35 protein-coding genes (1 of these 35 running past the window's edge) are annotated in these 57,671 nt (G+C 65.2%); 18 read left to right on the top strand and 17 right to left on the bottom strand.

From position 1 onward, the window contains the following. Positions 1–353: 353 nt before the first annotated feature. The 6 genes from FGL95_RS22050 (at position 354) to FGL95_RS22075 (ending at position 29,963) form a co-directional block, all read left to right on the top strand. Positions 354–27,176, top strand: coding sequence for a non-ribosomal peptide synthase/polyketide synthase (locus FGL95_RS22050; protein ID WP_338079974.1), 26,823 nt, complete (start codon positions 354–356; stop codon positions 27,174–27,176). 12 nt (positions 27,177–27,188) lie between these two features. Beyond that, positions 27,189–27,797, top strand: a complete 609-nt coding sequence (locus FGL95_RS22055) for a DUF8020 domain-containing protein (RefSeq protein WP_169590771.1) — start codon at positions 27,189–27,191, stop codon at positions 27,795–27,797. Positions 27,798–27,844: 47 nt separating this feature from the next. Further along, positions 27,845–28,153, top strand: a complete 309-nt coding sequence (locus FGL95_RS22060; RefSeq protein WP_169590773.1) for a DivIVA domain-containing protein — start codon at positions 27,845–27,847, stop codon at positions 28,151–28,153. After that, on the top strand, positions 28,153–28,707 hold the full coding sequence (locus FGL95_RS22065; RefSeq protein ID WP_169590774.1) for a DNA-3-methyladenine glycosylase I: 555 nt from the start codon (positions 28,153–28,155) through the stop codon (positions 28,705–28,707). The genes FGL95_RS22060 and FGL95_RS22065 overlap by 1 nt, the downstream gene beginning before the upstream one ends. Positions 28,708–28,862: 155 nt before the next feature. Continuing rightward, the gene (locus FGL95_RS22070; RefSeq protein WP_143768304.1) at positions 28,863–29,030 is read left to right on the top strand and encodes a DUF3117 domain-containing protein; all 168 of its coding nucleotides are present in this window, start codon (positions 28,863–28,865) and stop codon (positions 29,028–29,030) included. A 75-nt stretch (positions 29,031–29,105) separates the two neighbouring features. Then, positions 29,106–29,963 (top strand): putative RNA methyltransferase, encoded by an 858-nt coding sequence (locus FGL95_RS22075; RefSeq protein WP_169590776.1) that lies wholly within the window; start codon positions 29,106–29,108, stop codon positions 29,961–29,963. Here the strand turns inward: FGL95_RS22075 and glgA are convergent. Continuing rightward, positions 29,930–31,108: a glycogen synthase gene (gene glgA / locus FGL95_RS22080; RefSeq protein ID WP_169590778.1), complete on the bottom strand. Its 1,179-nt coding sequence runs from the start codon at positions 31,106–31,108 to the stop codon at positions 29,930–29,932. The genes FGL95_RS22075 and glgA overlap by 34 nt on opposite strands. 74 nt (positions 31,109–31,182) lie before the next feature. Here glgA and glgC point away from each other — a divergent pair, with 74 nt between their 5' ends. Next, positions 31,183–32,397, top strand: coding sequence for a glucose-1-phosphate adenylyltransferase (gene glgC, locus FGL95_RS22085; protein WP_169590780.1), 1,215 nt, complete (start codon positions 31,183–31,185; stop codon positions 32,395–32,397). A gap of 52 nt (positions 32,398–32,449) precedes the next feature. On the opposite strand, the gene FGL95_RS22090 is transcribed toward glgC, so the two are convergent. The 4 genes from FGL95_RS22090 to FGL95_RS22105 form a co-directional block, all read right to left on the bottom strand. Further along, the gene (locus FGL95_RS22090; RefSeq protein WP_169590782.1) at positions 32,450–34,078 is read right to left on the bottom strand and encodes an ABC transporter permease; all 1,629 of its coding nucleotides are present in this window, start codon (positions 34,076–34,078) and stop codon (positions 32,450–32,452) included. Then, positions 34,075–34,992, bottom strand: a complete 918-nt coding sequence (locus FGL95_RS22095; RefSeq protein ID WP_169590783.1) for an ABC transporter ATP-binding protein — start codon at positions 34,990–34,992, stop codon at positions 34,075–34,077. Before FGL95_RS22095 ends, FGL95_RS22090 begins: the two co-directional genes overlap by 4 nt. Further along, positions 34,989–35,642, bottom strand: coding sequence for a TetR/AcrR family transcriptional regulator (locus FGL95_RS22100; protein ID WP_169590785.1), 654 nt, complete (start codon positions 35,640–35,642; stop codon positions 34,989–34,991). Before FGL95_RS22100 ends, FGL95_RS22095 begins: the two co-directional genes overlap by 4 nt. 105 nt (positions 35,643–35,747) lie before the next feature. After that, a complete protein-coding gene (locus FGL95_RS22105; protein ID WP_169590787.1) occupies positions 35,748–36,380 on the bottom strand; it encodes a class I SAM-dependent methyltransferase in 633 nt (210 codons plus the stop codon). A 284-nt stretch (positions 36,381–36,664) separates the two neighbouring features. Between FGL95_RS22105 and sigE the strand changes: the two genes are divergently transcribed. Genes sigE through tatB form a run of 4 tightly spaced genes read left to right on the top strand, consistent with a single transcriptional unit; the run spans position 36,665 to position 39,573 of the window. Beyond that, a complete protein-coding gene (sigE, locus tag FGL95_RS22110; RefSeq protein ID WP_169591177.1) occupies positions 36,665–37,258 on the top strand; it encodes an RNA polymerase sigma factor SigE in 594 nt (197 codons plus the stop codon). Positions 37,259–37,302: 44 nt separating this feature from the next. Continuing rightward, a complete protein-coding gene (locus FGL95_RS22115; protein ID WP_169590788.1) occupies positions 37,303–37,629 on the top strand; it encodes a zf-HC2 domain-containing protein in 327 nt (108 codons plus the stop codon). A 55-nt stretch (positions 37,630–37,684) separates the two neighbouring features. Continuing rightward, on the top strand, positions 37,685–39,181 hold the full coding sequence (locus FGL95_RS22120) for a S1C family serine protease (RefSeq protein WP_338079976.1): 1,497 nt from the start codon (positions 37,685–37,687) through the stop codon (positions 39,179–39,181). Further along, on the top strand, positions 39,181–39,573 hold the full coding sequence (tatB, locus tag FGL95_RS22125; RefSeq protein WP_169590790.1) for a Sec-independent protein translocase protein TatB: 393 nt from the start codon (positions 39,181–39,183) through the stop codon (positions 39,571–39,573). The genes FGL95_RS22120 and tatB overlap by 1 nt, the downstream gene beginning before the upstream one ends. Positions 39,574–39,630: 57 nt before the next feature. Here the strand turns inward: tatB and FGL95_RS22130 are convergent, their stop codons facing one another. The 5 genes from FGL95_RS22130 to FGL95_RS22150 form a co-directional block, all read right to left on the bottom strand. After that, a complete protein-coding gene (locus tag FGL95_RS22130) occupies positions 39,631–40,767 on the bottom strand; it encodes an Mrp/NBP35 family ATP-binding protein (protein WP_169590792.1) in 1,137 nt (378 codons plus the stop codon). Between the two features lie 35 nt (positions 40,768–40,802). Continuing rightward, positions 40,803–41,639 carry a lytic murein transglycosylase gene (locus tag FGL95_RS22135; RefSeq protein WP_169590793.1) on the bottom strand — a complete coding sequence of 279 codons (837 nt, stop codon included), beginning with the start codon at positions 41,637–41,639 and terminating at the stop codon, positions 40,803–40,805. 127 nt (positions 41,640–41,766) lie between these two features. Then, complete coding sequence (locus FGL95_RS22140) at positions 41,767–43,113, bottom strand: lytic transglycosylase domain-containing protein (protein WP_169590795.1); 1,347 nt, start codon at positions 43,111–43,113, stop codon at positions 41,767–41,769. 63 nt (positions 43,114–43,176) lie between these two features. Continuing rightward, on the bottom strand, positions 43,177–43,791 hold the full coding sequence (locus FGL95_RS22145) for a DUF1003 domain-containing protein (RefSeq protein ID WP_169591183.1): 615 nt from the start codon (positions 43,789–43,791) through the stop codon (positions 43,177–43,179). A 7-nt stretch (positions 43,792–43,798) separates the two neighbouring features. Continuing rightward, positions 43,799–45,076, bottom strand: a complete 1,278-nt coding sequence (locus FGL95_RS22150) for a magnesium transporter MgtE N-terminal domain-containing protein (protein WP_169590797.1) — start codon at positions 45,074–45,076, stop codon at positions 43,799–43,801. 138 nt (positions 45,077–45,214) lie between these two features. On the opposite strand from FGL95_RS22150, the gene FGL95_RS22155 reads away from it, so the two are divergent. Continuing rightward, the gene (locus tag FGL95_RS22155) at positions 45,215–45,706 is read left to right on the top strand and encodes a YflT domain-containing protein (RefSeq protein WP_169590798.1); all 492 of its coding nucleotides are present in this window, start codon (positions 45,215–45,217) and stop codon (positions 45,704–45,706) included. Here the strand turns inward: FGL95_RS22155 and FGL95_RS22160 are convergent. Further along, on the bottom strand, positions 45,683–46,258 hold the full coding sequence (locus FGL95_RS22160) for a TetR/AcrR family transcriptional regulator (RefSeq protein WP_169590800.1): 576 nt from the start codon (positions 46,256–46,258) through the stop codon (positions 45,683–45,685). The two genes, FGL95_RS22155 and FGL95_RS22160, sit on opposite strands and share 24 nt — an antisense overlap. A gap of 126 nt (positions 46,259–46,384) precedes the next feature. On the opposite strand from FGL95_RS22160, the gene FGL95_RS22165 reads away from it, so the two are divergent. The 3 genes from FGL95_RS22165 (at position 46,385) to FGL95_RS22175 (ending at position 49,796) form a co-directional block, all read left to right on the top strand. Then, complete coding sequence (locus FGL95_RS22165) at positions 46,385–47,968, top strand: MDR family MFS transporter (RefSeq protein ID WP_169590802.1); 1,584 nt, start codon at positions 46,385–46,387, stop codon at positions 47,966–47,968. Positions 47,969–48,038: 70 nt separating this feature from the next. After that, positions 48,039–49,145, top strand: a complete 1,107-nt coding sequence (locus FGL95_RS22170) for a DNA glycosylase AlkZ-like family protein (RefSeq protein ID WP_169590803.1) — start codon at positions 48,039–48,041, stop codon at positions 49,143–49,145. A gap of 63 nt (positions 49,146–49,208) precedes the next feature. Beyond that, positions 49,209–49,796: a suppressor of fused domain protein gene (locus FGL95_RS22175; protein ID WP_169590805.1), complete on the top strand. Its 588-nt coding sequence runs from the start codon at positions 49,209–49,211 to the stop codon at positions 49,794–49,796. On the opposite strand, the gene FGL95_RS22180 is transcribed toward FGL95_RS22175, so the two are convergent. Next, a complete protein-coding gene (locus FGL95_RS22180; protein WP_169590807.1) occupies positions 49,791–50,879 on the bottom strand; it encodes a magnesium and cobalt transport protein CorA in 1,089 nt (362 codons plus the stop codon). The genes FGL95_RS22175 and FGL95_RS22180 overlap by 6 nt on opposite strands. 31 nt (positions 50,880–50,910) lie before the next feature. Here FGL95_RS22180 and FGL95_RS22185 point away from each other — a divergent pair, with 31 nt between their 5' ends. The 3 genes from FGL95_RS22185 (at position 50,911) to FGL95_RS22195 (ending at position 53,949) form a co-directional block, all read left to right on the top strand. Further along, positions 50,911–51,783: a PHP domain-containing protein gene (locus FGL95_RS22185; RefSeq protein ID WP_169590809.1), complete on the top strand. Its 873-nt coding sequence runs from the start codon at positions 50,911–50,913 to the stop codon at positions 51,781–51,783. Beyond that, a complete protein-coding gene (locus FGL95_RS22190) occupies positions 51,780–52,064 on the top strand; it encodes a hypothetical protein (protein ID WP_169590811.1) in 285 nt (94 codons plus the stop codon). The genes FGL95_RS22185 and FGL95_RS22190 overlap by 4 nt, the downstream gene beginning before the upstream one ends. Positions 52,065–52,743: 679 nt before the next feature. Next, a complete protein-coding gene (locus FGL95_RS22195) occupies positions 52,744–53,949 on the top strand; it encodes a malic enzyme-like NAD(P)-binding protein (RefSeq protein ID WP_169590813.1) in 1,206 nt (401 codons plus the stop codon). Here the strand turns inward: FGL95_RS22195 and FGL95_RS22200 are convergent. The 5 genes in view from FGL95_RS22200 to FGL95_RS22220 are tightly spaced (at most 9 nt apart) and all read right to left on the bottom strand, a layout consistent with a single transcriptional unit that may run on beyond the window. Beyond that, positions 53,946–54,749: an adenylate/guanylate cyclase domain-containing protein gene (locus tag FGL95_RS22200; RefSeq protein WP_169590815.1), complete on the bottom strand. Its 804-nt coding sequence runs from the start codon at positions 54,747–54,749 to the stop codon at positions 53,946–53,948. The two genes, FGL95_RS22195 and FGL95_RS22200, sit on opposite strands and share 4 nt — an antisense overlap. Before the next feature lie 9 nt (positions 54,750–54,758). Then, positions 54,759–55,472 carry an ABC transporter permease gene (locus tag FGL95_RS22205; protein ID WP_169590817.1) on the bottom strand — a complete coding sequence of 238 codons (714 nt, stop codon included), beginning with the start codon at positions 55,470–55,472 and terminating at the stop codon, positions 54,759–54,761. After that, a complete protein-coding gene (locus FGL95_RS22210) occupies positions 55,469–56,119 on the bottom strand; it encodes an ABC transporter permease (RefSeq protein ID WP_169590819.1) in 651 nt (216 codons plus the stop codon). The genes FGL95_RS22205 and FGL95_RS22210 overlap by 4 nt, the downstream gene beginning before the upstream one ends. Further along, complete coding sequence (locus FGL95_RS22215; RefSeq protein ID WP_169590821.1) at positions 56,116–57,195, bottom strand: ABC transporter ATP-binding protein; 1,080 nt, start codon at positions 57,193–57,195, stop codon at positions 56,116–56,118. Before FGL95_RS22215 ends, FGL95_RS22210 begins: the two co-directional genes overlap by 4 nt. Then, positions 57,192–57,671, bottom strand: the 3' portion of a protein-coding gene (locus FGL95_RS22220; protein WP_240963222.1) for an ABC transporter substrate-binding protein. It continues 486 nt past the right edge of the window; only the last 480 of its 966 coding nucleotides appear in the window; the start codon falls outside the window, past its right edge — the gene reads right to left on this strand; it ends in the stop codon at positions 57,192–57,194. Before FGL95_RS22220 ends, FGL95_RS22215 begins: the two co-directional genes overlap by 4 nt.

The raw sequence follows: 57,671 nt of genomic DNA on the forward strand, positions 1-57,671 counted from the left end.
AATTCGACACAATTCGACACGCGGTAGGTGTCTCATTCGTAATGAAGCCGAGACCATTCGGTGACCTTGGCGTCTCTAGGGCTCTGACCTCGGTAAATAGTTGGCTGGCGTGGATGAATTACCCCCACGCGAGGTTTGCGAATTCGCTCCGAATCGGGGTTTGCGCATGTTATGGACCCCCGCCCGACGTCGACGCGATTTGAAAAGGTGAAAATCTCGCCCATCCAAACCAGCACTCGCTCCGAATCGTCAATTGGAGGTCCGACTGCACCTTAGGTGCATTCGGAATACCGCGCTCGGGTTGTTGTGAAGCGATTCGCGCAGCCCGACCAAATGACAGGGGCTGGAGTCTCGTGGGTTCGCTGAGTCCGGATCGATTCGAAGGCAGTGACACCGATGCCGCCGGTATTCCGGAGGGTGCGTTCGCTCTATCAGCAAGTCAGCGAGCTGTCTGGTTCGCTCAGCAGCTGACGCCGGACACACCGATCGTCATTGCGCAGTACGTGGAGCTTCAGGGGGACCTGCAGATCGATCTGCTCCGCCGCGTAGCGGTGGAGGCCGGCGAGGACTTCCAATCGCCGTTCTTGCAGCTCATCGAAATCAACGGCGAGCCCTACCAGTTCATCGACCCAAGCCTGGACCGTTCGATTCCTGTTGTGGACTTCGGCTCCGAGGCAGATCCGGCCGCCGCAGCGCTGGAATGGATGAACGCAGACATCGCCAAGCCGATCACCCTCGCCGGCCATCGCTTGGTCGAGATGTACATACTGCGGCTCGCTGAGCAGCACCACTTGTGGTACAGCCGAATTCACCACGTCGCCCTCGACGGCTACGGCGCGATGACGATGGTCAACCGCATCGCCGCGCTGTACACAGCCGCGCTCGACGGCACCGACGCCGGACCGAACACCGCAGTCGACCTGCGGACCCTGTCGACGGCTGACCTCGACTACCGGTCGTCGAGCCGATTCGTCGACGACGGCAAGTACTGGGCAGAACGCACGCCGGCGCAGGGGAGCGGCTCGACACTCAGCCACACCATCGGTCGCGTCGCCGCGCGCAGCAAGCTCGAAAGTGCGCCGCTGCCGGCCGAAGTCATGGAGCGGTTGAACGAGGCCGACCAGCGCTCACGTGGGGCAGCTCCGGCAAGCCTCATCGCGGCGTTCGCGACCTACCTGTCCCGCATGACCGGGCAGGAGGACGTCCTCGTCCAGATGCCGGTGTCGGGTCGACGGACCATGCAGCTGCGCAAGTCCGGCGGCATGTTCGTCAATGTCGCGCCGCTTCGAATCAGCGTCCGCGCCGACGACACGATCGCCGACCTGGTCGGCCGCGTTCAGCTCGAGCTGATGGGCGCGCTGCGCCACCAGAGCTACAGCCTCGAAGACATTCGCCGAGACGCCGGTGGCGATTCGCGCCGGTTCGACGCGCCGATGGTCAACGTGATGTTGTTCCGCCAGGCGCTGCAGTTGGGACCGATCGTCGGTGAGTTCCACATCATCACCTCGGGTCCGGTAGAAGACCTGCTGGTCAACATCTACCAATCCGGAACGCCGGCAAAGACGTTCGTCGACTTCCGATCCAACCCCAATCGCTACGGCGACGCCGAGCTGCACGAGCACCATCGCCGGTTCGTCGAGCTCATCGACGACTTCGCGAAAGCCGATCAGCACGACCTGGTTTCGAGCGTGCACGCCGAAAGTGCACACGCCGGAGCCGAGTTGGCACGGCTGGCGCAACAGCTGGAGTTCTGGCGCACCGAGCTCGACGGTGCTCCGGCCATACTCGACCTCCCGTGCATCAGGCCGCGCCCGGCGCACGGATCGGGCCGCCTCGACAAGGTCGACGTCCAACTCCGCGCAGACGTCCACAGCAAGCTCGTCGAACTTGCCGAGGGCATCGGCTCCGATGTCTTCACGCTGATCCACGCTGCGCTCGCCGTGTTGCTGTGCCGGTTGGGCGATACCGACGACGTCGTGATCGGAACCCCGGTCGGCACCGGCGCAGACGTGAACTTCGTGTCGCTGCGCAGCCGCATCGACCTGTCGCAGTCGTTCCACGATGTCTACGCCGACGTGCACGAACGTGACGGGGCAGCGTATCGGAACGCGGAGATCCCGCTGCGCCGCTTGGTCGCCGAACTCGATCTGCCGCGGCCGGCCGACAACGAGCCGCCATTCCAGATTCTGCTCGAGCGCGAGCCAGCCGAAGAGTTCGGCACCGCGGTCGACCTGCGGGTCACCGTCTGGGAGGACCTCGGCGCCGGCACGGCAGCCGAAGGCATCTACACGCGGGTGGCCTTCGCCACGGACCTGTTCGAATCCGCCACCGTCGACGGCTATGCAACCCGGTTGCGTCGCCTACTCGAGGCCGTCGCTGCCGATCCGACGATGCCGGTCGGTGACGTCGACATCCTCGACACCACCGAGCACGTCGCGTTGGTCCCGCGCCTGGGCCGCCTCGGTGCAGTCCCGCAGACGCTGCCGGAGATCCTGACAGCCGCAGCGGCGGACCCCAAGCGGACCGCACTCGTCTTCGGCGACCGTGAGCTCACCTACGGTGAACTCGATGCACGCTCCAACCAGTTGGCCCGCCTGCTCATCGGGCGTGGCGTTGGTCCGGAATCGGTTGTCGCCCTGGCATTGCCGCGGTCCATCGAATCCGTCCTCGCGGTGTGGGCAGTCGCCAAAACCGGTGCGGCGTTCGTGCCGGTGGACCCGAAGTACCCGGCCGATCGCATCGAGCACATGCTCACCGATTCGGGCGCCGTGCTCGGCATCACGACGACCGAGTTCGCGGGCGTCCTCCTCGACACCGTCGACTGGCTGGTCGTCGACGATGAAAAGACCACGCGCAAGATGGCTACGAGCTTCACTGCTCCGATCGCCGATGCCGAGCGCACCGCTTCGTTGCGGATCGAGCACCCGGCCTACGTCATCTACACCTCGGGGTCGACGGGCGTGCCGAAGGGCGTCGTCGTCAGCCACTCCGGCCTTGCGAACCTCGCCCAAGAAGAGCGGGACCGCTACGGCGTGACGTCGGAGTCGCGGACGCTGCACTTCTCGTCGCCGAGCTTCGATGCATCGATTCTCGAACTGATGCTCGCCGTCGGTGCAGGCGCGACGATGGTGATCGCACCTACCACCGTCTTCGGTGGTGCCGAACTCGCGAATCTGCTTGCCACACAGCACGTCACTCACGCGTTCGTCACGCCGGCCGCATTGGCGTCGGTCGACCCGGCGGGCCTCGACGAACTCGAATGCGTCGTGACCGGTGGCGAGGCGTGCTCACCCGAACTGGTGCAGACCTGGGCGCCGGGCCGGACGATGTTCAACGCGTACGGACCGACGGAGACCACCGTCGTCGCAGCTCTCAGTAGCGCATTGCAGCCCGGCGCGGGTGCGCCGATCGGTGTGCCGCCGATGGGCTACGGCGCGATCGTCCTGGACCGTCGCCTCCAGCCGGTGCCCGCGGGCGTGCCCGGTGAGCTGTACGTCACCGGGGAAGGTCTGGCACGCGGGTACCGAAACCGCGCCGGACTGTCCGCACAACGCTTCATCGCCAGCGCATTCGGGCCTGCAGGCACTCGCATGTACCGCACCGGCGACGTCGTCCGCTGGAACGAGTCCGGCGAGCTGGAGTACCTCGGCCGGTCCGATCAGCAGGTCAAGATCCGTGGCTTCCGAATCGAATTGGGCGAAATCGACGCCACCCTGTTGGCGCATCCCGATGTCGCGTTCGCGATCACGTTCGGGCACACGCGGGAATCGGGCGAGACCGTTCTCGTCTCCTACGCGCGGTCGACGAATGCCGGCCTCACCACGCAGGACCTGATCGACCACGCGGCGAAGAGCCTTCCCGCGCACATGGTTCCGGCCGCGCTGGTGCTCCTCGACGAGATCCCACTGACCGGTGCTGGCAAGCTCGATCGAAAGGCTTTGCCTGCACCGAATTTCGATCGGCGGACCAGCGGTTACCAGGCTCCGGTGACGGCAGCCGAGATCGCGATCGCCGAAGTTTTCGCAGCTGTTCTGAACGCCGACCAGGTCGGTGTCGACGACAGCTTCTTCGATTTGGGTGGCAACTCACTTGTAGCCACTCGCGTCACCGCGCGCGTCAATGCCGCGCTCGGTGCCGAAATCGGTGTACTCGACTTGTTCGAGGCACCGACCGTGCGGACGCTCGCGGCCCGGGTCACAAGCCGTGGACCGCGAGCGTCAGCCCGGCCTCAGCTAGTGCCCCGCCAGCGCCCGACCGCTGTGCCGATTTCCCTTGCGCAGCAGCGGCTGTGGTTTATCAACCAGCTGGAATCCGAGTCCGCGGCCTACAACATTCCGGTCGCTGTTCGCCTGCGCGGTGAGCTCGATCTCGCTGCATTGACGGATGCGGTCCGCGATGTCGTCGAACGCCACGAGAGCCTTCGCACCGTGTTCCCGGATTCCGACCACGGACCACTGCAAGTCGTTCTCCCGGTCGGCGACGCGCTCCCCGATCTGACACCGATCGACATCGACGAGAGCGAACTCGATGCGCGATTGGCGGAGATCGCCCGATCCGGATTCGCCGTCACGACCGAGTCGCCGCTGAAAACTGCGCTGCTGCGCATCGATTCGAGCGAGCACGTGCTTGCGCTCGTCGTCCATCACATTGCAGCCGACGGCTACTCGATGGTGCCGCTCGCTCGCGACGTGATGAGTGCGTACGCCGCACGCGCCACGGGCCAGGCCCCGTCCTGGGCTCCACTCACTGTGCAATATGCGGACTACGCAATGTGGCAGCGCGATCTCCTCGGATCGGCCACCGACGACTCGAGTCTGCTCAGCCAGCAGGTCTCCTATTGGCAATCCGCACTTGCCGGATTGCCCGAATTGCTCGAGCTCCCGACGGACCGTCCGCGCCCGGCGCGCCAGACGATGCGCGGCGGCGTCGAAACCTTCTCGATCGACGCGGACTTGCACCGCAAGCTCGTCGATGTCGCGGCTCGACACGACGCGAGCCTCTTCATGGTTCTGCATGCGGCGCTGGCCGCGATGCTGTCGCGACTGAGCGGCGCACAGGACATCGCCATCGGCACGCCGGTCGCCGGTCGCGGTGACGCAGCGCTCGACGACATGGTTGGCATGTTCGTGAATACCGTTGTGCTGCGGACGAAGACCGCGCCGACGACGCCGTTCGCCCAGCTGGTCGCCGACGCCCGCGCTACGGACCTCGCCGCATTCGGCAACGCCGAGGTGCCGTTCGACCGGTTGGTCGAGGCACTCGCAGTGCCACGCTCGGCGTCGTTCAGCCCGCTCTTCCAGGTGCTACTCGTTCTGCGAAACTTCGCGCAGGCAACGCTGCAGCTGCCTGGCCTTCAGGTCGATGTGAGCCCGCTGTCCAGCGGTGCGGCGAAGTTCGACCTGGAGCTCGGTATCTCGGAGACAATCGACGGCGGACTGGCAGCCGAGTTCACCTACGCCGCCGAACTTTTCGACCCCGCCACCGTCGCAAGCTTCGCGACGCGGTTCGTTCGGTTGCTCGACGAGATCGCGGACGACACCACCGTCGCGATCGGCGACATCGACCTGCTCGGCGACGACGAGCGGACTGTCGTTCTCGATCGGTGGAATTCGACCGAACATGCCGTGCCGGACTGCACACTCGTCGATCTGTTCGACGCGCAGGTCGCCAAGACGCCGGACGCCGTGGCGCTGGTGTTCGACGGTCAGGAACTGACCTACGCCGAGTTCGACGCTCGCGCGAATCAGCTGGCCCGGCATCTGATGTCGATCGGAGTCGGACCCGAGCAGTTCGTCGGCCTTGCGATGCGGCGCTCCTTCGACCTGCTCGTCGGCATGTACGCGATCGTGAAGGCCGGCGGCGCCTATGTGCCGATCGACCCGGACCATCCGGCAGCGCGCAATGCCTACGTGCTCGACAGCGCCCGACCGGTCTGTGTGCTCACGACGACACGCGACCGCGAAGCGCTGGATACCAGCGTTCCCGTCCTCGAAATCGACGCACTCGACCTGTCCGGCAACGATTCCGCGCCGGTCACGGGTGTCGCACTTCGACCGTCGAACACGGCCTACGTCATCTACACCTCGGGTTCGACCGGCCGTCCGAAGGGTGTCGCTGTCACCCACAGCGGCATCGTGAACCGCCTGCTGTGGATGCAGGGGCAGTACAACATCGACGGTTCCGACGTCGTATTGCAGAAGACGCCAGCCACATTCGACGTCTCCGTCTGGGAGTTCTTCTGGCCCTTGCAGACCGGTGCGCGGCTCGTCATCGCCGCACCCGACGGACACCGCGACCCGGTGTACCTGTCACAGCTCATTGCCGACCAGCAGGTCACGGTGCTGCACTTCGTGCCGTCCATGCTCTCGGCCTTCACCGCGGGTGCCGTTGCCCAGCAATGTGATTCGTTGCGATTGGTGTTCTGCAGCGGCGAGGCATTGCCGCCCGCCACCGCAGCCGCACTGCGCGAGATCAGTGGCGCTGCACTGCACAACCTGTACGGACCGACCGAGGCGTCCGTCGACGTCACCTACTGGGAATGCACAGCCGCCGACCACACGGTCGTGCCGATCGGCGCTCCGGTGTGGAACACCCAGCTCTACGTGCTCGACGAACGCCTGCGCCCGGTCCCCGTTGGAGTAGCGGGGGAGTTGTACCTCGCGGGCACCCAGCTTGCCCGGGGGTACGTTGGCCGCGCGGCCCTGACCGCCGACCGCTTCGTCGCCAGCCCGTTCGCCCCCGAAGCTCGCATGTACCGCACCGGTGACCTGGTGCGCTGGATGGCATCTGGAAATCTCGAATACATCGGTCGAACCGACTTCCAGGTGAAGGTCCGCGGTCTGCGGATCGAGCTGCCCGAGATCGAACTCGCCCTTCTCGCCGAGCCGACGGTCGCGCAGTCCGTCGTTGTTGTCCACAACGACCCGGCGACCGGTCCGGCGCTCGTTGGCTACGTTGTGCCGCAGGTGAATGCCACCGTTGACACCGCGGCACTGAAGGCCGCCGTGGCAACCACACTGCCCGCCTACATGGTTCCGGCGCAGCTGATCGTGCTCGACGCCTTCCCGCTGAACGCCAGTGGAAAGCTCGATCGCAAGGCGCTTCCGGCACCGGTATTCGAAGCGACCGCAACCGAATTCGTCGCTGCGCAGTCCGGCGCCGAAGAGGTCCTCGTCGCGATCTTCGCTGACCTGCTCGGCACCGACCGCGTCGGCATCCACGACGACTTCTTCGCCCTCGGCGGAAACTCGCTGGTGGCAACACGACTCGCGGCACGCGCCGCCGCCGCACTCGGCGCACAGGTCAGCGTTCGCGACGTCTTCGACGCACCGACCGTCGCAGGCCTCGCTGGCCGCATCTCGTCGGCAACGGCATCGGGTCGCCCGGTGCTTCGCGCGACCACCCGGCCCAATCCAGTGCCGGTGTCGTTCGCCCAGCGGCGCATGTGGTTCATCAACCAGTACGACACGTCGTCGGCGGCATACAACGTCGCGATCGCGGTTCGCCTCGGCGGCAACCTCGACCACACCGCACTCGAAGCCGCGATTTCCGACGTCCTCGAGCGGCACGAGTCGCTTCGCACGAAGTTTCCAATGGTGGGCAACGAGCCCACGCAACAGGTTGTGCCCACTCACGAGGTGTTGCGCAATTTGTCGTCGAATCCCGTGGCCGACGCCGATCTCCACAACACGATCGCTCGCGTCGCAGCCACGGGATTCGACGTGGCTTCCGAGGTCCCGACCCGGCTGGTACTGCTCGAAGCCGGCCCGACCGAGCACGTACTCGTCGTTGTCGTGCATCACATTTCGGCCGACGGCTTCTCGATGGGACCCCTGGTCCGCGATGTGATGGTCGCCTACAGCAGCCGGGTCGCGCAGCTGGAACCGCAGTGGGCGCCACTGGAAGTCCAGTACGCGGACTTCGCAGCATGGCAGCGTGAACTGCTCGGCTCCGAAAACGATCCCGAGTCACTGGCGTCGAAGCAGCTCGACTTCTGGCGGGGTGCCCTCGCGGGTGCGCCGGACCTGCTGCAGTTGCCGCTGGACCGCCCGCGGCCCACTCGCCGCGATGCGCGCGGGTCGAAGGTCACCTTCGAGATCGACGCCGAATTGCACCGCAAGGTAGTGCATTTGGCGCGCGCACACAGTTCCAGCGTGTTCATGACGATGCATGCCGCGCTGGCGGTCCTGCTCGGCCGACTCGGTGACACCGACGACGTGCTGATCGGTACCCCGATCGCCGGTCGTGGCGATCGCGCGGTCGACGACCTGGTCGGCATGTTCGTCAACACCCTCGTCCTGCGCACCGAGGTCATGGGCGCAGCGTCGTTCGCAGACCTTCTCGCACAGGTTCGCGAGACGGACCTGCGGGCGTATGCGCACGCGGACGTCCCGTTCGAGCGGCTCGTCGAGCTGCTGAATCCGGAACGGTCCACGGCCTATTCACCACTCTTCCAGGTGATGCTCGAGTTCCAGGACATCGCCCGGCCGAGCTTGGAACTGCCAGGCCTGACGGCGACGCCGTTCGACCTCGAGTCGGGGATCGCGAACTTCGACCTGCAACTCACCCTCGGCGAAGACTTCGACGAGACCGGCGCACCCGCCGGTGTCAGCGCAAGCTTCACCTACGCGACCGACATCTTCGACGCCACGACGGTCGAGACCTTCGCAGCACGATTCGTACGGATTCTCGACGCAGTCAGCAACGATGCCCGGCACGCAGTCGGTGACATCGATATCCTCGATCAGCGCGAGAGTGCCTCGCTCACACCGGTTCTCGGTGACCTCGACACGACACCGCTGACGCTGCCCGAATTGCTGGCGCGCGCAGTGGCCGTCGATCCCGAGTCGATGGCGCTGTCCTTCGAGGGCCGCGCAGTGTCCTACCGCGAACTCGACGAGCGGTCCAACCAACTTGCACGCATCCTGATCGGCCGCGGTGTCGGACCGGAAATGTTTGTCTCGGTCGCGATGTCGCGCTCGATCGAGTCCGTCGTCTCGGTCTGGGCAATCGCCAAGGCGGGTGCCGCCTTCCTGCCCGTGGATCCGAGTTACCCCGCCGACCGAATCGAATACATGCTCAGCGATTCGGGCGCCGCACTCGGACTTACCGTTTCGGAGAAGCTCGGCCGCCTGCCAGAGACCACGCCGTGGTTGGTCGTCGACGTTGCGACACCCGACGCCTCGTCGGCTCCGATCGATGCCGACGAACTGCGCGCACCGCTGCGCCTCGGCGATCCGGCCTACTTGATCTACACCTCGGGTTCGACCGGCAAGCCGAAGGGCGTTGTCGTCACCCACTACGGCCTGGCGAACTTCGCCGCCGAAATGGCCGAACGGTTCGATGTCACACCGGATTCGCGGACGCTGCACTTCTCGTCGCCTAGTTTCGACGCGTCGGTTCTCGAACTGCTGATGGCATTCGGCGCGGGTGCCGGCATGGTGATCGCGCCGCCGACGATCTTCGGCGGCGACGAACTCGCGCGGTTGCTTGCGGACGAAAACGTCACCCACGCCTTCATCACGCCCGCCGCGCTCGCGTCGGTCGATCCGGCTGCTCTGGGTCAGGTCCGTTGCGTCGCAACGGGTGGCGACGCCTGCTCACCCGAACTGGTCGCGCAATGGGCCCCGGGTCGGCGGATGTTCAACGCCTACGGTCCGACCGAAGCGACAGTTGTCGCGAGCATGAGCGATGCGATGGTTCCCGGTGTGCCGGTGACGATCGGTCGCCCGACGCGCGGTGTCGGTTCGCTGGTCCTCGACGGCCGGATGCATCCGGTTCCGGTCGGCGTCGCTGGCGAGTTGTACATCACGGGTACCGGATTGGCACGCGGCTATCATCGCCGTCCCGCAGTCACCGGCTCGCGCTTCGTCGCGAACCCGTTCGGCAACGCGGGCGAACGCATGTACCGCACCGGTGACGTTGTCCGTTGGAACGCCGAAGGCGAGCTGGAGTACCTGGGCCGCAGCGACTTCCAGGTGAAGGTCCGTGGTTTCCGGATCGAGCTCGGCGAGATCGAGTCCGCGCTCATGCAATTCGACGGCATCGAACGCGCCGTCGTCGCCGCACGCAAGGACGGCGCGACCGCAGAGCGGCTCGTCGGCTACGTCGTACCCGGCGAAGGCGAACACCTCGACACGAGCGCGGTCTTGCGTTTCGTGGGCACGCTCCTCGCACCACACATGGTGCCGTCGGCACTCGTCGTCCTCGACGAACTTCCGCTTACTCCAGCCGGCAAGCTCGACCGGAAGGCGTTGCCTGCACCGGACTTCCAGGTGCTGGCCGGAACCGGCCGCAAGCCGGTCACCGAAACCGAGATCGTGCTCGCGAAGCTGTTCGCCGAGGTACTCGGACTGGATTCGCAAACCGAGGTCGGCGTCGACGATTCATTCTTCGGCCTCGGCGGCGACAGCATCATGTCGATCCAGCTGGTGTCGCGGGCGAAGATCGCAGGCCTGTTCCTCACGCCGCGGGATGTGTTCGAGCGCAAGACGGTCGGCGGATTGGCCGAGGTAGCGACGCCGATCGCTGCCGACGCCGCAGTCGTCCTCGCAGAGCTGCCGGGCGGCGGGGTCGGCGAGGTCCCGCTGACGCCGGTCGTCACATGGATGCTCGAGCGCACGGAACACTACGGTCGATTTGCGCAGGCAGCGGCTCTGACGCTGCCCGCCGAGGTCGACGAAGCGGGGTTGACCGCAGCAGTGCAGGCAGTCCTGGATCGCCACGACATGCTCCGCGCGACGCTCACGTCAAGCGCGTTCGAGGTCGGCGCTGTCGGTTCGGTCCGTGCGGCCGACACGATTCGGACCGTTGCGGTCGACGCCGAGCCGGGCACCCCCGAATTCGCTTCGCTAGCAACGCAACAGCTCGACGCAGCGCACGACCGCCTCGATCCGCACAGCGGCGTGATGGTCGCGCTCGTCTGGCTGCGGGCACCGTCCGGTGCCTCGCGTCTGCTGATGGTCGTGCACCACATGGTCATCGACGGCGTGTCGTGGCGCGTCATCGTGCCAGACCTCGCAATCGCCTGGGCACAGCACAATGCAGGCGGGGAGCCGCATCTCGCACCCGTGGGCACGTCGATGCGCCGGTGGTCGCACAGCTTGGTCGAGGCCGCCGCAGAGCGTCGCGGTGAACTCGATTTCTGGACCGGCACACTCGCAGGTACGGACCCGCTCATCGGTTCCCGCGCACTGGATTCCAGCGTCGACGTCGCCGCAACGACCGCGAAGGTCAGTGTCGAGCTGAGCCCCGAGGTCACCGACATCCTGCTCACCACGGTGCCAGAGGTGTTCCACGGCAGCGTGAACGACGGACTGCTGGCGGCACTCGGTCTCGCCCTTGCCAAATGGCGTGGTGGGTCGTCTGCATTGGTCAACCTCGAAGGGCACGGTCGCGAAGATCATGTCGTTCCCGGTGCGGACCTCAGCCGCACAGTCGGCTGGTTCACGTCGATCCATCCAGTTCGGTTGAACCTCAGCGGTGTCGACATCGCCGACGCCTTTGCCGGTGGCCCGGCTGCCGGCTCGGCCGTCAAGGCCGTCAAGGAACAGCTGCTTGCGGTGCCCGACCACGGCGTCGGCTTCGGCATGCTTCGCTACCTCGACGCCGAAACCCGCAGTGCACTCAGCGAACTCGCGACGCCACAGGTCAGCTTCAACTACCTCGGTCGGTATGCGAACGCAGAGACCGACGGAGCGTGGCTGCCAGACGACTCGATCGATCTGCACGTCGCAGGCGACGCCGACATGCCGGTGGCGAACGTCCTCGACATCAACGCTGTGACCACAGAGACCGCAGCAGGTGCACAGCTCACGGCAACCTGGACCTACCCGACCGGCGTGCTGTCGGCCGAGCAGGTCGACGCCGTCGCAGCATTGTGGTGCGAGGCGCTCACCGCAATTGCAGAGCACGCCACCGCATCCGGAGCAGGCGGCCACACGCCGTCCGACTTCGCGCTCGTACCCGTCGGACAGGTCGGCATCGATCGCCTGGAGGCGACGTACCCCGCGCTCAGCGATCTGTGGCCGCTGTCGCCGCTGCAGTCCGGTCTGCTGTTCCACGCGCTGCTCGCGACGGAATCCATCGACTCCTACACGGTTCAACTGACGATCGAACTCGGCGGCATCGTCGATCCGGAACGCTTCCGCCGCGCCGGTCAGAAGTTGCTGGACCGGCACGCCAATCTGCGGACCGCGTTCGTCGCCGACGTCGACCCGGCCGATCCCACCAGCCCGGCCGTGCAGGTCGTACACGAGCAGGTCACGCTGCCGTGGACCTCGCTGGACTTCAGCACCGTCGATCCCTCCGGCGTTGTCGCCGCGGTGGACGAGGCCTGCGCGCAAGACCGCGAGAACCGCTTCGACATGGCCGTCGCGCCGCTGCTGCGCTTGATGCTCATCAAGACCGCACCGGGTCGCTACCGCCTGATGCTGACCAACCATCACATCCTGCTCGACGGCTGGTCGACGCCGCTGATCCTGCGCGAGCTGATCACGTTGTACGCCACCGACAGTGACGAATCGGTGCTGCCGCGGGTGCGTCCGTACCGCGACTACCTGTCGTGGCTCGGTGACCGCTCGGTCGAGCAGTCGAAGGGTGTGTGGGCCGCCGCTCTCGCCGGTGTCGAGGAGCCGACGCTGCTCGTACCCGTCGAGCGCGGACATACCTACGCAGCCTTCTCGTCAGACGTCGAGTTGTCGCTCACCGAGCTCGAAACGGCCGCCTTGCGCGACCTCGCTCGCAACCGTGGCGTCACCCTCAACACCGTCGTTCAGACGGTCTGGGGAATTGTCCTCGGTGCGTTGACGTCTCGTGACGACGTTGTCTTCGGTACGACGGTTTCGGGTCGCCCGCCGCAGATTTCGGGCATCGAATCGATGATCGGCCTGTTCATCAACACGCTGCCCGCTCGCGTGACACTGGACTACCGCCAGAGCCTCGGCGAGTTGCTCGACACGGTGCAGGCAACACAGGCGTCGTTGCTCGATCACCACTACCTGGCGCTGCCGGATATCCAGCGCGCCACCGGACCGGCGGTTGCATTCGACACGCTCACCGTGTTCGAGTCCTACCCCGTCGATCGCGCCGGACTGTCCGAGCACGTCGACATCGCAGGCATGAACGTGCTCGACGTACACGGCGGCAGCGCAACGCATTACCCGCTGACGGTCGTTGCTGCTGTCGACACGCAGCTGCACGTCACGCTGCAGTACCAGACCGACCTGCTGGACCGCCCGACCGTCGAGGGCATCGGCACCCGCATTCACCGGGTGATCGACGCGATGATCACCGATATCGACCAGTCGATCGCGTCGCTGCAATTGCTCACCAGCGCCGAGCGACGCAGGTTGGCACCGGTCCGCGGCCGTCGCGGTCGCACCAATCGCAGCCTGCCGCGCCTGCTGTCGAACGCGGCAGCCATCGATCCCGAAGGTATTGCGCTCTCCTACCTCGACCGTGAGGTGACCTACCGCGAACTCGACCGTCGGTCCAACCGCATGGCCCGTACGCTCATCGACCACGGCGCAGGCCCGGAAACGACCGTCGCGCTGGGTATCTCCCGCTCGATCGAATCGGTCCTCGCGGTGTGGGCGGTTGCCAAGACCGGCGCGGCGTTCGTCCCGGTCGACCCCAACTACCCGGCTGACCGGATCGAGCACATGCTCACCGATTCCGGTGCCACGCTCGGACTTACGGTCGGCGCGAGCATCGACACGTTCGTGAACGACACGCTCACGCCGGGAGTCGAGTGGCTCGTCATCGACGATGCCGAATTCGAGGAGCGCTACACGGCCAGGTCCGGCCGGGCGGTCCGCGATTCGGATCGGCTGTGCCAGATCGACATTCACAATCCGGCGTACGTCATCTACACCTCGGGCTCGACGGGTCTGCCGAAGGGCGTCGTCGTCACCCACGCCGGACTGGACAACTTCGCGTCCGATCAGCGCATCCGCTTCCGTGCCGATCGCTCGTCGCGCACCCTGCATTTCTCCTCGCCCAGCTTCGATGCATCGGTCCTCGAACTGATGCTGGCAGTGGGCACCGGCGCAACCATGGTCATCGCACCGCCGACCATCTACGGCGGCGAGGAACTCACCGAATTGCTTGCCACACAACGTGTGACGCACGCATTCATCACTCCTGCCGCGCTGGCGTCGGTCGATCCGTCCGGTCTCACCGATCTCGAATGCGTCATCACCGGTGGCGAGGCCTGCCCGCCCGAACTGGTCGCGCAGTGGGCCGACGGACGGTCGATGTTCAACGCATACGGACCGACGGAGACGACGGTCGTCGCGGCGATCAGCGGCGAGCTGGCCCCGGGCACCGCGGTCACGATCGGCGCACCGCCGCTGGGCTACGGCAACGTCGTCCTCGATCGGCGGCTGCAGCCGGTGCCGGTCGGCGTCGCGGGCGAGCTTTACGTGACTGGTCCGGGCTTGGCGCGCGGCTATCGCAATCGCGCGTCGCTCAGTGGCGAGCGCTTCGTTGCAAGTCCTTTCGGGGCAGCAGGGTCTCGGATGTACCGGACCGGTGACGTCGTGCGGTGGAAGCCCACCGGCAAGGTGCGCGGACCGGCACTCGAACTCGAGTACCTGGGTCGCAGCGACCACCAGGTGAAGATCCGCGGCTTCCGCATCGAATTGGGCGAGATCGACGCCACGCTGAAGTCGCATTCGGCGGTGCAGTTCGCGACGACGATCGGCCGTCCCGGCCCGACGGGGGAGACGGTCCTGGTCTCCTACGTTCGCGCCACCGACGCCGACGCACGCGATCTGATCGCACACGTCGCCGAGTTCTTGCCGTCGCACATGGTGCCGACCGCCGTCGTGCTGCTGGACGTCGTGCCGCTGACACCCGCAGGCAAATTGGATCGAAAGGCATTGCCGGCGCCTGAGTTCGGTCGTGCGGCAGCGCAGTACACCGCACCGCAGGGCGCCGTCGAGCGTGCCATCGCCGAGGTTTTCGCAGCAGTGCTCGGCACCGAGCGAGTCGGCGCCGACGACAACTTCTTCGAGCTGGGCGGAAACTCGCTCAGCGCGACGCGTGTCGTCGCTCGCATCAACGCGGCCCTCGACACCGAGGTTGGCGTCCGCGCCATCTTCGAAGCCCCGACCGTGCGAGGAATCGCCGCACTTGTCCCGCAAGCGAATACGGGCTCGCGGCAACGGTTGGCAGCGGTCGAGCGTCCGGACCGGCTGCCGGTCTCGTTCGCCCAGCAGCGCATGTGGTTCCTGAATCAGTTCGACACCTCGTCGCCTGCCTACAACATCCCGCTCGCGATTCGCCTCACCGGCGCACTGGATCTCGGTGCGCTGCAGGCGGCCATCGCGGACGTCGTCGAGCGGCACGAGAGCCTGCGGACCTACTTCCCGACCGTGGGCACAGGTCCGATCCAGCAGATCGTGCCTGCGGCAGAGGTTGTTCCGGACCTCGCGCCGATCGTCGTCGCCGACGAGACCGACCTGCGTGCACAACTCGAAACCCACCTCACCGGCGGTTTCGATGTGACGCAGCAGGTTCCGGTCCGTGCCGCCCTCTACCAGGTCAGCCCTGAAGAGCACGTCTTCGCGATGGTGGTTCACCACATCTGCGCCGACGGTTTCTCGATGGCACCGCTGGCACGCGACGTCATGACCGCGTACGTTTCGCGGTCGCAGGATTGCGCACCCGGTTGGGCGCCGTTGGCCGTGCAGTACGCCGATTTCGCGATCTGGCAGCGCGAAATGATGGGCTCCGAAAACGATCCCGAATCGCGGATCAGCGGCGAGATCGCTTCCTGGAAGTCGGCACTGGCGGGTCTGCCAGAGCTGATCGATCTGCCGACCGACCGGCCGCGCTCACCTCGCCGGTCGTTCGTCGGCGACGTCGTCACGTTCGACATTTCCGAGCAGCTGCACACCGCACTGACCGGACTTGCCCGCGAACATCATTCGACCCAGTTCATGGTCGCGCACGCCGCCTTGTCGATCCTGTTGGCACGACTGTCCGGCACCGAGGACATCGCCGTCGGCACCCCGGTCGCAGGCCGCGGCGAGGCCGCACTCGACGACTTGGTCGGCATGTTCGTCAACACCCTCGTCTTGCGGACGAACGTGGCAGCGGATCGCTCGTTCGCCGAGCTCCTCGACGCGACCCGCGAAGCCGACGTGAGTGCGTTCGGCCGCGCGGACCTGCCGTTCGAGCGGCTCGTCGACGTACTCGATGTCGAGTCGAATACGGCGTACTCGCCGCTGTTCCAGGTTCTGCTCGAATTCCAGAACAACGAGCAGGCCCACCTCGAGCTGCCGGGATTGACAGTGGACGCAGTCGATTTCGAACTCGGAGTGTCGAAATTCGATCTCCAGCTGACCTTGTCGGAGCGCTACGACTCCGCTGGTCAGCCCGCCGGAATGGACGCCGCATTCACCTTCGCGACGGACCTCTTCGATTCGGCAACGGTCCGTGGCTTCGCCGACCGGTTCCTCCGGGTGCTCGGCGCGATCACAGTGGACCCGACCGCTCCGGTCGGCGACATCGAGATCACCGACGCTGCCGAGCGTCAGGCGATGCTCACCGAATGGAACGCCCCGAGCGTCGACGTCGAATCTGCGCATTTGGCCGAACTGTTCACGCGCGCCGTGGCCAAGGATCCCATGGCCATCGCCGTTGTGTCGGAGAACATTTCGCTGACCTACGCCGAACTCGAAGCCCGCACGAACCGGCTGGCGCGCAGACTCATCGAACTCGGCGTCGGACCCGACACCTTGGTCGCCGTCGCCCTGCCGCGTTCCAACGACTTGATCGTCGCGCTGCTGGCGGTCATCAAGGCCGGCGGTGGTTACCTGCCCATCGACGTCATGTACCCGCACGACCGGCTCGCCTTCATGCTCGCGGACGCAAAGCCGGTCTGCCTCATCTCGGCAACAGCGGAGCTCGCCTCGCTCACCGTCGGCGATCTGCCGACCGTGCTCCTGGACTCGCCGAATTACCGCGCCGAGGTGGAGACCCGTTCGCCCGCACGGATTACCGACCGAGACCGGATCTCGCCGCTGCGCGCAGATTCCGTCGCCTACGTCATCTACACCTCGGGATCGACCGGTCGCCCCAAGGGCGTCATGGTCGAGCACCGCAACGTCGTAACGCTGTTCGCCAACACGGCAGCACAATTCGCGTTCGACGAGACCGATGTCTGGACGATGTTCCACTCCTACGCCTTCGACTTCTCCGTCTGGGAGTTGTGGGGACCGCTGCTGCACGGCGGCAAGCTCGTCGTCGTCGACTACTACACGGCCCGCTCGCCGGAAGCGTTCCTGGAACTGCTCGTTCGCGAACGCGTCACGGTCCTGAACCAGACGCCGACGGCGTTCTACCAGCTGGCCGAGGCCGACCGCGCCGCCGGCAATTCCGACCTGGCGTTGCGCTACATCGTCTTCGGCGGCGAGGCACTCGACCTCGGTCAGCTCGCCCGCTGGTACGACCGCCACGATGAGAACAGCCCGACGCTGGTCAACATGTACGGCATCACCGAGACCACGGTGCACGTCAGCCACCTGGCGTTGACCAAGGAATTCGCCGCTGCGGCCGCAGCCAGCGTCATCGGTCGGGCGATCCCGGGCTTGCGGGTCTCGGTCCTCGATCAGCGCCTCCACCCGGTTCCGATCGGGGTCAAGGGCGAAATGTACGTCTCGGGCGCGCAATTGACCCGCGGCTACCTCGGTCGGCATGCGCTGTCGGCCAGTCGCTTCGTCGCAGACCCCACCGGCGCACCGGGCGAGCGGATGTACCGCACCGGTGACGTCGCCCGCTGGAACTCCGACGGCCGATTGGAATACCTGGGCCGCAGCGACTTCCAGGTCAAGATTCGTGGCTTCCGCATCGAACTCGGCGAGATCGAGTCGGCGCTGCTGCGTTGCCCCGGTGTCGCACAGTCGATCGCGATCGTCCGCAAGGACGGCGGCAACTCCGACCGCATCGTCGGCTACGTGGTGCCCGAAGACGGTGTCGCGCTCGAAGGTTCGACGGTCCTCGAATTCGCAGGCCGCGAGCTCACGTCGTACATGGTGCCTTCGGCACTGGTCGTTCTGCCCGAGCTGCCGCTCACCGAAAACGGCAAGTTGGACCGAAAGGCCCTGCCCGCACCGGACTTCGAATACATGGTCGGTTCGGGCCGTGCACCGGCGAGCGATCCGGAACAGTTGCTCGCGCAACTGTTCGTCGAGGTACTCGGCTTGGACCCGCACACCCAGGTAGGCGTGGAGGATTCGTTCTTCGGCCTCGGTGGCGACAGCATCATGTCGATCCAGCTGGTCTCGCGGGCAAAGGCAGCCGGACTGCACCTGACGCCGCGCGACGTGTTCGAGCGCAAGACGGTCGGCGGACTCGCCGAAGTTGCCGTCCCCACCGATACCAGTGGTCTCTCCGTGCTCCAGGAACTCGATGGCGGCGGCACCGGCGAATTGCCGCTCACGCCGATCATGGACTGGCTCTTGGCACGTGGTGAAAACTTCACGCGCCATTCCCAGTCCGCAGCGCTGATGCTCCCGCACGGGATCACCGACACCGTTCTGGCACAGACCATCCAAGCGGTCCTCGATCACCACGACATGCTGCGATCGCGGCTCGACCGTGACGCGTCGTCGATGACGGTCGTGCCCGCGGGTGCGATCCACGCTGCCGATCTGATTCGCAAGGTCGAGGTCGACGCCGTCGAAGGCGCCAAGTTCTTCGAGATTGCCTCGGTCGAACTGGACGACGCAGCCGGCCGGCTCGATCCCGAGCACGGCGTTATGGTGCAGTTCGTGTGGCTGGTCGCACCGACTGGCGACGCGCGACTGCTCGTCGTCGCTCACCACGCCGTCATCGACGGTGTGTCGTGGCGGATTCTGGTGCCGGACTTCGCAATTGCCTGGTCGCAGATCGTGGCAGGCGGCAAACCTGAGCTCGCTCCGGTTGGGACGTCGATGCGTCGCTGGGCGCATGGTCTCGTCGACGCAGCCCAGGCACGCAGCGGAGAACTCGAACTCTGGCGCTCCATCGTCAGCGCACCCGATCAGCTGATCGGTTCGCGGGCACTGGATTCCACGATCGATATCGGCGCGACGTTGGCCAAGGTCGACGTCGAGCTGAGTGCCGACGTGACGGCCACGTTGTTGACCGCGGTGCCGGAGGTGTTCCACGGCAGCGTGAACGACGGTCTGCTCGCCGCGCTGGCAATGGCGCTGACCAAGTGGCGCGGCAATCGGGATCGCAGCGCGCTGCTGAGCCTGGAAGGCCACGGCCGCGAGGACCACATCGTCCCGGGCGCCGACCTTGCCCGCACGATCGGCTGGTTCACCACGATTCACCCAGTCCGCCTCGACCTCGCCGGTGTCGACATCGAGGACGCCTTCGCCGGCGGCATCGCCGTCGGTACCGCGGTGAAAGCCGTGAAGGAGCAGTTGCTCTCGATCCCCGACAACGGAATCGGCTACGGACTGCTGCGCTACCTGAACGCCGATACGGCTGATGAACTGGCGCAACTGCGGGCACCGCAGGTCAGCTTCAATTACCTCGGCCGATTTGCCGGCTCGGGCGGCCCGAACGCGGAGTGGCTGCCGATCGACACGTCAGCGGCCGCAGGCGGATTCGGTGACGCGGAGAACTCCGACATGCCGGTCGCGACAGCACTCGACATCAACGCTGTCACCCGGACGACGAGCGACGGACCGCGCCTGAGCGCCTCCTTCGCCTACCCGGCCGGTGTGCTCACCGCCTCCGAAGTTGCCGAGTTGGCCGAGCTGTGGACCCGCGCGCTGACGTCGATCGCGGGCTATGCCAACAGCTCCGGCTCCGGCGGCTTCACACCGTCGGACTTCCCGCTCGTGCATGTCGGCCAGGCCGGCATCGAACGCCTCGAAGCGGCGTACCCAGAGCTGACCGACATTTGGCCGCTCTCGCCGCTGCAGTCCGGGCTGTTGTTCCATGCGATTCTCTCCGACGAGACCGTCGACGCCTACATGGTGCAGCTGACCCTCGAACTCGGGGGAGAGGTCGACGCGGAGCGGATGCGCCGCGCCGGCCAGAGCCTCCTCGATCGGCACGCGAACCTACGGACTGCGTTCATCGCCGACTCCGACGGTGAATCGGTCCAGATCGTCCACGACCGCGTCGAATTGCCCTTCGACGTCGTGGATTTCAGTGACCTCGCCGCAGCCGACCGGGACGATGCAATCGAGCAGTTCGTCGCGGCCGACCGCGCAACCCGCTTCGACATGACCGCGGCACCGCTGCTCCGCATGGCGTTGATCAAGACCGCTGCAGACCGTTACCGGTTCATGCTGACCAACCACCACATCCTGCTCGACGGCTGGTCGACACCGTTGCTGGTGCGAGAGCTGTTGACGCTGTACGCAACCGATGGCGACGCTGCGGTGCTACCGCGCGTGCGGTCCTACCGCGACTACCTGGCGTGGCTGACCGAGCGGTCGGCGCAGGAATCACTCGGTGCCTGGCGCGACGCGCTTCTCGGCGTCGACGAGCCCACCCTGCTCGCACCGCTCGACCCGAGCCGCACCCATGACGACGTCAGTCGCGAGCACACGATCTCGATCGGCGAAACCGCAACGACCGCGCTGCGTGACATCGCTCGTGGCCGCGGCATCACGTTGAACACGATCGTCCAGTCCGCCTGGGGAATCGTGCTCGGCGCGTTGACCTCTCGCAACGACGTCGTCTTCGGCGCCACGGTCTCCGGCCGCCCGCCGCAGGTCCCGGGTATCGAAGCGATGATCGGCCTGTTCATCAACACCGTGCCGGTGCGAGTGACGCTGCAAGCAGCCGAGACGCTCGGCAGTTTGCTCGATCGCGTCCAGTCCGAGCAGGCCGCATTGCTCGACCACCACTACGTGAGCCTGCCCGCCATCCAGCAGGCCGCCGGAGCAGGCGTCGGCTTCGACACCCTCACGGTGTTCGAGTCGTACCCGGTCGATCGCGCCGGGATGTCCGAGGAGACCGACATCGCGGGCATGAAGGTCCGCGACATCTACGGCACGGACTCCGCGCACTACCCGCTCACCGTGGTCGCTTCCGCCGACAACCGCCTGCACGTGAAGCTGAAGTACCAGGAGTCGGTGCTGGATTCGGTGACCGTCGGCGAAATCGGTGCGCGAATCACCCGCGTTCTCGACGCCATCGCGGCCGATACCGAGCAGCAGTTGGCACGCGTCGGGATGCTGTCGAACACCGAGCTCGCCACGCTGGCACCGGTGCGCGGTGGCGAGGGCGGTTCGGTCCGGACGCTGCCGGAGATCTTCACCGACGCGGCAGCGATTTCGGCTCGTGCGATCGCGTTGTCCTTCGAGGGTCGGCGCGTGTCCTACCGCGAACTCGACGAGCGTTCCAACCGCCTCGCCCGCGTCTTGATCGACAACGGTGCCGGCCCGGAGACGTTCGTCGCGCTCGGGATGTCTCGCTCGATCGATTCGATGATCTCGACCTGGGCAATCGCCAAGACCGGCGCGGCATTCGTGCCGATCGACCCGCGCTACCCCGCGGACCGTATCCAGCACATGCTGAGCGATTCCGGTGTGGCACTGGGTATCTGTGTCAGCGACAGCCGTGACCGGCTCGGCGACACCGTGCCGTGGCTGCTGCTGGACGATCCGGCGTTCGTTGCCACGTGCTCGGCGAAATCCGGTAAGGCAGTGACCGATTCCGATCGACTGGGTCACATCGAACTGAGCAGCGCGGCTTACGTGGTCTACACGTCGGGTTCGACGGGACTGCCGAAGGGCGTCGTCGTCACCCACACCGGTCTGGACAACTTCGCCGCCGACATCACGTCGCGCTTCGAGGCGACGACGTACTCGCGCACTCTGCATTTCTGCACGCCCAGCTTCGACGGCGCGATCTTCGAGTACCTGCTGACCTTCGGTGCAGGCGCAACGATGGTCATCGCACCCCCGACCGTCTACGGTGGCGCCGAACTGGCGGAACTCATTGCGACAGAACGGGTCACGCACGCGTTCGTTGCCACTGCGGCACTTGCGACGCTGGAACCCGCCGAACTCGACACTCTGCAAAACGTCGTCGTCGGCGGTGAGGCCTGCCCGAGCGAACTGGTCGCACGATGGGCACCCGGTCGCTCGATGAGCAACGGTTACGGACCCACCGAGACGACCGTCATGTCCAACATCAGCGCCCCGCTCGTCGTCGGTGAGCCAATCACCATCGGTGGACCGGTCAGGGGAGTTGCGGCCGTCGTGCTCGACTCCGCGATGCGGCCCGTGCCGGTTGGCGCAGCCGGCGAGTTGTACATCGCCGGACCAGGTTTGGCGCGCGGCTACCACAACCGTGGCGCGCTCACCGCTGGACGCTTCGTCGCCAATCCATACGGCGAGCCCGGCGAACGCATGTACCGCACAGGTGACGTCGTGCGCTGGGCCAGGACGGTCGAGGGCGGGTTCACGGTCGAGTACATCGGTCGCAGCGACTTCCAGGTGAAGGTCCGCGGCTTCCGCATCGAACTCGGCGAGATCGACACCGCGCTCATGACGCACCCGGCGGTCGGCTTCGCAGTGACCATGGGCCGTCCCGGACCGTCCGGCGACACGGTCCTCGTGTCCTACGTCCACGCAACCAGCGGCTACTCGATCGACACCGACGTGCTCACCGCGGAACTTGCGGCACACTTGCCGTCACACATGGTGCCTGCCGCGATCGTGGCGTTGGACGAGATTCCGTTGACACCGGTCGGCAAGCTCGACCGCTCGGCTCTGCCTGCTCCCGAATTCACCGGCAGCACTTCTGGATACAGCGCGCCGCGCACCACGACCGAACAGGTGATCGCGCAAGTCTTCGCCGCCGTGCTCGGTATCGATCGCGTCGGACGCACCGACAGCTTCTTCGAACTGGGCGGCAACTCGCTCAGCGCGACTCGGGTGATCGGGCGGATCAACGCAGCACTCGGCATCGACCTGGCTGTTCGGGCCGTGTTCGAAGGCCCGACCGTGCAGGACCTCGCCGCGGCAGCCGAGAACGCCAACGGCGGCAGTGCCCGCCCGGCGTTGCGTGTTGCCGAGCGGCCGGAACACATTCCGGTGTCCTTCGCTCAGCAGCGCATGTGGTTCATCAACCAGTTCGACACGATGTCGCCCGCCTACAACATTCCGCTCGCGATCCGGCTGACCGGAACTCTCGACGTCGATGCACTCGCCGCGGCGGTTCGCGACGTCATCGAGCGCCACGAATCGCTTCGCACGCGTTTCCCTGTCGTCGACGGCAACCCGACTCAACGGGTTCTCACTGCGGCACAGGTTGTTCCGGAGCTCGCGCCGATCACGGTATCGGGCCCCGAGCAGTTGCAGACCGCCATCGTGGACCTCGCGACGACCGGTTTCAACGTCGCCGAGCGCGTTCCGGTCCGGGCACAGCTGTACCGGATCGCCGACGACGAGCACGTGTTCGCCCTTGTGGTGCACCACATCTGCGCCGACGGATTCTCGATGGGACCGCTCGCGGTCGACGTCATGACCGCCTACACGGCGCGGACCGAGGGCAACGAGCCCGGCTGGGCGCCGCTCGCAGTCCAGTACGCGGACTACACCATTTGGCAGCACGAGACACTCGGACGCACGGACGACCCGGAAAGCCTTGCGTCGCTTCAGCTCGAGTACTGGCGCGCACAGCTGGCCGGTGTCCCCGAGGTGCTGGAGTTGCCTGCCGATCACCAGCGGCCTGCTCAGCAGTCCTTCGTCGGTGGCCGGGTCAAGTTCGAGATCGATGCCGACCTGCACGCCAAGGTGATTTCGCTGTCGCGCGAACACAATTCGACCGTGTTCATGACGGTCCACGCGGCGCTGGCTGTGTTGCTCGGTCGCCTCGGCAGCACCGACGACGTCTCGGTCGGTACGCCGATCTCGGGTCGCGGCGATGCCGCGCTCGACAACCTGGTCGGCATGTTCGTGAACACGCTGGTGTTGCGGAGCCGAGTCGGCGACGGTGTCGCCTTCGCCGACCTGCTCGAGCACGTCCGCGGTGTCGACCTGAGCGCCTTCGGCCACGCCGATCTGCCGTTCGAGCGCCTCGTCGAGGTGCTCAACCCCGCACGCTCGGGTGCGTACTCACCGCTCTTCCAGGTGGTGCTCGCGTTCCAGAACAACGAGATGCCACGGGTGGAGCTGCCCGGACTGACGGTCGAGGGGGTCGGGTTCGACAACCCGGTCGCCAAGTACGACCTGCAGTTCAACATCTCGGAAGAGTTCACCGAGACCGGTGCCCCGGCAGGGTTCGGCGCGGCGATCGACTACGCGGTGGACCTGTTCGAGGCCGAAACGGTCCAGGGCTTCGCGGATCGCTTCATCCGGATTCTCGAAGCGGTCACGGCCGACCCGCAGGTGGTCGTCGGCGATATCGAATTGCTCGACGCCGCAGAGCTTTCCGTTCTCGCACCGGCCCGCGGTAATCCGGCCGTCGAGCTTGCGACGTTCCCGCAGCTGCTTGCCGATTCGGTTTCGATCGACCCGGACGCCATCGCGCTCGTCTACGGCGATATCGAGATGACCTACCAGGAGCTCGACGCGCGGTCCAACCGGCTCGCGAGAGTCCTCGCCGCGCGCGGTATCGGTCCGGAATCGTTCGTCGCACTGGCGATGTCGCGGTGCATCGAGTCGGTCGTCGCGGAGTGGGCGGTCTCGAAGGCCGGCGCCGCGTTCCTGCCGGTCGATCCGACCTACCCGTCGGACCGGATCGAGCACATGCTCAGCGACTCCGGCGCAATGCTGGGCCTGACACTGGGAACGCACGTGCCGGCGCTGCCCGGGCTCGTGCCGTGGCTGGCGCTCGACGATGCCGACGTCGAGGCCCAGGTGGCGTCGGCTTCGGCAGCGGCCGTCACGGACGACGACCGCACAGCCGCGCTGAAGATCTCGCACCCGGCGTACCTGATCTACACGTCGGGCTCCACTGGAAAGCCCAAGGGCGTCATCGTGACCCATCGCGGGCTGTCGAACCTGTTGGCCGAGGAGCTCGACCACTTCGGGGCGACAGCGGAATCCCGGGTCGCCCACCTGGCGTCGCCGAGCTTCGATGCCTCGTTGTTCGAATTGACGATCGCGTTCTCAGCCGGCGCCGCAGCAGTGATCGTGCCGCCGACCGTCTTCGGCGGCAAAGCGTTGGCCGATCTGCTTCGCGACCAACGAGTCACGCACTGCTTCATCACACCGACGGCGCTCGCTTCGATGGACGAGACGCAACTTCAGGATCTGCGAGTGCTCATCGTCGGTGGCGAAGCAGCGTCGGCCGAGCTGGTCGCGCGGTTCGCGCCAGGGCGGCGGATGTACGACGGCTACGGACCGACCGAGACGACCATTCAGGCGAGCGTCAGTGCCGAAATGGTGCCCGGCGAGGTCGTCAACATCGGTCGACCTGCTCGTGGCTTCGCCGACGTCGTTCTCGACACCCGGTTGCGCCCGGTGCCGGTCGGCGTGGCGGGGGAGCTGTACATCAGCGGTCCAGGCTTGGCCCGTGGCTACCACAACCGCGCCGGACTGACTGCGCAGCGCTTCGTCGCCAACCCCTACGGCGAGCCGGGCGAGCTGATGTACCGCACCGGTGACGTCGTCCGGTGGCGCAAGGACGGCAACCTCGAGTACATCGGTCGCAGCGACTTCCAGGTGAAGGTCCGTGGCTTCCGCATCGAACTCGGCGAAATCGACACGGCGCTGGCGAGCCATCCCCGTGTTGCCTTCGCGACGACGATCGGCCAGACCGGACCTTCCGGTGACACCGTGCTCGTCTCCTATGTGGTGACGACGTCGGGTGTGCCGCCGATCGAGATTCCGGAGCTGAAATCGCACGTTGCCGGTCAGCTGCCGTCGCACATGGTGCCTGCGGCGATCGTCATTCTCGACGAGATCCCGCTGACACCGGTCGGCAAGCTCGACCGGAGGGCCTTGCCGGTACCGACGTTCGAGTCGAAGGCCCATGAGCTGCTGGCGCCGGCCACGCCGATGGAGGAGACGGTCGTCGAGGTGTTCGCCGCCGTTCTGCACATCGAACGGGTCAGCACCGACGACAGCTTCTTCGATCTCGGTGGCAACTCGCTGGTCGCCACCCGGGTGATCAGCGAACTGCAGAGCCGGGTCGGTGCAGAGATTCCGCTGCAGCTGCTCTTCCTCGATCCGACACCGGCCGGGATCGCCCGCCGCGTGACCGAACTGCTCGAGTCGGGTCCCGCATCGGTCGCCTCCGCTGCCGTCGACGAGGCGTTGGGTGTGCTGGTCCCGCTGCGGGCAACCGGTTCGAAGGCGCCGCTGTTCTGCGTCCACCCCGGAATCGGATTGTCGTGGGGCTACTCGGGTCTGACCCAGCACCTCGACGCCGATCGTCCGGTGTACGGCTTGCAGTTGCCCATGATCGGTGGCGGCAAGGACTTCGGCTCCATCGAACAACTGGCTGCCACCTACGTCGACCACATCATGACGGTCCAGCCGCACGGACCGTACAACGTGATGGGCTGGTCCCTCGGTGGCGTCATCGCGCACGCCATGGCCGTCGAGCTTCGTCGCAGGGGCGAGGACGTCGCCACCTTGGCGGTGCTGGACAGCTACGTCACGCCGGACAGCGGTCCGGCTCCGACGTTGAGTGTCGCGGAGTTGCTCCGCGGGCTCGGTGCGCACGTCGACGAGTCCGAGGGCGAGCCGACCTACGAACGAGCGGTCGAACTGTTCAACGCGTCGCTGGGCCAGGTCACCGGCATCACGCCTGCGCACCTGCAACGAATCAGCGCCGGGTTCACGTCGTCGGCCGCCATGATGGCCGACTTCCGCCCGACCGCATTCGACGGCGGCATGTTGTTCTTCTCGGCGAATCACCCGGAGAGCCCGAAGCACAATGGAACCGGCCACGATCAGTCCGCTGGCCGGCACGCAAACGGCCGAACGAGTCCCGCGAGCGCCGGTGCGCACAGCAACGGCGGCGGCGGACGGCACTCGCGGACCTCCGCCCATGTCGAGCCGGTTGTGCATTCGGTGGACGAGTGGGTTCCGTTCGTGACAAAGGGGATTCACGAGTTCGCGGTCGGCTGCGAGCACAACCAGATGATCGACCCGAGCTCGCTCGCGGTGATCGGGCCGATTCTCGAGGATTACCTCGCGCATCCGGCGAAAGCGTCCTCAGGGGGACTAGAGCGTCAATCAAGACGGCCAATAAATCACTGATAGGAGAGCTCCATGAACCTGATGAAATCGTCGGCGCTGATTACGTCGACGGTGGTCGCGGCAGCATTGTTCGGTGCCGTGACAGCGCAGGCGGATCCGGCTGACCCAACTATCAACTACACGACGACCTGGGTTGGTGAGAGCACGGTCAACACGCACATCGATTCCGGTCAATTCCGGCTGGTCGACTCGCAGGTCCAACTCGTCGATACCGCAGGTACGGTCCGGGAAGTCGTGCCGACGTACTACTCGTTCGAGAACATCACCTATCCGATTGCGGCCAACATCAGCGAGGACGGCCAAAATCTGCAGATGACACCCAAGGACCTGCCGACGATGGTCAGTGAGGTGGTCGCTCGCGATCGGACCGCCGCTTGGGAGACCCTGAAGACCGAGGCAATGTCCTGGTGGAACAGCGGCGGAATGATGGCTGTCGCCGTCGGTGCGACTGTCGGCCAGGTCGTCGGTTGTATCGCAATCCTGCTCAATCCGATCGCCGGCTGCATCCTCGGCACGATTATCGGCGCAGGTATCGGAGCAATCGTAGGCGTGGCGCAAACCGGCCAGCACCTACAGCCGGCGATGATGGACTACTTGAAGACATACCAGCCTGCTCCGTAAGGGCGCGCGGCGGCATCGTTGTCGGTGACTCGTGTAAGGATCGGGTCATGCTCACGATGCTGCTGTACATCCTGATCGTGGCCGTCGTTGCTGCTGTGCTGTTCGTTGCAGCCAGCGCAGTGTTCGGCCGTGAGGAGGAACTGGCGCCGTTGCCACCGGGAACAACGCCGACCGTGTTGCCCGTCGAGGGAGTCACGGCCGCCGACGTGCGCGCGCTGCGTTTTCAACAGACGCTGCGCGGCTACAAGGCGAGTGAGGTCGACTGGGCGTTGGATCGGTTGGCAGAGGAGATCGAGTACTTGCGGGCGCAGCTACAGGAGCTGCAGGCCGAGCCCGCGGTCGATCTACAGAAGTGATGACGATCGACGATGGGCGCGTTCGCTGCCCGTGGGCGGTCGGTTCCGAGCTCTATCGGGACTATCACGATCTCGAGTGGGGCCGTCCGCTGCACGGTCGCGACGAGCTGTTCGAAAGGTTGTGCCTGGAGGCATTCCAATCGGGCCTGTCGTGGATCACGATCCTGCGTAAGCGGCCGGCGTTTCGAGCGGCGTTTGCAGACTTCAAGGTCGCTGCTGTCGCCGAGTTCACCGACGAAGACGTGACGCGGCTGCTCGCAGATCCGGGCATCGTCCGCAACCGATTGAAAGTGGCGGCGTGCATTACAAATGCACGCGTCATCGCAGAGCAAGATCTCGATCTCGATGCCTTGTTGTGGTCGTTTGCACCGCCGCCGCGTCCTCGTCCGCGCGGTGTCGGAGACGTCCCGGCAGTAACGCCGGAATCGACTGCAATGGCTCGCGAACTGAAGCGAAACGGGATCAAGTTCGTCGGTCCCACGACGGCCTACGCACTGATGCAAGCGACCGGAATGGTCGACGATCACCTGGCCACTTGCTGGGTGAACGTGTAGGAGTGAAGAGCCGCCATTTCGGTGTTTTGGGAACTCAGGTACCCGCCGATATGTGCGATAGGGAACAATGGAATTTCGAAGCTCGCCAAAGGCAGGCGAGTTGAGACGACACCATAGGGCGCGCGCACTGACGGCGCGGATCTGGAGGGAGCAGGATGGCGGCCATGAAGCCCCGCACTGGGGACGGTCCCCTCGAGGCAACCAAGGAGGGACGAGGAATCGTCATGCGGGTACCACTCGAAGGTGGTGGACGCCTCGTCGTCGAACTCACGCCCGAGGAAGCAGCAGCACTTGGTGATGAGCTCAAGGGTGTCACCGGCTAGAGACCGTTTCGGTCGCCGGCCCCGAATGCCGCACGGCACGCGGGGCCTTCTTTTGTGCCTGTTCGGTTCAGCCTGATGTTGGCCGAGGTTGCCGAACTCCTCGCTTGTCCTGTCTGCCGGTCCGATCTGGAACTCGAGCAGTCAGTTCTTCTCTGTTCCCGCGGGCACTCCTTCGATGTCGCCCGCCAGGGGTACGTCAGCCTTGTGACGGGCGCCGCCACCAAGTTCACCGGCGATACCGCGGACATGGTGGCGGCTCGCGCTGAGTTCCTCGATGCGGGCCATTTCGATGACATCGCGCGAACGGTCGCCGACATCGTGGGCGAACCGATCGGCGACCGCGCGCCACGAATCGTGGAGATCGGCGCGGGGACTGGCTACTACTTGGCGCGAGCAGTGGATCGCTCCGACGACGCGCTCGGGCTCGGCATCGACATCTCCAAGGCGGCGGCCCGTCGTGCGGCGAGGGCGCATCCGCGTGTCGCCGCGGTGGTCGCCGACGCCTGGCAGGCATTGCCGATTCTCGACGGAGCAGTGACGCACGCACTGTCGATCTTCTCGCCGCGCAACCCCGACGAGGTCTCGCGAGTGCTGTGCTCGGATGGCCTCTACATCGTTGCGACGCCAACCAGCAGGCATCTGTGCGAGCTCGTTGCGCCGATCGGGATGGTTCGCGTCGACGAGGAAAAGACGCGCAGGCTGGGCGAATCGATGTCGGCGGGATTCGAGCGAATCGACCGGGTGCCCGTCGAGTACGCCGTCGAGCTCGACCATGCTGCCGTCGGCGCCGTCGTGGGGATGGGTCCGTCGGCGCATCACCTGTCACCGCAGGTCCGCGCAGAGGCAATCGCGGCCCTGCCGGCAGTCGTCAGCGTGACGGTATCGGTGGTGGTGTCGGCTTACCGGCCGCGCTTGGCGATCACGTCGGCGTAGACGCTCAACGTCTGCCGTGCGATCTGTGGCCACGAGAATTCGGCGATCGCGCGCAAGCGCCCTGCTTTGCCCATCGCGGCAGCCATTGCCGGATCGCTTGCCACCTCGTTGACGGCTTCGGCGAGGTGTTCTTCGAACGCACGTGGCTCGTAGGAGTTGTAGTGCACGAGCTTTCCTGTTTTCCCGTCGGCGACGACCTCGGGGATGCCGCCGACGTCGGACGCGACGACCGCGGTCTCGCAAGCCATGGCCTCCAGGTTGACGATCCCAAGCGGCTCGTAGACGGAGGGACTCACAAATACTGTTGCCGCGGAGAGTATTTCGCGAATACCGGCCGTCGGCAGCATCTCGCGCACCCAGTGCACGTTGCTGCGCTGGGTACTCAGCTCCGCGACGGCAGCAGCAACTTCCGCCTCGATCGCTGGGGTGTCCGGCGCGCCTGCACACAGAACGAGAGCGAAGTCGGGGTGGAACTGCTTGGCCGCGGCGAGCAGGTGGGCAACGCCCTTCTGCCTGGTGATGCGACCGACGAAGGCAACCATCGGCTGTGCTGGGTCGACGCCGAGCCTCGCAAGGACCGAGTCCGCCGGGGTCGACGCTGGTCCGGGATGCCAGACGCCGGTATCGATTCCGTTGTGCACCACATGGACTCGGTCATGGTCGACGGCCGGGTACGCGTCGAGGACGTCGCGCCGCATGCCTTCGCTGACGGCGATGACCGCGTCCGCATTCTCGACCGCGTTGCGTTCGGACCACGACGAGATGCGGTAACCGCCGCCGAGTTGCTCGGCTTTCCACGGTCGGCGCGGCTCGAGCGAGTGCGCTGTCAGGACGTGGGGTATGTCGTAGAACGCGCTCGCGAGGTGCCCGGCGAACCCCGCGTACCAGGTGTGGGAGTGGGCGACGTCGACGTCGCTCGCGGCATGTGCCATCCGCAGCTCGGCCGACATGATGCGTAGTGCCGAGTTGGCGTCGGCAAGCGCGGGGTCAGGATCGTGCACGGAGGCGCCTTCGCGCGGCGCACCCATGCAGTGGACGTCGACGTCGCACAGGCTGCGTAGGTGCGAAACCAGTTCGGTGACATGGACGCCCGCACCGCCGTAGACCTCTGGCGGGTACTCCCGCGTCATCATCGCTACCCGCACTCGCTAAACGTAACGGACGCTCCATGGGGCGTCGCGGTGGCGGCGCAACCATGGGCCGGGATAGGTTTGCACATGTGAGGAGCCAGCCGCACGTGCTCGGGATCGTCCTTGCCGGTGGTGTCGGCAAGCGCCTGTACCCGTTGACCGCGGACCGTGCGAAGCCAGCAGTCCCGTTCGGTGGCGCGTACCGGTTGATCGACTTCGTCTTGAGCAACCTGGTCAATGCTGGTTACCTGCGGATCTGTGTGCTGACGCAGTACAAGTCGCATTCGCTGGACCGCCATATTTCGCAGACGTGGCGGCTGTCCGGCTTCGCGGGGGAGTACATCACTCCGGTTCCCGCGCAGCAGCGGCTCGGACCGCGTTGGTACACGGGCAGCGCCGACGCGATCCTGCAGTCGATGAATCTGATCTATGACGAAGACCCCGAGTACATCGTCGTCTTCGGTGCCGACCACGTATATCGCATGGACCCCGAGCAGATGGTGCAGCACCATATCGACACCGGCGCGGGTGTGACAGTCGCCGGTATCCGGGTGCCGCGCAGCGAGGCAAAGGCGTTCGGCTGCATCGATTCCGATGAATCGGGTCGGATCACGCAGTTCCTCGAGAAGCCGGCGCATCCGCCGGGCACACCGGACGATCCGAACGTGACGTTCGCGTCCATGGGGAACTACGTGTTCACCACCAAGGTCCTCGTCGACGCGATTCGCGCCGATTCGGAGAACTCAGATTCCGACCACGACATGGGCGGCGACATCATTCCGGCCCTGGTCGAGACCGGTCAGGCCTCGGTGTACGACTTCAAGGACAACGTCGTCCCCGGTGCTACCGACCGCGACCGCGGCTATTGGCGCGATGTCGGAACGATCGACGCGTTCTACGACGCGCACATGGACCTCGTGTCGGTCCATCCCGTCTTCAATCTGTACAACCGGCGCTGGCCGATTCGCGGTGCCGCCGAGAACCTCGCGCCTGCCAAGTTCGTCAAGGGTGGACTCGCGCAGGAATCGGTGGTCGGGGCGGGTTGCATCCTTTCGGCTGCGACGGTGCGGAATTCGGTCCTGTCCAGCAACGTGATGGTCGACGACGGCGCGACCGTCGAGGGCAGCGTGGTCATGCCCGGCTGCCGGATCGGCAAGGGTGCTGTGGTCCGCCACGCGATCCTCGACAAGAACGTGGTGGTCGGCGAAGGCGAGGTCATCGGCGTCGACCTCGAGCGTGACCGGCACCGTTTCGCCGTCAGCAACGGTGGCGTTGTCACGGTCGGTAAGGGCGTCTGGATCTAACCCCGTGCGCGAGTCTCACCCCCGGAGGGGTGAAATTCGCGCACAGTGTGGATCAGCGCAGATCCCGCTGTCGGAAGCCCACAAGTCCGGCGGCGATGAGCGCGGCGTCGAGGACAAGCAGCCAGGCGACGGGTACCACATCGAAGTTCCCGCCCGGCAGTTTCGGCAGGTGACCGAACGGTTCCAGGTCGAGGATCAGCTGGGGGAAGCTGGCGACCGAGCCGACGACGAGAAGGACGACGAACGCCACGAGGACCGCCCACGCGATCGGCGTGTACCGCGGGAGTAGACCGAACAGTGCGACCGTCACCGCGGCAAGCAGCCACACCGCTGGCAGCTGGACCAGTGCTGCGCCCAGCACCGCAGGGAGTTGACCGCCCACGTCGCCGACCGCGCTGCCGTAGGCGAATCCTGCTGCCAAACCGGCTATTGCGATCGCCACCGCCGGACCGAGTACCGCGAAGACGAGGTGGCTTGTCGCCCATTGCACCCGCCCGACCGCGCCCGACAGCACGGACTCGCCCCGCTGCGCGCCTTCTTCCGAATAGAGGCGCAGAGCTGCCGAGATCGCGAAAGCCGCTGCAGCGTAACCGAGCATCGTGAAGCCGAAACCGATAAAGGAGAGCTCGAGCGAATGCGGTCCGCCTGCTCGCTCGATGATGTCGACGACGGCTTGGCTGTCACCGATCTGGCCGCCGATTCCTTCGGCGACGCTGCCCATCAGCAGGCCGTAGAGGGTCAGCCCAGCGGTCCAGGCGATGAGGGTCCCGCGGTGCATCCGCCAAGCGAGGCCGAGAGCGCCACTCAGCGAGGCCGATGCGGTCGGCGCGCCGGGTCGTTCGGCGATCAGACCCGCTCCGACGTCGCGACGACTGAGCAGGGCGTACGCCGCCACCACGAGGACCACGCTGGTCACCAGCGGCAGGATGAAGACCCACCACCGTTCGTCCGCGTACGGGCGAACCAGCAACGACCAGCCCTGCGGTGAAAGCCACGACAGCTGACCAGATCCCGCGTCGCCGACCGCTCGCAAGGCATAGGTCGTGCCGAGGACGGCAAGTGCGATGCCACGTGCAGTGCGTGCGCCGGGACTCAATTGTGCTGCGACGCCCGCGACGCCTGCGAACACGATGCCCGATGCGGCCAACGCACCACCGAAGGCGATCGAACCCGCAACAGGTAGACCGCCCGACAACAGGCAGATCGTCGCCACGCCACCAGTTGCCAGGCTGGCGCCGATCGTCAGCAGCAGCGCAGCCGTGAGACCGGAATGCCTTCCGATGGCTCCAGATTCGACGAGTTCGGCGCGGCCGGATTCCTCCTCGGCGCGGGTGTGCCTGATGACCGTCAGAATCACCGCCAGCGCGATGATCGTGTACAGCGCACCGGCCTTCCAGATCGTCACCGAGCCGAGGCTGGAGCTGAAAATCGGTCCGTACATGGCGATCTGGGCGGGACTGGCCGCAGTGGACACCGCGAACTGGACGCGGTCGGCCTCGCTCGGGTAGACGGCCTCGATGCTGCCGACGTAGGTGATCGGGAGCAGGAAGCCGATCACCAGGGTCCACAGCGGCAGCACGATGCGGTCGCGGCGTAGGAACAACCGCAGTTGGTAAAGGGTGCCAGTGAAATTCGTCGACGACGGGACGGCAACCGGTCGGGTTGCGGTCGCGGTGCTCATACCGTCACCTTCTCGTCGCGCTGCGCCGAATCGTCGGATTCGTAGTGCCGCAGGAACAGTTCTTCCAGCGTCGGCGGCTGGCTGACCAAGGTCCGTACGCCTGCGTCGCCCAGTACGCGAATCAACTCGCCTAGGTGCTCGCTGTCGACCTGGCAATGCAGCGTCGTGCCCTCGATCTTGATGTCTTCGACACCGGCGATGCGGCTCAAATCACCTGGGTCGCCGAGCAATTCGGCCGTGATCGAGGTCCGGCTGAGATGTCGCATCGATTCGAGCGTGCCGCTTTCGACGGTCTTGCCTGCGCGGATGATGGTCACACGCTCACAGAGCGCCTCGACCTCGGACAGGATGTGGCTGGACAGCAGCACGGTCGCGCCGCGGTCGCGCGCCTCGGCGACGCATTCGCGAAAGATCTGTTCCATCAACGGATCCAGGCCGGACGTAGGTTCGTCGAGCAGGATCAGTCGGGCGTTCGAGGAGAACGCGGACACCAGAGCGACCTTCTGCCGGTTGCCCTTCGAGTAGGTCCGTGCCTTCTTGCGTGGATCGAGATCGAAGCGCTCGAGCAGTTCGGCGCGGCGGTCGTTGTCGATTCCGCCGCGCATTCGGGCGAGCAAGTCGATCGTCTCGCCGCCGGACAGGTTCGGCCACAGCGTCACATCGCCTGGCACATAGGCGATGTCGCGGTGCAGTGCGACTGCGTCGGTCCACGGGTCGCGTCCGAACAAGGTCGCGGTCCCCGACGAGGCGCGCAGAATTCCCAGTAGCACGCGAATGGTCGTCGACTTTCCGGCACCGTTCGGCCCGAGGAAGCCGTGTATTTCGCCTTCGGCCACTTCGAGATCGAGACCGTCCAGCGCGTTCACATGACCGAACTGTTTGCGCAGGTCGGCAACTTCGATGATGGTAGTCATGCGTCTTCCTGGTTCTCGTTGGATCGCTGGTCGACGAGTGCCTCGAACAGCGTTGAATCGGTCAACATTCCGTAGGTGTAGAGCTCCAACGCCGGGAAAGTCGTTGCGTCCGAGTACTCCCGCAACGCGTGCGTGTAATCGATCGCGCCTTCTTTGTCGGACTTCAACTGGAAGAACAGCAACATCCCGCCCAGCCCCTGCAGCGCGGCGTATCGGGCCCGCGCGGCGGGGTCACGGCTGGGGCGCAACGTCCCTGCTGCGACACCTTCTTCGAGGTAGAGCGCGGCGTTGTCCGTGAGGTGCTCGAACAACGATAGCGCCAACGCCCCACCGGCTTGGAAGCTGCGAATGATGTAGGCGACCATGGGCGCGTAGTGGTCGATCTCGGCGAGCTGCGCGATCATTCCCGCCGCGCTGGGCGAGGTCAAGAACTTCGCTTTGTCGGTCCGGATGACGTCGAGCACGTATGCGTCGCAGACCTCGCGGAGCCCGTCTTTCGACCCGAAGTGGTGGTTGACGAGGCCCGGCGACACTCCCGCCGCAGTCGCGACTGCGCGAACACCGGTCCCGAATCCTTGCTCGCCGAACACCACGATCGCCGCATCGCGAATGCGGGCCCTGGTCGTGAGGTCGGCGGTGCCTGAACGCATGTTCAGTAGTTTAAACACTCGTTCAATCGCCACGCAAGACCATGTCGTGAGTCTTTTAGGAGTCCCTGGACTCCTAAAAGACTCACATGGTCTGAGCAGGACTTTTTAGCCGCGCGAGGCGCAGAGCAACCCGTCGCCGACGGGGATGATGACCTTGGTGAGGCGGTTGTCTTCGGCAATGGCGCGCGCGGCGGTGCGGACCGCGAGGGTGGTGGCGTCGCGTTGCGTCGAGTCGGCGACCCGACCGCCGAGCAGTGCGTTGTGCAGCACGATCAGGCCGCCGGGTCGAAGAAGGCGAACTCCGTGCTCGACGTACTGGGGATGGTCGACGGGCGTCGTGTCGATGAAAACCATGTCGTAGGCGGCGTCGGCGAGGCGGGGGAGGACGTCCAGTGCGCGACCGTTGATGAGCCGAGTCCGTGGGGTCGGAATACCGCCTGCGCGGAAGGCGTCTTTCGCTGCGCGCTGATGCTCGGGTTCGGAGTCGATCGTGGTCAGGGTGCCGTCTTCGCGCATGCCGTCGAGCAGCCACAAGCCACTGATGCCTGCGCCGGTGCCGACCTCGACGACCGTCTTCGCGTCGAGCAATTGGGCGAACATGCTCAGGATTGCGCCGACCGATGGCGGAATCGGTGCAGCACCAAGGTCATCGGCTCGTTCGCGTGCAGCGACCAGTACCTCGTCCTCCACAACAGATTCTTCGACGTAGGTAAGGGTTCGCTGCGCATTCGTCTCCACGATTCGAGGTTATCGCCGTAATAGCTTCGGGTCGTCTAGGCGCGACCGACAACATTTCTCAGGGTTCCCTCAGGCTCCTCATACGCCGGGCATATCGCGGTGCGACAGTGTGGTCTCCACGGAAGAAGAACCATCCGATCACGGGGGAACAAAGCGCCCAACCGGCGAGTTGAAGTTCTTAGAAGTTAGTACGTGGTCCTGCCTAGGAGGTTTCAGCCATCCACACGGTCAATGTGGCACGCGACTATTCCACTCTTCGAGGTGAGCACGGCTCACCCGAGTCGTTGCTGTCCGGAGATCAAGAGGCCGAACTCACTGGAACCGCCGCTTTCGACGCCACCGGTGAGGAAACGGCTATGCCGTCCTGGGACGAGCTGGTTCGCGAACATGCCGACCGGGTTTATCGGCTGGCCTACCGACTTTCCGGCGATGCGCAAGATGCCGAGGATCTGACGCAGGACACGTTTATTCGAGTGTTCCGGTCGTTGTCGAATTATCAGCCAGGCACATTCGAGGGCTGGCTGCATCGCATCACCACGAACTTGTTCCTCGATATGGTGCGGCGCCGTAACCGGATTCGCATGGAAGCGCTGCCCGACGATTACGACCGGGTTCCCGCAGAAGGTCCCGGACCCGAGCAGGCGTACTACGACGCGCGCCTGGATCCGGACCTGCAATCCGCTTTGGACTCACTTGCACCCGAATTTCGCGCCGCGGTTGTGCTCTGTGACATCGAAGGCCTGTCCTACGAAGAGATCGGTGCCACACTGGGAGTGAAGCTCGGTACTGTGCGCAGCCGGATCCATCGCGGACGGCAGGCATTGCGTGAGTACCTGGCCCACCAGGCAGACAACAAGGTCGACAGCGCACTTCTGTGACACCGCTGCCCCGCGTCTGCTCGGAGACGACCAGGAGGGATTCGATGGCGCACGACCCGGGATCGGCACCGGCCCGACGCTTCGGGTCGACGGAGCATTTGGCGAGCGAGGCGATCGCCGCCTACGTCGACGGCGAACTCCGCATGAATGCATATCTGCGTGCCGCGCAGCATCTGGGCATGTGCCCCGAGTGCGCCGCAGAGGTCGAGGCGCAGCAGCAAGCTCGAAAGGCGCTGCGCGAGTCCGGTGAGATCGCGATTCCGAAATCCTTGATGGGCGCACTCGGTCGGATCCCGACCGGTGAGTTCCCGTTCTGTGGAAGCGACTTGCCCGACGAAAGTAGGCGCTGGACGCTCCGAAGGCGCAAATGAGTGGCCAGCGAACACGCGAGCGAAGCGCGCAATCCAACACAGTAGAGTTTCTGGCGTGACCTCGGAATCGACCAAGCCACAAGACGCGGATGCTGGGAACCTTCGGCCATCCGATGCGCCGGTGCTCGGGCCGCGGCCGGTGTTCCGCCCCCACGTAGACCATTCCTTCACGCGTGCGTTCGGCCGCCCGAGCGGTGTGACGGGTTCGTTCACTCCGACGGCAAGCCGGGGTACGCCCTCGCCTGACCTACAGGTTCGTCCGCCCGACCCGATTCTCGCCGAGGCGTTCGGTCGCCAGGAGGGCGATACCGAGTCGCTGCAGCGCGACCCGAACGCGAGCACCGGACCGGACGAGACGCCTGAGCCACCGGATCCGTGGCGCGACCCGAATGCCGGCGCCCAGCTCGGACCGCCCGCCCTGGAGAAGCCGGTCGAGCACGTCTCGCCGCCCGCACCCAAGCTCACCGCTCGCGAAGTGCTGTTCGGCTCCCGGGTGAAGCCGAAGGCGCTGGCGATTCTCGCCGCCGTCGCGCTGGTCATCGGCCTGTTGGGCGGTTTGCTCGGCCGATTGACCGCTGAGGTCGGTGGAGATCTGACGAGCCGGAAAGTCGCACTGCAGCAGGTGGATGCGAGCGGCGACGAGCCGCATACTCAGGTCGCGAAGGTCGCCGAAGCAGTTCTGCCCGCGGTCGTGTCGATCCAGGTCACGCTCGGCGACAACGCCGCAGGCGGATCCGGTGTCGTCATCGATGGCGCCGGCTACATCGTGACCAACAACCACGTCATCTCGATGGCTGCGACCGACAAGACCGGTGAAGCCAAGATTCAGGTGTTGTTCTCCGACGGCACCAAGGCGCCGGGGAAGATTGTCGGCCGCGACACCAAGACCGACCTCGCCGTGCTGAAGGTCGACGTCGCGAACCTGAAGGTTGCGCAGCTCGGCAAATCGGCAGACGTCGAGGTCGGTGAAGAAGTCATCGCGATGGGCTCGCCGCTCGGCCTGAACAAGACGGTCACGTCCGGCATCGTCAGCGCGCTGCACCGCCCCGTGCGGCTCAGCGGCGAGGGCACCGACACGGATGCAGTCATCGACGCCGTGCAGACCGATGCAGCGATCAACCCCGGTAACTCCGGCGGTCCGCTGCTGGACGACGAAGGTCGCGTCATCGGAATCAATTCGGCGATTCGCAGTCAGAGCGGTGGGTCCGTCGGTCTCGGCTTCGCGATCCCGATCGACACCGTCAGCAAGGTCGCACAGGCACTCATTCGCGACGGCGTCATGAAGCATCCCGATTTCGGGGTCAACGCCAGCACAGTCGTCAACGACATGACGAGCGGCGCCAAGGTCGAGAACGTGAAGGCCAACAGCCCAGCGCAGCGAGCCGGAATCGTCGAAGGCGACATCATCACCAAGGTCGGCGACCGCGAGGTCACCAATGCTGACGAACTCGTCGTCGCGTACCAGTCGCAACCCATCGATGCCACGGTCAACGTGCAACTCGTACGCGAAGGGCGCTTCGTCGATGTTCCGATCACGTTGACGTCCGACTGATGTTCAACATCGGCTGGTCGGAAATGGTGGTGCTACTGGTCGTGGCACTGGTCGTGCTCGGGCCGGAACGGCTCCCCGGTGCGGTGATGTGGGTGACGAAGACGATGCGCCAGGTCCGCGACTATGCCAGTGGCGCGACCCAGCAGCTCAAGGACGAACTCGGTCCGGAGTTCGACGACCTTCGTCAGCCGTTGTCGGAGATCAATAAGCTACGCGGGATGACCCCTCGTTCGGTCATCACCAAACACCTGCTCGATGGCGACGACTCGATCTTCACCGGCAATTTCGACCGGCCCTCGCTGGAGAAGCCCAAATCGGCCGAGATGCCCCCGACCAGCGGAAAACCGTTGAACCACAACGAGCGCCCGCCGATCGATCCTGACGCCACCTGAACAACCCCTCGTGAGTCTTTTAGGAGTCCCTGGACTCCTAAAAGACTCACGAGCAGGTCAGAGGTGGCGGGTGGTGTCGATGCTGAGCGACATGCCGGCCAGGCCGCGTTGCCGGACCGACAACTTGTCGGCCACAGCGATCAAGGCTTTGCCAGCGGCTGATTCGGGGTCTCGAAGCACGATCGGAACGCCCTCGTCGCCTGCGACGCGAACGGCTTGCTCCAGCGGGATCTGACCGAGCAGCGGGACCTTCGCGCCCACGGCCTTGGTGAGGCGATCTGCCACCACTTGGCCGCCGCCGCTGCCGAACACGTCCATGCGAGAGCCGTCGGGCATTTCCATCCACGACATGTTCTCGACGACGCCGACGACGCGCTGGCGGGTCTGTAGCGCGATGGCGCCTGCCCGCTCCGCAACCTCGGCGGCGGCGGGCTGCGGCGTCGTCACGACGAGGATCTCCGCACTCGGAATGAGCTGAGCGATCGAGATAGCGATATCGCCGGTGCCGGGCGGTAGATCGAGAAGCAGGATGTCGAGATCGCCCCAGAACACGTCCGCAAGGAACTGCTGCAGCGCGCGGTGCAACATCGGTCCGCGCCACACCACGGGAGTGTTGCCCTTGGTGAACTGCGCAATGGAGATCATCTTCACGTCGTGCGCGACCGGCGGCATGATCATGCGCTCGACCTGCGTCGGCCGCGCATCGGTGCCGAGCATCCGGGGGATCGAGTGACCGTAGATGTCTGCGTCCAGAACGCCGACAGACAATCCCTTCTTGGCCATGGCCGCCGCGAGATTGACTGTGATGCTGGATTTTCCGACGCCGCCCTTACCGGAGGCGACCGCGTAGACCCGAGTAAGTGAGCCTGGCTGCGCGAACGGAATCACCGGTTCAGCAGAGTCGCCACGCAGCGACCGGCGCAGCTCGGTGCGCTGTTCATCGCTCATGACGTCGAGGTCGACGCGGATTCTGCCGACGCCGGGGACGTCGGCGACGGCTTTGCTCACCCGGTCGGTGATCTCGGTACGCATCGGGCACGCGGACGTCGTGAGGTAAACGACGATGTCGACACTCGAGTCGGAGCCGATATCGACGCTCTTCACCATCCCGAGCTCGGTGATCGGTTTACGGATCTCGGGGTCGTCCACCCTGGCGAGGGCAGCACGAACGGCATCTTCGGTGACGACTGGCATTACTCGATCCTACTGAGCGGCCCTGGACGGACCCATCAGTGGATCTGCGGAAGGGCCGCAGCGGCAGGCACGATACCGGTTGCGTAGCCGACGGACCAGGCCATCACGTTCGCCACGTAAGCCATCGAATTGTTGTAGCGCAGAATCGCTTTGGTCTGCTGAGCGATGTCGCGCATGTTCAATCCGCCGTCGCACAGGTAGCGACCGGTCGTCAACGCGGCGTCGAACAGGTTCTGCGGATCGGCGACGCCGTCGCCGTTGCCGTCGACCCCGTACTTCTTCCAGGTTTCGGGCAGGAACTGCATGGGCCCGACCGCGCGGTCGTAGGTGGCGTTGCCGTCGAGCGCACCGTTGTCGGTGTCGTGGATGACGTTGTTGCCGTAGAGGCTGCCGTCGAGGATCGGTCCGTAGATCGGGCTCAGCAGATTGCCGTGTTCGTCGGCCTTACCGTCGTTGGCGTGCGTGGACTCGACGCGGCCAATGCCTGCGATGAGGGTCCACGACATCCCGCAAGCCGGATTCTGTGCCGCGAGGGTGGCCTCAGCGGCCTTGTAGGCGGCGACGTTGATGTTCGGGACACCGAGCGGTGACGCCTTGACGCTGGTCGGCAGCGACGGCTCGGCCGGCGGTGGCGGGGCAGGCGTGGCGACCGGCTCGTTCACCACCTTGGCGGCTGTCGTGGCGGGCGTGACTCGGTCGAATGCGGCCGAATGGCCGAGCGCGACGGGCGATACGACGTCACCGGCAATCTGCGCCGCAGGCGCCTGCGTGACGAGAGCTTCGGTGACGAGTCCAGCTGGAACGAGCCCGGTCAAGGCGATCAAAGAATTTCGCCGAATGGTCGAACTCGACTTCTTGCTGTGGCGACCCACTAGCTGATACCTCCGTTGGCCTCTATCGAGGCGCTCCGATTTCAGGTCGGAGCCGAGGGTACCCTATTTGAGATTTTTTCGTTATCTCGCCGTGACATTGCTCACGGCTGTGGCCAACTGCCGAAACTTAGGGTAGCGGCATTGCGAGCGGGAAGGTCGGAAGGGGTGGCAACTCGAACGGCAACTGCAGCGGCGGAAGCTGAAAGAGCGGTTCGGGTGCCGGCACCGGGGCCGACGCCGGACCAGGCGCCACGGGTGGCTGCGTCGGAGCCGCAGGAGCGGCCGGTGCGGCTTCCTGTGTAGGCGCGGGGCGCATGAACGGGTCGGGTGAGTTCGGCGTCGCGGGAGCCTGCGCGTTCGGCGCTGCCGGAGGCGCCTCGACCAACTGTTGGCCTGGGGCACCTGGTGCAGCAGGCGTGGTCGGTGTGGTCGGCTGCACGACTGCCGGCGGTGGCGGCGCAGGGCAGAGGATGCCGCACGGGAATTCGCCGATGCCGGGGATCGTGATCATCGGCGGCGACGTGGTGGTCGTGGTCGATGGGCTCGTGGTGTCCGTGGTTGTTGTCGTCGTCGTGGCCGCGGCCGACTCCGCGACGAGGGCCGACACGTCGATCGGCGACGTTCCCGGTGGAACGAGATCCGCCGAGATCGACACCGGCGACGGAATTGCGCCAGTGCGGTACGCCGCCGACCAGCTCAGAACGTTGGCGGCATAGGCCATCGAGTTGTTGTAGCGCAGCACCGACTGCAGTTCCTGTGCTGGTTCGCGGAGATTCAGTCCGCCCGAGCAGAGGTATTTGCCGGCCGAGAGGGCAGCGTCGAAGATGTTGTTCGGATCTGCAACACCGTCGCCGTTGGCGTCGGACGCGTAGTTTTTCCAGGTGCTCGGGATGAATTGCATTGGGCCGATTGCGCGGTCGTGCAGATTGTCGCCGTCGAGCGCACCGCCGTCGGTGTCGGTGATGACGTTGTTGCCGGCCAGGGTGCCGTCGAGGGTTGGGCCGAGAACGCGAGTGGTCGTTGTGCCTACGGCGTCGGTCTTACCGCCGCCGGCGTGGCCCGATTCGATGCGACCGATCGCAGCGAGCAGGTTCCAGCTCACACCGCAGTTGGGTTCGGATGCGGCCAGCGCCAACTCTGCGTTGCGGTAGGCGGCCAACGCGATCTCCGGAATACCGAGGGCTCCGATCGCACTCGGAATCGAGACGTCCCGCAATGGCATCGCGCCCGCGAACGACGCCGGAAGCGTCGGCGAGACTTGGTGGAGCTTGCGCGCAGGCCGAGGCGACGACGGGACCAATCCGACGGTGTTCGCGAGTTTTACGGCGCTGATTTGCTCGTGCGCGGCTGCAGACAGCAACGGGGCAGGGGTCCGCGGATCTGGGCCACCGACATATGTGCTCGCCGACGAACCGGCCGAAACCAGCCCGGCTAGAACAAGCGCGGAAACTGTTATCGGGGCCTTCAAACGCATTCGACACACCACCAGCGGAATCGTGTCAGCGGTCGATAACCGCTCTGGACAACGTTGTCCAGATTACATACCGGGGTTGGGGAGGTCTTCCGAATGAGTGAATTCGCTCGGTGCTTTCGCACGCCGCGATTTGCCGGAACCGGACCCTTTTCCAGAACTAGCGGAATTCTTGCCTGTACCTGGGGAATTGGGCGTTCGTTCGATCATCAGATCGCGTAACTCATCCAGTTCTCGACGCAAATAGTCACGGGTCGTTACCTCACCGATAGCAATTCGTAATGAAGCGAGTTCGCGAGCGAGGAACTCGGTATCTGCTTTCGTCTGCGCAGCGCGAACTCGATCCTCTTCCAACGACACCCGGTCGCGGTTTTCTTGCCGGTTCTGGGCCAGCAAGATCAGCGGTGCGGCGTATGCCGCCTGAGTGGAAAATGCGAGATTCAGCAAAATGAACGGATACGGATCCCACCGGAACCGGACCGCGAACACATTCAGCAGGACCCAGACGATAACGAAGACCGTCTGAATTGCGAGGTAGCGGCCCGTTCCGAGAAATCGGGCGAACGTTTCGCCCGTACGGCCGACGGCCTCGACATCGAAGGTGAACTTGAACCCGCGCGAGCCGACGGGGGTCTCTAGCCGCTGGCGCGCCGCGCTTGCCGCCGCCTTTTCACTGGAAATCCGCTTCTCACTCACCGATGGACCCCTCGTGCTCACGCCAGTCTTCCGGCAGCAGGTGATCAAGAACGTCGTCGACCGTAACCGCGCCGAGGAGGTGGCGTTGATCGTCGACCACCGGTCCGCATACGAGGTTGTAGGTCGCGAAATATCGGGTCACCGTTGTCAGCGGGTCGTGCGGTCGCAATTGCGGTAGATCCTTGTCGAGGATCCCACCGACCAAGCTGGCCGGCGGCTCACGTAACAGCTGCTGCAAGTGGACGCAGCCCAGGTAGCGACCGGTCGGTGTGGCAGTCGGCGGGCGCACGACGAACACGAGACTCGCAATGGCGGGCGTGAGGTCAGCGTTGCGGACCCGCGCCAGCGCCTCGGCGACCGTGGTTGCGGGGTTGAGGATCACCGGCTCGGGCGTCATCAAACCGCCCGCAGTGTCGGGGGAGTGAGCGAGCAGTCGACGAACGGGCTCCGATTCCTCGGGATCCATCAATCGCAACAGCGATTCCGCCTCCGCGTCGGGCAGCTCGCCCAACAGGTCTGCGGCGTCGTCGGGATCCATTGCCTCCAGCACGTCCGCTGCGCGCTCGGATTCGAGTTGGCCGAGCAATTCGACCTGATCGTCGTCGGGTAGCTCTTGCACCACGTCGGCCAGTCGCTCGTCGTCGAGCGCGATCGCGACCTCGAGGCGCCGCTTCTCCGGCAGTTCGCGCATCGCGTTCGCGACGTCGGCAGGGCGAAGCCCCTCGAATTGCATCAGCAACGCCGAGACACCCTGGCCGGGCAATGCGAGGTCGCTCGGCGTGAGGCCCTCCACCTGCTGCCAATCGACCACTTCGAGCCTGCCTCGACGCCCGAGCCTGCCGCGATGTGGACGCACAGCGACGCGAGACACCACCCAGTCCCGAGTACGGGTCAACTCCATTCCGAGATCGACGACGATTACTTCTTGGCTGCCAAGCTCCGGGTCGTCCGGATCGTTCACGCGGACCTTCGAGTCGAGGACCTGTGCGAGCACGAGCACTTCGCCTGTTCGCTGGGCGAAGCGCCGAAGGCTGACGTTTCCGGTCATGAGCGTCACGCTGCTGGGTTCGACAGCGGTGACGCGGAGCATCGGTACGAAGATTCTTCTGTGCGTGAGCAATTCGACGACAAGGCCGATCACGCGTGGCTGTTGGCGGCCGAGCCGGATGGTGATCACCACATCTCGGACCCGGCCTACTGATTCGCCGTCCGGCCCGAGCACAACCAAGCCCGCGAGCCTCGCGGCGAAGACCTTACTTACCGCTGCCATACGCCCCAGGCTAGGCCGTGTCTCTCATTCTTCGAGACCCGGCCTGAGTGTTGGATGGTCGCTCCGCAAGCTCCGCGAGCGAGGCAGTAAACGCAGCTAAGTGCGCAGGGCGGGCAATCTGCGGGGCACAATGTAGCTATGACGAATCCACTGGGCGGTCCGAGTCGTGCTGGACAGGGGCTGCCGACGCCACCGTCGGGTTGGCCGATCGGTTCCTACCCAACCTACGCAGAGGCGCAACGCGCTGTCGATTACCTTGCGGACCAGGCTTTCTCGGTCGAGGATGTGACGATCGTCGGGGTCGACCTGATGCAGGTGGAGCGCGTGCTCGGCAGGTTGACCTGGGGCAAAGTCATTGGCGGCGGCATAGTTTCGGGTGCGTGGCTCGGCGTGTTCTTCGGCTTGCTGCTGGGTCTGTTCACCAACGGCGGGCTGTTCGGTCCGCTGGCGGTCGGCATCGTCGGCGGCATCGTGTTCGGCGTTATCTCCACGGCGATCCCGTACGCCGCGACGCGCGGTCAGCGCGATTTTGCATCATCGATGCAGTTGGTCGCCGGTCGCTACGACGTGCTGTGCGACCCCAAAACTGCTGAGGCTGCCCGCGACCTACTGGCCAAGCTGGCCATCTAACAGCTCGCGCGCGACGGCGAGCGACACCTTCTTGTGCTCCTCCGGGCTCACCTCGGGCCCAGTCCCGTCCAGCCTTCGGCTGGCGAACGACCCGAACACGATTGCCATCAAAGCAGTGCGAATCCTGGTGCGCTGGTAAAGATCTGCGTCTGCTGGGGTGAGCAGGTCGAGGATCTGGAACACCCACTCGCCGGGTTTGGGTCCGCCGATGCCTTGCTTTTCGGCGGCGATCGAGCGAATGACCGGCTGATTCTCCTGTAGCAGGCGGACGATTCGGCTTGCGTCGCCGTAGAACAGGTCGGCGAGGCGTTCGAGTATCTCGGCTTGGAACTCTGCGGAAAACTCCTGCTCGCGCGCCCAGTCCACAAGGGCGTCGATCGATTCCTTCAGCTCCTCCATCAGGCTGAGCAGGAGTGCTTCCTTGGATTTGAAGTGGTAGTACAACGCAGCCTTGGTGACGTTCAGCCGCTCGGCGATCTCGCGCAGTGAGGTCCCGTCGTAGCCCTGTTCAGTGAACAGTTCGAGGGCCACACGCAAGATGCGATCCCTCATTGAACCTTCGCTCGACGGCATCTGTGCGCACTCCTGTCCGATTAATCCCGGTTGACATCGTCTATCAGGAGATTACTATACGGCAGGTAAGTAGCTAACCGGTCGGCAAGTAAGCGTGGTGGGGAAATGGACGAAACCAAAGCCGTCAACGGCACGATCGAAGAAGGATTCCAGCGGCGCAGCCATCGCGAAATCATCACCGTCATGAGCGGGCTGATGATCACGATGCTGCTCGCCATGTTGGACAACACGATCGTGGGGCCAGCGCTTCCCACGATCGTCGGCGACCTCGGCGGTCTCAAGCACCTGTCCTGGGTCTTGACCGCCTACACGCTCGCTACCGCTATTTCCACGTTGTTGTGGGGCAAGCTCGGTGACCTGTTCGGCCGCAAGTCGATGTTCCTTGCGTCGATCGTCGTGTTCCTGGCCGGCTCCGCGCTGACTGGAATGTCGCAGAGCATGATGGAACTCATCCTGTTCCGCGGGCTCCAAGGCCTCGGTGCCGGCGGATTGATTGTCGGCGTGATGGCAATCCTCGGCGAATTGATCCCGCCCGCCGAACGTGGCAAGTACCAGGGTCTGTTCATGGCGATCATGCCCCTGGCGATGCTGGGCGGTCCGCTGATCGGCGGATGGATCACCGACAACGCGTCGTGGCGCTGGGCGTTCTACGTCAACATCCCGCTCGGTGCGATCGCGATCGTGACCGTCTGGTTCACGTTGCACTCGCCTCGACGGACCACGGGCAAGGTCATCATCGACTGGTGGGGCGCCGCGCTCCTCGCCGTCTGGGCGAGCGCACTGGTGCTGCTCGGCAGCTGGGCGGGCTCGCAATATGCGTGGGGCTCTTGGCAGATTGCACTTCTCGCCGTGATCGGAGTCGTAGCGTTCGTCGCTTTCGTCGCCGTCGAACAGCGTGTGAGCGAACCGATCCTGCCGTTGCACGTGTTCTCCAACCGGAACTTCGCGTTGGCGGGCGGGCTGTCGTTCTTGGTCGGCTTGGCGATGATGGGCTCCGCTGCCTACCTGCCGCAGTTCCAGCAGTTGGTGCAGGGCGCGTCGGCAACCAACAGCGGCCTGCTTCTGCTGCCGATGATGTTCCCGATGATTCTGGCCAGCTTGATCGTGGGCCAGCTGACCTCGCGGATCGGCAAGATCCGGATTTTCCCGATCATCGGCGGCGTGGTTCTCACCGCAGGGATGGTCTTGATGGCTCAGGTCCAGACCGACACGACGAAGCTCACCCTGGCGTTCTTCATGATCGTGCTCGGTTTCGGCGTCGGCCTGCTGATGCAGCCGTCGATGCTGATCGCGCAGAACAGCGTCAGCCTGCGCGATATGGGCGCGGGCATGGGTGCGAGCACATTCCTGCGGACGATGGGAATGTCGCTGGGAACGGCTGTCCTCGGCACCGTCTACACGACGCGACTGACGGACAGTCTCACCAACGAGGCGGGCGATGCTGGTGCCAAGCTGGTCTCGGGCGGAGCGCAGTTGCCGCCGTCGATGGTGAAAACCCTGCCGGCCGAGCTGCAGAACGCACTGCATGTCGGTGTCACGCACGGAATTCAGGGCGTGTTCTGGGCGGCCGCAGCCGCCGGTGTGGTCGGCTTCGTCGTCGCCTTGTTCATCAAGGACGTCAAGCTGGCCGGCTTCTCCGATGCGCCGCAGCCCGTCGAGGCAGCGGCCGAGAAAGTTCAGGTCGCCTGACAACTGTGCGTGAGTTTGGCCCCTCCAGGGGCCAAACTCACGCACAGTGTGCGTCGGGCACGATAGTGCGGTGACCGCTGTACTCACCCAACGCGCGTTGAACCGCGCGACCTTGGCGAGGCAGCACCTGCTGGCTCGCAGCGCGACCTCGACGATCGATTTCGTCACCCACGCCTACGGCTTGCAGGCACAATCGCCCACTGCGCCGTACTTCGCCGCGTGGGCAAGGCTCGAAAGATTTGAACCGCAACAACTTTCGGACCTGATCCTCGACCGCCGCGCGGTCCGGATCGTGGTCATGCGCGGGACCGTTCACCTGCTCGCCGCCGACGATGCCCGCGTCCTGCGGCCGTTGGTGCAGCCGATCATGGTCCGCGATCTCGCTCAGAACGCACTGTACGCGGCGGGGTTACGGGATATCGATTTCGACGAATTGGCCTCGGTCGGTAGGGAATTGGTCGAGCAGTCGCCGATGACGCTGGCCGACCTGCGGCCGATCTTCGCGCAGCGCTGGCCGGACCGCGACCCGGCCGCGTTGGCCCATGGGCTGCGCAATCTCCTTGCGCTGGTGCAGGTCCCGCCGCGTGGGGTGTGGGGGCGAAGTGGTCAGCCGACACTGACGACGTTGGAGAACTGGGCAGGTAAGCCGCCCATCCTCGAGCCGTCGCCCGACGACATGCTGCTGCGCTACTTGGCCGCATACGGACCTGCGACTGTCCTGGACGTCCAAGCCTGGTCCGGGCTGACTCGTCTCGGCGAGGTGATGGAACGGTTGCGTCCGCAGCTGGTGACCTTCCGGTCGGAGTCGGGTGCCGAGCTGTTCGATCTGCTGGACGCCCCACGGCCCGACGCGGGCGTGACGGCACCGGTCCGGATTCTTGCGCCTTTCGACAACGTCTTGCTGTCCTACGCCGACCGGACCCGAATCATGGACGAGGAATACAAGAAGTCCGTGTTCACGATCAACGGCATCATCAAGCCCGCGGTCCTCGTCAACGGACGAGTCGCCGGCTATTGCGCGCTGTCGAACGCCAAAAAGGCGGCCAAGCTGGACGTATCGATGTTCACTCAGCCCGCCAAGACCCACCTCGCCGCCATCGAGCGCGAAGGCCGGCGGTTGCTGGAATTTGCCCATCCCACGGTCGAAAATCGGGACGTCCACATCCACCCCTTGTGAGTCTTTTCGGAGTCCATAGACTCCAAAAAGACTCACGAGGGTGCGGAATGCGAGGATCATTCCGTGACCGAAGACATCGTTTCAGCCGTTCGGGCGCACTTGCATTCGCAGATCGGCGGTCCTGAGCCGACCGCGGCATCGGTGACTTTCCTCGGTTTGGAGCCAATCGAGGTGCTGCGTTTCGGGTCCGATAGTGAAGCGCTCGTTCGATACGCGACGGCAGGTTGTTCGCGTCATCCGATGGGCGACCCGGGCGATCTCGTGACCGACAGCGTTCGTGGGCCGCGGGCCGAACTGGTCCTCACGCTGCATGGGGGAGCGGGCGTCGCATCCGGCGTGCACAGGACGCTCGCGGTGCTGGCTGCAGCACCCGCGGTCGAAGGAGTCATTCTGCAGCCCGATGCCTTGCTCGATCTCGGCGAACCGCTGTGGAAGGACTCACCGTTCACAGCGGCCCTCTTGGGCCCGGGCGACATCGACGACTTGCCACTGGCCGAACCCGCTGAGCCGGTGCGCTTCTTCGAGGTCGCGCCGATCACCGGGACCGAGGCAGCGTGGGTGCGCTTGCGTGGTGCTGACGCGTTGCGCGAGGCGTGGCGTGAGGTGGGAATCGACATCCGCAATCCTCGGCGTGGTGCGGCGCAGCTATAGCCAATCGTTCTTGTGGAACGTGTAGCCCAACACGGTGCAAACGATGGCAATGAAGACCAGCACCATCGGGTAGCCATACGTCCATTTCAACTCGGGCATGTGCTCGAAGTTCATGCCGTAGATGCCGGCAACGAACGTCGGCACCGCAGCAATCGCGACCCAGGCCGAGATCTTGCGCATGTCCGTGTTCTGCTGGACCCCGACTTTCGCCAGCGCCGCATGGATGAGCGAGCTGAGTGCCTCGTCGAACTCTGCGATTCGCTCGGCAACGAGGGTGTGGTGGTCGGTGACGTCACGGAGATAGCGGCGAATCTCTTTCGGGATCGCGCCGTCGTAGCCGCTGGTCAACGCCTGCAGCGGCGTGGAAAGCGGGTTCACCGATCTGCGCAGCTCGACGACTTCACGTTTAAGCTGGTAGATCGGTGCAACGTCGACGCGGTTGCCAGGCGTGAACACTTCTTCTTCCATGGTGTCGACATCACGTTCGACCTGCTTGACGACCTCGAGGTAGGTGTCGACGACATGGTCGGCAATCGCGTGCAATACGGCGGTCGGACCCAGCGCGAGACGCTGCGGATTGGCTTCGAGCGCGTGACGTACGCCACCCAACCCGGTGAAATCGCCGTGCCGGACCGTGACGACGAAATCGCGGCCGATGAACACCATGATCTCGCCGGTCTCGACGACCTCGCTGATTGCGTGAACATCGTGCTCGACATATTTGACGGTGCGCAACACCAGAAACAACAGGTCGTCGTAGCGCTCCAACTTCGGGCGCTCGTGGGCATGGACGGCGTCTTCGACGGTCAGCTCATGCAGGCTGAAACACTGTGCGATGCTGGCCATTTGGCCTTCGTCGGGCTCATGAAGGCCGATCCACGCGAACCCTGCGCCGCGCTTACGGACCTCCATGATCGCGGCGGTATGGGTGAATTTGCCGGGAAGCCGAACTCCATCGACGTAGACCGCGCAATCGACGATCGCGCGCGCCGCCGGAATGGGAATTCGCGGCAGGCTCACCTGGTCCTCGGTCGGGCGCTTTCCCTGCTTGCGCAACGACACGAGCGGCGGGATGGACGGCACGCCCGAATGCTACGCCTGACAGACTGGTGAGGTGCGGATCGATATCCATACCCATTCGACTGCGTCGGACGGCACCGATTCACCTGCTGAGCTGCTGCGAGCAGCTGCGACAGCGGGTTTGGACGTCGTTGCCATCACAGATCACGACAGCACGGCTGGGTGGGTCGAGGCCGAACAGACCCTGCAGGAATTGCCGTCGACCATGCGGCTCGTCCGTGGAATGGAAATGTCGTGCACGGGTGACGGGGAGGACGGTTCACCCGTTGCCGTGCATTTGTTGGCCTATCTCTTCGACCCTGGCAACGAGGTGTTCGCCCGCGAGCGCGAACGCCTCCGCGGCGAACGTGTCACGCGGCTGCGTGCGATGGGCGAACACTTGGCCGCCGACGGGTACCCGATCGACATCGACGAGATCCTGGCCGCTACTGGTGCCGCAGCGGGCCGACCGCATCTCGCGCGTGCGCTCGTCGCCGCCGGAGTCGTCGAGAGCGTCGACGCTGCATTCGCCCATCTCCTGGCCAACAACGGTCCGTACTACGTCGAGAAGGCGGACACACCGCTGACGGCGGCGGTCGAGATGGTTCGCGCAGCAGGCGGAGTATGCGTGCTCGCTCACGCACGGGCGCGAACTCGCGGCCGACTGGTCTCCGTCGACCACATCCGGGAGATCGCTGCCGCCGGACTGAGCGGCCTCGAGGTGGACCACATCGATCACGCACCCGCGGACCGAGACATGCTGAGGTCGCTGGCCGACGAGCTCAGCCTGGTCACGACCGGATCGTCGGACTATCACGGCACGAACAAGACGGTCCGCCTCGGCGAATTCACCACCGATCCGGTCCAATTCGACAAGCTCGTCGCCGCCGCGACCGGTGTCGGCGTGCTCACCGGTGGCACCCGATGACGGATTCGTTGTCAGGCAGGCTGATTCGCGGCCTCAGCGGTGCGATCACTGCGGGGGTCATCGTCCTGACTCTCGTCGTCGTGGGTGCGCACTTTCTCGGCGACCGATGGGACTTTCCCGGCCCCGGATCGACGTCGATCACCTGGCATGTCGCGACGTCGGTCGTTGTGTTTGTGGCTCAGGTCGTCGCCGATCGCCGAAGGGGAGGAGCCTCCCTGGTCGCATCGCTCGCGGTGTTCGTGGTGACTGCGGCACTCCTGTGGACCCAATGGTGGGACTAGCCGTCCCTCTCATTCTTCGAGGCCTGGCTAGTCATATTGAATGGTCGCTCCGCAAGCTCCGCGACGAGCCGTGCCTCTCATTCTTCGAGGCCCGCCGTAGTCGTGTTGAATGGTCGCTCCGCAAGCTCTGCGACGAGCCGTGCCTCTCATTCTTCGAGGCCCGCCGTAGTCGTGTTGGATCGCTCCGCAAGCTCCGCGACGAGCCGTGCCTCTCATTCTTCGAGGCCCGCCGTAGTCGTGTTGAATGGTCGCTCCGCAAGCTCCGCGACGAGCCGTGCCTTTCATTCTTCGAGGCCCGCCGTAGTCGTGTTGAATGGTCGCTCCGCAAGCTCCGCGACTGAGCCACCCTCACCGCGGACAAGATCCGAGATTGAGATCGTTCTTACGTCCGGGTAATCAACATGACTTACGGTTGCCGATGATGGAGGTCGCGGCGTCACCGTCGCCGACCGCGACTCCATTTGCACCGACCCTCGTTGCGAACCTTTCGGCCGCGGTGGCAAACTTGGCACCACCTCAGCGCCGGCGCCACCGCCCCGAGCGCAGGTACATACGGTTTCTCGGACGCACCCGTCCCAGTCCACGATTCTCAATGAACGCGCATCGACGGTTCGAATTTGCCTAGCCGCAATATAGTTAACCCGGCCCGAATACTCGGGCCGCGAAGAGGAGTGTCATCGTGTCTGCTGTGACTGAAGCGCCAACGGGCCCCCAGGGCAACCTGTCCGCCATCACCGACGAAGATATCTTTGCTGGTCATATCGGCGGCAAGCTGTCGGTAGAACTGACCTCGCCTCTCGAGACGCAGCGCGACCTTTCGATCGCCTATACGCCTGGCGTCGCTCAGGTCAGCCGCGCCATTGCCGCCGACGAGACGCTTGCCAAGCGCTACACCTGGACCGATCGGCTCGTCGTTGTCGTGAGCGACGGCACCGCTGTGCTCGGGCTCGGCGATATCGGTCCGCGCGCGTCGCTTCCGGTCATGGAAGGCAAGTCCGCGCTGTTCAAGAAGTTCGCGGGCCTCAACTCGATCCCGATCGTTCTCGACACCAAGGATCCCGACGAGATCGTCGAGACGCTGATTCGCCTGCGTCCCAGCTTCGGCGCGGTCAACCTCGAAGACATCTCGGCTCCGCGGTGCTTCGAGATCGAGCGTCGCGTCATCGAAGCGCTCGACTGCCCCGTGATGCACGACGACCAGCACGGCACGGCAATCGTCGTCCTCGCCGCCTTGAAGGGCGCCACCACGGTCCAGGGCCGCAGCCTCGAGCCGCTTCGCGTCGTCATCTCGGGCGCGGGCGCCGCGGGTGTCGCTTGCGCGAACATCTTGCTGGCAGCGGGAATCACCGATGTGGTGGTGCTCGATTCCAAGGGCATCGTGTGCAGCGAGCGCACGGACCTGACCGACGTCAAGACCGATCTCGCAGCACGGACGAACCCACAGGGTCGCTCGGGCGGGGCCGCCGAGGCACTCGAAGGTGCGGACGTCTTCCTCGGTGTTTCGGCAGGCAAGATTCCAGAGGATCTGATTGCATCGATGGCGCCGGACTCGATCGTGTTCGCGCTGTCGAACCCCGACCCCGAGATTCACCCCGAGGTCGCTCGCAAGCACGCGGCCATCGTCGCGACCGGTCGTAGCGACTTCCCGAATCAGATCAACAACGTCCTCGCGTTCCCCGGTGTGTTCAAGGGGGCGCTCGACGCGGGTGCGCGACGGATCACCGAGGGTATGAAGCTTGCGGCCGCGAACGCGATTCTCTCGGTCGTCGCCGATGAACTCAGCGTCGACAAGATCGTGCCAAGCCCGCTCGATCCGCGCGTAGCCCCCGCTGTTGCCGAAGCGGTGGCGGCTGCGGCGAAGGCCGAAGGCGTCGTAGGGCACTAAACGGCTGATTCGGCCTGGTAAACCGATACCGGTTCGTCGATTCCCTTCAACTCGCGGCTCCACGGTCCGGTGAATCGGACCGTGGGAATGTCGCCGACCGCCTTGCGGACCTCGGCCGTCACGAGAACTTGGCCGCCTTCGGCTTGACCGGTGACACGGGCAGCCACGTTCACGACATGCCCGAGCAGATCGTCCTTCGTGACGACGGCGAGTCCGGTGTGTGCACCGGCGCGAATACGGAGCGGGGTCGGTCCGGTGGGCACCAATTCGACTGCTGCGCGGACGCCCGAAGTCGGGGTCGGGAACACCAACATCAAGCCGTCGCCCAGTCGTTTGACCACTCGTCCACCCCAACCGCGGATGATCGGCAACGCGGTCTCGTGGTGGCGCCCTAATAGCTCGAGCGCAGCGGCGTCGCCGTGTTCTGCCGTGAAGCGGGTGAAGCCTTCGAGGTCGGTGAACAGGACTGCGACCTCCGCGCTGGTCTGTGCACCAGGATTGGGTGAGCGTTCGTACGCCGTGTCCCACGACAGCATCTCGATTGCGTTGAGCCCGATTGTGGCCAGAACCGAAGGCCGGCGCTCGACCGTTCGCTCGAGCAGCCGCCGCGTGACCTCCAGCGGGGGATTCGGCGGCCGGACCTGTTCGTCCGGGTGCTCGAGCCAGTCGCGATCGACAACGCCGAGTTCGATAGCAGATTTTCGGAAGTCGTCGTCCTCGGCCAAACACCTCCACAGCTTCGCGGTGATCGCCGCGAATGTTGGCGTGGATGTTGGCTTGGGCGGGCGCGGTAGCGGCACTCGGCCAGGCTATCCGTTGCTGCGCGCCACCACGGCGGCTTTGAGGGTCGGTGGCGTCCAGCGGAAGCGTCCAGTCCCCGGCACCGATGCCCACACCGCGAGCGCGAGCAATCCGTCGATGACGAGGGCAAGCAGCGCAACGAGAATCGCGCCGACCATGACGATGTCGTACTCGTAGTTGCCCAGACCGTCGAAGATGTAGCGGCCGAGACCGCCGAGGGTGACGTAGGCGGCAATGGTCGCTGTCGCGATGACCTGCAACGTCGCGTTCCGCAAGCCCCCGAGCAGCAATGGCATCGCGTTCGGAATCTCGACGCGGAACAACACCTGCAACTCGGTCATGCCCATCGCGCGGGCCGCGTCGACGACCGCGCGGTCGACGTTGGCGATGCCCGCATACGTTCCCGCGAGCAGCGGCGGGATGCCAAGCAGCACCAAGGCGATAATCGGCGGCCGCAGCCCGACGCCGATGATCAGGACCAGGTACGTCAGCACACCGAGGGTCGGCAGCGACCGCATGGCGTTGACCAGCCCGACCAGAATCGCGTCGCCCTTGCGCACGTGGCCGATCACCATGCCGAGTGGGATCGCGATGGCTGCGGCGAGAACGATGGCGAGAAAGCTGTACCAGAGGTGCTCGGCGAGCCGGTCCGCGATGCCGCCCGACCCTCGCCAGTTCGTCGGATCGGCAATGTAGGACAGTGCTTTCGAGATGTAGTTCATCGCTTGACCGCCTTCGCGGTCCGAGCCCAGGGCGTCAGTACTCGGCCGGTGAGGTAGAGCGCTGCGTCGAACACCAACGCCAACACAACGATAGCGATGATTCCGGCGACGATCTCGTCCGGGTAGTCGCGCTGATAGCCCTCGGTGAACAACTGCCCGAGGCCGCCGATGCCGATCAACGACCCGATCGAGACGAGCGAAATGTTGGTCACCGTGACCACGCGGATGCTGGCGATGAGAACCGGAACGGCAAGGGGCAGTTCGACGGTGAGGGTCCGGCGCAGCGACGTGAAGCCCATCGCAGTCGCGGCGTCGAGCACATCGGGCGCCACCGAATCGAGTGCCTCGGGCACCGCTCGGACCAGCAACGCGGTTGCGTAGATGGTCAGAGCGATGACGACATTGAGCGGGTCGAGAACTTTCAGTCCCGCGATGCTCGGGATCGTCACGAACAATGCGAGCGACGGAATCGTGAACGCGATACTCGCGATGGTCACGGTGATCTTGCGCAGCCACGGGACGTTCTGGATCGCGATGCCGACCGGCACCGCGATCGCGAGTCCGATCAGCAGCGGTACGAGCGCGAGGTACAGGTGGGTCTGCGCATAGTCACTCACCTTGTCGAAGTTGTTCAGCAGGTACTTCATTGTTGCGCCGAACGCTCCGTGCGTCGTTGGCGTGCAAGCTGATCCAGTACATCGGCGGCGTCGATTCCGCCGACGACCTTGCCTTGCGGATCGATAGCGACTCCGATTCCCGACGGCGACGAAATCGCGGAATCGAGCGCTTGGCGCAGGTCGCCGCCCGCGGGGAACAGCGATCCGCCCGCAGCGACCGTGCCATTCCAGTCCACCCAGCCGCGCGGGGCGCCGTCCTCGCTCGTGACGAGCACCCACTCGCCGGTGCGCGTTTCCAGCTCCTTCAGACGTGACTCCGTCGCCGTACGGACCTCACGAAGCGTGATGTGCCCGGCGGTGCGGAACGACAGTCCACGGTAGCCGCGGTCGCGACCGACGAAATCTGCGACGAAATCGGTTGCGGGGGAAGCGAGGACCTTCTGCGGTTCGTCGTACTGCTGGAGCACGCCCCCGCGTCCGAATACCGCGACCTTGTCGCCGAGCTTGACCGCCTCGTCGATGTCATGGGTGACGAACACGATGGTTTTGCGCAATTCCGCTTGCAGCCGCTGCATTTCGTTCTGCAGATCCTCGCGAACCACGGGGTCGACGGCGCTGAACGGTTCGTCCATCAGCAGAATCGGCGGGTCGGCGGCCAGCGCACGGGCGACGCCGACGCGCTGTTGTTGACCACCGGACAGTTGCGCTGGATACCGCGTTGCCAACGCGAGGTCCAGGCCGACGCGTTCGAGCACCTCCAGCGCGGACTTGCGCGCGGCGCGACGCGAGACTCCTTGCAGCACAGGGACTGTGGCAACGTTGTCGACGACTGTGCGGTGCGGTAGCAATCCGGCGCTCTGGATCACGTATCCCATGCCGCGGCGCAACTGCACGGCGTTCGATGTGGTGATGTCTTTGCCGTCGACGCTGATCGTCCCGGACGTCGGCGCGATCATGCGGTTGATCATCCGCATCGACGTCGTCTTGCCGCACCCTGACGGTCCGACGAACACGGTGAACGAACCCGACTCGATGGTCAGACTCAAGCCGTCGACGGCGATCGTGCCGTCTGGGTATTGCTTGGTGACGTCGGAAAACTCGATCATCCGACGGGTGTCTTCAAGCCATGATCGGCGACCCACTGTTGTGCTGCGGCTGAGGTTTCCACCTTCGCGTCGCCCGAGACAGAGTCGTTGAGCGCGATGAGGTCGTCGGTCGTGAGCTTCGCCGACACCGCGTCGAGTACCTTGACGAGTTTGTCGCTGCGCTTGTCTGCGCGGAACAACGGGACGACGTTCTGCGCGGGGAAGTTGTTCTTCGGGTCGGCGAGGACGACGAAGTTGTACTTCTTGATCGCGGGCGAGGTGGTGAAGATGTTCGCCGCCGTGATGGCGCCGCTGTTCAACTCGTTGGCCGTCGCGGGTCCGCCGCCTTCGATCGGGACGAAGTTGTCGGGCAAGATGTCGAGTCCGTAGTTCGCCTTCAGTCCGGGCAGGCCGACCGGACGTTTCTGGAATTCGCCTGGTGCACCGAATTTCACCTCTGCCGAGTGCGAGGCGAGATCGGCGATGGAGGTCAGCTT

This window comes from Antrihabitans stalactiti, from assembly GCF_012932915.1.
Classification (GTDB): Bacteria; Actinomycetota; Actinomycetes; order Mycobacteriales; family Mycobacteriaceae; genus Antrihabitans; species Antrihabitans stalactiti.

Bases quoted from the DNA above. Each gene is read 5' to 3' on its own strand.
- FGL95_RS22055 (WP_169590771.1), top strand. From the start codon at position 27,189: ATGAACCTGATGAAATCGTCGGCGCTGATTACGTCGACGGTGGTCGCG.
- FGL95_RS22060 (WP_169590773.1), top strand. From the start codon at position 27,845: ATGCTCACGATGCTGCTGTACATCCTGATCGTGGCCGTCGTTGCTGCT.
- FGL95_RS22065 (WP_169590774.1), top strand. From the start codon at position 28,153: ATGACGATCGACGATGGGCGCGTTCGCTGCCCGTGGGCGGTCGGTTCC.
- FGL95_RS22070 (WP_143768304.1), top strand. From the start codon at position 28,863: ATGGCGGCCATGAAGCCCCGCACTGGGGACGGTCCCCTCGAGGCAACC.
- FGL95_RS22075 (WP_169590776.1), top strand. From the start codon at position 29,106: ATGTTGGCCGAGGTTGCCGAACTCCTCGCTTGTCCTGTCTGCCGGTCC.
- FGL95_RS22090 (WP_169590782.1), bottom strand. From the start codon at position 34,078: ATGAGCACCGCGACCGCAACCCGACCGGTTGCCGTCCCGTCGTCGACG.
- FGL95_RS22095 (WP_169590783.1), bottom strand. From the start codon at position 34,992: ATGACTACCATCATCGAAGTTGCCGACCTGCGCAAACAGTTCGGTCAT.
- FGL95_RS22100 (WP_169590785.1), bottom strand. From the start codon at position 35,642: ATGCGTTCAGGCACCGCCGACCTCACGACCAGGGCCCGCATTCGCGAT.
- FGL95_RS22115 (WP_169590788.1), top strand. From the start codon at position 37,303: ATGGCGCACGACCCGGGATCGGCACCGGCCCGACGCTTCGGGTCGACG.
- tatB (WP_169590790.1), top strand. From the start codon at position 39,181: ATGTTCAACATCGGCTGGTCGGAAATGGTGGTGCTACTGGTCGTGGCA.
- FGL95_RS22130 (WP_169590792.1), bottom strand. From the start codon at position 40,767: ATGCCAGTCGTCACCGAAGATGCCGTTCGTGCTGCCCTCGCCAGGGTG.
- FGL95_RS22140 (WP_169590795.1), bottom strand. From the start codon at position 43,113: ATGCGTTTGAAGGCCCCGATAACAGTTTCCGCGCTTGTTCTAGCCGGG.
- FGL95_RS22150 (WP_169590797.1), bottom strand. From the start codon at position 45,076: ATGGCAGCGGTAAGTAAGGTCTTCGCCGCGAGGCTCGCGGGCTTGGTT.
- FGL95_RS22155 (WP_169590798.1), top strand. From the start codon at position 45,215: ATGACGAATCCACTGGGCGGTCCGAGTCGTGCTGGACAGGGGCTGCCG.
- FGL95_RS22160 (WP_169590800.1), bottom strand. From the start codon at position 46,258: ATGAGGGATCGCATCTTGCGTGTGGCCCTCGAACTGTTCACTGAACAG.
- FGL95_RS22165 (WP_169590802.1), top strand. From the start codon at position 46,385: ATGGACGAAACCAAAGCCGTCAACGGCACGATCGAAGAAGGATTCCAG.
- FGL95_RS22190 (WP_169590811.1), top strand. From the start codon at position 51,780: ATGACGGATTCGTTGTCAGGCAGGCTGATTCGCGGCCTCAGCGGTGCG.
- FGL95_RS22205 (WP_169590817.1), bottom strand. From the start codon at position 55,472: ATGAACTACATCTCGAAAGCACTGTCCTACATTGCCGATCCGACGAAC.
- FGL95_RS22210 (WP_169590819.1), bottom strand. From the start codon at position 56,119: ATGAAGTACCTGCTGAACAACTTCGACAAGGTGAGTGACTATGCGCAG.
- FGL95_RS22215 (WP_169590821.1), bottom strand. From the start codon at position 57,195: ATGATCGAGTTTTCCGACGTCACCAAGCAATACCCAGACGGCACGATC.